General features: G+C 59.9%; 46 protein-coding genes and 18 pseudogenes (1 of these 64 only partly in view). 44 read left to right on the plus strand and 20 right to left on the minus strand.

The features are described 5' to 3' along the window. Positions 1–1001 (minus strand): annotated as a pseudogene (locus tag NGR_RS31805) (ISL3 family transposase); its annotated part reaches 281 nt to the left of the window's first position; the annotation flags it as partial. 1205 nt (positions 1002–2206) lie between these two features. Here NGR_RS31805 and NGR_RS33940 point away from each other — a divergent pair. Further along, positions 2207–2326: pseudogene (locus NGR_RS33940) on the plus strand (IS630 family transposase); the annotation flags it as partial. Positions 2327–2334: 8 nt separating this feature from the next. Here NGR_RS33940 and NGR_RS31810 read toward each other — a convergent pair. Continuing rightward, a pseudogene (locus NGR_RS31810) lies at positions 2335–2533 on the minus strand (IS110 family transposase); the annotation flags it as partial. Positions 2534–2673: 140 nt separating this feature from the next. Here NGR_RS31810 and NGR_RS33490 point away from each other — a divergent pair. From NGR_RS33490 to NGR_RS33500, 3 genes and pseudogenes are all read left to right on the plus strand, one after another. After that, a pseudogene (locus NGR_RS33490) lies at positions 2674–3826 on the plus strand (site-specific integrase). Then, on the plus strand, positions 3823–4242 hold the full coding sequence (locus tag NGR_RS33495) for a hypothetical protein (RefSeq protein WP_010875375.1): 420 nt from the start codon (positions 3823–3825) through the stop codon (positions 4240–4242). Before NGR_RS33490 ends, NGR_RS33495 begins: the two are co-directional and overlap by 4 nt. 310 nt (positions 4243–4552) lie before the next feature. After that, positions 4553–4921 carry a tyrosine-type recombinase/integrase gene (locus NGR_RS33500; protein ID WP_240545248.1) on the plus strand — a complete coding sequence of 123 codons (369 nt, stop codon included), beginning with the start codon at positions 4553–4555 and terminating at the stop codon, positions 4919–4921. Positions 4922–5273: 352 nt separating this feature from the next. Here the strand turns inward: NGR_RS33500 and NGR_RS31835 are convergent, their stop codons facing one another. After that, the gene (locus NGR_RS31835; RefSeq protein ID WP_010875377.1) at positions 5274–6914 is read right to left on the minus strand and encodes an E3 ubiquitin--protein ligase; all 1641 of its coding nucleotides are present in this window, start codon (positions 6912–6914) and stop codon (positions 5274–5276) included. A 618-nt stretch (positions 6915–7532) separates the two neighbouring features. Beyond that, a complete protein-coding gene (locus NGR_RS31840) occupies positions 7533–8711 on the minus strand; it encodes an ROK family transcriptional regulator (RefSeq protein WP_010875378.1) in 1179 nt (392 codons plus the stop codon). A gap of 128 nt (positions 8712–8839) precedes the next feature. On the opposite strand from NGR_RS31840, the gene NGR_RS31845 reads away from it, so the two are divergent. From NGR_RS31845 to NGR_RS31910, 14 genes are all read left to right on the plus strand, one after another. Next, positions 8840–9844: an extracellular solute-binding protein gene (locus NGR_RS31845; RefSeq protein ID WP_164924757.1), complete on the plus strand. Its 1005-nt coding sequence runs from the start codon at positions 8840–8842 to the stop codon at positions 9842–9844. Positions 9845–9877: 33 nt separating this feature from the next. Continuing rightward, a complete protein-coding gene (locus NGR_RS31850) occupies positions 9878–10876 on the plus strand; it encodes an ABC transporter ATP-binding protein (protein WP_240545249.1) in 999 nt (332 codons plus the stop codon). Beyond that, complete coding sequence (locus NGR_RS31855) at positions 10873–12582, plus strand: ABC transporter permease (protein ID WP_010875381.1); 1710 nt, start codon at positions 10873–10875, stop codon at positions 12580–12582. Before NGR_RS31850 ends, NGR_RS31855 begins: the two co-directional genes overlap by 4 nt. Positions 12583–12594: 12 nt before the next feature. Beyond that, complete coding sequence (locus NGR_RS31860) at positions 12595–13518, plus strand: sugar phosphate isomerase/epimerase family protein (protein WP_165447177.1); 924 nt, start codon at positions 12595–12597, stop codon at positions 13516–13518. Further along, on the plus strand, positions 13515–14342 hold the full coding sequence (locus NGR_RS31865) for an inositol monophosphatase family protein (protein WP_010875383.1): 828 nt from the start codon (positions 13515–13517) through the stop codon (positions 14340–14342). The genes NGR_RS31860 and NGR_RS31865 overlap by 4 nt, the downstream gene beginning before the upstream one ends. Then, a complete protein-coding gene (locus NGR_RS31870; protein ID WP_010875384.1) occupies positions 14332–15615 on the plus strand; it encodes a helix-turn-helix transcriptional regulator in 1284 nt (427 codons plus the stop codon). The genes NGR_RS31865 and NGR_RS31870 overlap by 11 nt, the downstream gene beginning before the upstream one ends. Positions 15616–16353: 738 nt before the next feature. Continuing rightward, the gene (locus NGR_RS31875) at positions 16354–17379 is read left to right on the plus strand and encodes a porin (protein ID WP_164924773.1); all 1026 of its coding nucleotides are present in this window, start codon (positions 16354–16356) and stop codon (positions 17377–17379) included. A 269-nt stretch (positions 17380–17648) separates the two neighbouring features. Next, on the plus strand, positions 17649–17948 hold the full coding sequence (locus NGR_RS33610; RefSeq protein ID WP_282096856.1) for a hypothetical protein: 300 nt from the start codon (positions 17649–17651) through the stop codon (positions 17946–17948). After that, positions 17945–18253, plus strand: coding sequence for a hypothetical protein (locus tag NGR_RS31885; RefSeq protein ID WP_010875386.1), 309 nt, complete (start codon positions 17945–17947; stop codon positions 18251–18253). Before NGR_RS33610 ends, NGR_RS31885 begins: the two co-directional genes overlap by 4 nt. Before the next feature lie 141 nt (positions 18254–18394). Continuing rightward, positions 18395–18553, plus strand: a complete 159-nt coding sequence (locus tag NGR_RS31890; RefSeq protein WP_240545250.1) for an HNH endonuclease — start codon at positions 18395–18397, stop codon at positions 18551–18553. A gap of 602 nt (positions 18554–19155) precedes the next feature. After that, positions 19156–19389, plus strand: coding sequence for a hypothetical protein (locus NGR_RS33505; RefSeq protein ID WP_240545251.1), 234 nt, complete (start codon positions 19156–19158; stop codon positions 19387–19389). Next, positions 19379–19924 carry a hypothetical protein gene (locus NGR_RS31900; RefSeq protein WP_010875388.1) on the plus strand — a complete coding sequence of 182 codons (546 nt, stop codon included), beginning with the start codon at positions 19379–19381 and terminating at the stop codon, positions 19922–19924. Before NGR_RS33505 ends, NGR_RS31900 begins: the two co-directional genes overlap by 11 nt. A 149-nt stretch (positions 19925–20073) precedes the next feature. Continuing rightward, positions 20074–20532, plus strand: coding sequence for a hypothetical protein (locus tag NGR_RS31905; protein ID WP_240545252.1), 459 nt, complete (start codon positions 20074–20076; stop codon positions 20530–20532). 16 nt (positions 20533–20548) lie between these two features. Beyond that, positions 20549–21211 carry a hypothetical protein gene (locus NGR_RS31910; RefSeq protein WP_010875390.1) on the plus strand — a complete coding sequence of 221 codons (663 nt, stop codon included), beginning with the start codon at positions 20549–20551 and terminating at the stop codon, positions 21209–21211. Positions 21212–21226: 15 nt separating this feature from the next. On the opposite strand, the pseudogene NGR_RS31915 reads toward NGR_RS31910, so the two are convergent. The 3 genes and pseudogenes from NGR_RS31915 to NGR_RS31925 form a co-directional block, all read right to left on the minus strand. Beyond that, positions 21227–21843: pseudogene (locus tag NGR_RS31915) on the minus strand (LLM class flavin-dependent oxidoreductase); the annotation flags it as partial. A 194-nt stretch (positions 21844–22037) separates the two neighbouring features. Next, the gene (locus tag NGR_RS31920; RefSeq protein ID WP_164924758.1) at positions 22038–22277 is read right to left on the minus strand and encodes a hypothetical protein; all 240 of its coding nucleotides are present in this window, start codon (positions 22275–22277) and stop codon (positions 22038–22040) included. Between the two features lie 835 nt (positions 22278–23112). Then, a complete protein-coding gene (locus tag NGR_RS31925; protein ID WP_010875391.1) occupies positions 23113–25107 on the minus strand; it encodes a DNA/RNA non-specific endonuclease in 1995 nt (664 codons plus the stop codon). Positions 25108–25384: 277 nt separating this feature from the next. Between NGR_RS31925 and NGR_RS31930 the strand changes: the two genes are divergently transcribed. The 5 genes and pseudogenes from NGR_RS31930 to NGR_RS31945 all read left to right on the plus strand — a co-directional run. Then, on the plus strand, positions 25385–27922 hold the full coding sequence (locus NGR_RS31930; protein WP_010875392.1) for a methyl-accepting chemotaxis protein: 2538 nt from the start codon (positions 25385–25387) through the stop codon (positions 27920–27922). 206 nt (positions 27923–28128) lie between these two features. Next, the gene (locus NGR_RS31935) at positions 28129–28794 is read left to right on the plus strand and encodes a DUF433 domain-containing protein (RefSeq protein ID WP_010875393.1); all 666 of its coding nucleotides are present in this window, start codon (positions 28129–28131) and stop codon (positions 28792–28794) included. Then, positions 28791–29102 carry a DUF5615 family PIN-like protein gene (locus NGR_RS31940; RefSeq protein ID WP_010875394.1) on the plus strand — a complete coding sequence of 104 codons (312 nt, stop codon included), beginning with the start codon at positions 28791–28793 and terminating at the stop codon, positions 29100–29102. The genes NGR_RS31935 and NGR_RS31940 overlap by 4 nt, the downstream gene beginning before the upstream one ends. Next, positions 29072–29203: a hypothetical protein gene (locus tag NGR_RS33615; RefSeq protein ID WP_282096857.1), complete on the plus strand. Its 132-nt coding sequence runs from the start codon at positions 29072–29074 to the stop codon at positions 29201–29203. Before NGR_RS31940 ends, NGR_RS33615 begins: the two co-directional genes overlap by 31 nt. A 225-nt stretch (positions 29204–29428) precedes the next feature. Further along, positions 29429–29737, plus strand: a pseudogene (locus NGR_RS31945) (transposase); the annotation flags it as partial. Between the two features lie 88 nt (positions 29738–29825). On the opposite strand, the pseudogene NGR_RS31950 reads toward NGR_RS31945, so the two are convergent. The 4 genes and pseudogenes from NGR_RS31950 to NGR_RS31965 all read right to left on the minus strand — a co-directional run bounded on the left by NGR_RS31950 (position 29826) and on the right by NGR_RS31965 (position 33363). Then, a pseudogene (locus tag NGR_RS31950) lies at positions 29826–31457 on the minus strand (thiamine pyrophosphate-binding protein). Positions 31458–31533: 76 nt separating this feature from the next. Beyond that, entirely contained in the window at positions 31534–32280 is a 747-nt protein-coding gene (locus tag NGR_RS31955; RefSeq protein WP_010875395.1) for an SDR family NAD(P)-dependent oxidoreductase, read from the minus strand. A 25-nt stretch (positions 32281–32305) separates the two neighbouring features. Next, complete coding sequence (locus tag NGR_RS31960; RefSeq protein WP_165447178.1) at positions 32306–33043, minus strand: SDR family oxidoreductase; 738 nt, start codon at positions 33041–33043, stop codon at positions 32306–32308. A gap of 26 nt (positions 33044–33069) precedes the next feature. After that, on the minus strand, positions 33070–33363 hold the full coding sequence (locus tag NGR_RS31965; RefSeq protein ID WP_240545253.1) for an aminotransferase class I/II-fold pyridoxal phosphate-dependent enzyme: 294 nt from the start codon (positions 33361–33363) through the stop codon (positions 33070–33072). 138 nt (positions 33364–33501) lie between these two features. Between NGR_RS31965 and NGR_RS33740 the strand changes: the two genes are divergently transcribed. The 9 genes and pseudogenes from NGR_RS33740 to NGR_RS33945 all read left to right on the plus strand — a co-directional run. After that, entirely contained in the window at positions 33502–33813 is a 312-nt protein-coding gene (locus NGR_RS33740; RefSeq protein WP_010875397.1) for a UPF0149 family protein, read from the plus strand. Then, positions 33740–34090 (plus strand): UPF0149 family protein, encoded by a 351-nt coding sequence (locus tag NGR_RS31975; RefSeq protein WP_348774949.1) that lies wholly within the window; start codon positions 33740–33742, stop codon positions 34088–34090. Before NGR_RS33740 ends, NGR_RS31975 begins: the two co-directional genes overlap by 74 nt. Before the next feature lie 443 nt (positions 34091–34533). Beyond that, positions 34534–35634: a nodulation factor fucose acetyltransferase NolL gene (nolL, locus tag NGR_RS31980; protein ID WP_010875398.1), complete on the plus strand. Its 1101-nt coding sequence runs from the start codon at positions 34534–34536 to the stop codon at positions 35632–35634. Between the two features lie 70 nt (positions 35635–35704). Then, positions 35705–35887, plus strand: a pseudogene (locus NGR_RS33620) (tyrosine-type recombinase/integrase); the annotation flags it as partial. Positions 35888–36066: 179 nt separating this feature from the next. Continuing rightward, a complete protein-coding gene (locus tag NGR_RS33625) occupies positions 36067–36384 on the plus strand; it encodes a tyrosine-type recombinase/integrase (protein ID WP_193377916.1) in 318 nt (105 codons plus the stop codon). Positions 36385–36538: 154 nt separating this feature from the next. Beyond that, the gene (locus NGR_RS31995; RefSeq protein WP_097588089.1) at positions 36539–36739 is read left to right on the plus strand and encodes a tyrosine-type recombinase/integrase; all 201 of its coding nucleotides are present in this window, start codon (positions 36539–36541) and stop codon (positions 36737–36739) included. A 228-nt stretch (positions 36740–36967) separates the two neighbouring features. After that, positions 36968–37747 (plus strand): annotated as a pseudogene (locus NGR_RS32000) (tyrosine-type recombinase/integrase); the annotation flags it as partial. Between the two features lie 10 nt (positions 37748–37757). Beyond that, positions 37758–38154 (plus strand): annotated as a pseudogene (locus tag NGR_RS32685) (IS91 family transposase); the annotation flags it as partial. Beyond that, positions 38149–38295: pseudogene (locus tag NGR_RS33945) on the plus strand (IS66 family transposase); the annotation flags it as partial. The pseudogenes NGR_RS32685 and NGR_RS33945, both read left to right, overlap by 6 nt. Before the next feature lie 143 nt (positions 38296–38438). Here NGR_RS33945 and NGR_RS32010 read toward each other — a convergent pair. Beyond that, positions 38439–39515 (minus strand): hypothetical protein, encoded by a 1077-nt coding sequence (locus NGR_RS32010; protein WP_010875400.1) that lies wholly within the window; start codon positions 39513–39515, stop codon positions 38439–38441. Between the two features lie 33 nt (positions 39516–39548). Further along, positions 39549–40676, minus strand: coding sequence for a glycerophosphodiester phosphodiesterase family protein (locus NGR_RS32015; protein WP_010875401.1), 1128 nt, complete (start codon positions 40674–40676; stop codon positions 39549–39551). 777 nt (positions 40677–41453) lie between these two features. Here NGR_RS32015 and NGR_RS32020 point away from each other — a divergent pair. From NGR_RS32020 to NGR_RS32025, 3 genes and pseudogenes are all read left to right on the plus strand, one after another. Beyond that, positions 41454–41642 carry a LuxR family transcriptional regulator gene (locus NGR_RS32020; RefSeq protein ID WP_240545255.1) on the plus strand — a complete coding sequence of 63 codons (189 nt, stop codon included), beginning with the start codon at positions 41454–41456 and terminating at the stop codon, positions 41640–41642. Between the two features lie 57 nt (positions 41643–41699). Continuing rightward, positions 41700–42142, plus strand: a pseudogene (locus NGR_RS33515) (integrase); the annotation flags it as partial. 356 nt (positions 42143–42498) lie between these two features. Then, the gene (locus tag NGR_RS32025) at positions 42499–43422 is read left to right on the plus strand and encodes an ArdC family protein (protein ID WP_010875402.1); all 924 of its coding nucleotides are present in this window, start codon (positions 42499–42501) and stop codon (positions 43420–43422) included. Between the two features lie 13 nt (positions 43423–43435). Here NGR_RS32025 and NGR_RS33520 read toward each other — a convergent pair. Together NGR_RS33520 and NGR_RS33525 are read right to left on the minus strand one after the other, a co-directional pair. Then, positions 43436–43564: pseudogene (locus NGR_RS33520) on the minus strand (MerR family transcriptional regulator); the annotation flags it as partial. Further along, a pseudogene (locus tag NGR_RS33525) lies at positions 43558–43665 on the minus strand (mercuric transporter MerT family protein); the annotation flags it as partial. The pseudogenes NGR_RS33525 and NGR_RS33520, both read right to left, overlap by 7 nt. 6 nt (positions 43666–43671) lie before the next feature. On the opposite strand from NGR_RS33525, the pseudogene merBA reads away from it, so the two are divergent. From merBA to NGR_RS32065, 5 genes and pseudogenes are all read left to right on the plus strand, one after another. Then, positions 43672–45898: pseudogene (merBA, locus tag NGR_RS32690) on the plus strand (bifunctional organomercurial lyase/mercury(II) reductase MerBA). A gap of 75 nt (positions 45899–45973) precedes the next feature. Next, positions 45974–46054, plus strand: a pseudogene (locus NGR_RS33950) (zincin-like metallopeptidase domain-containing protein); the annotation flags it as partial. A 388-nt stretch (positions 46055–46442) separates the two neighbouring features. Continuing rightward, positions 46443–46751: a DUF736 domain-containing protein gene (locus NGR_RS32055; protein WP_037426368.1), complete on the plus strand. Its 309-nt coding sequence runs from the start codon at positions 46443–46445 to the stop codon at positions 46749–46751. Between the two features lie 139 nt (positions 46752–46890). Next, entirely contained in the window at positions 46891–47157 is a 267-nt protein-coding gene (locus NGR_RS32060) for a type II toxin-antitoxin system prevent-host-death family antitoxin (RefSeq protein WP_010875404.1), read from the plus strand. Further along, positions 47154–47570 carry a hypothetical protein gene (locus tag NGR_RS32065; RefSeq protein ID WP_164924763.1) on the plus strand — a complete coding sequence of 139 codons (417 nt, stop codon included), beginning with the start codon at positions 47154–47156 and terminating at the stop codon, positions 47568–47570. Before NGR_RS32060 ends, NGR_RS32065 begins: the two co-directional genes overlap by 4 nt. A 351-nt stretch (positions 47571–47921) precedes the next feature. On the opposite strand, the pseudogene NGR_RS33530 reads toward NGR_RS32065, so the two are convergent. From NGR_RS33530 to traC, 5 genes and pseudogenes are all read right to left on the minus strand, one after another. Next, a pseudogene (locus NGR_RS33530) lies at positions 47922–48173 on the minus strand (WGR domain-containing protein); the annotation flags it as partial. Positions 48174–48369: 196 nt separating this feature from the next. Further along, positions 48370–48749, minus strand: a pseudogene (locus NGR_RS33535) (thermonuclease family protein). A gap of 221 nt (positions 48750–48970) precedes the next feature. Beyond that, on the minus strand, positions 48971–50893 hold the full coding sequence (gene traG, locus NGR_RS32075; protein ID WP_010875407.1) for a Ti-type conjugative transfer system protein TraG: 1923 nt from the start codon (positions 50891–50893) through the stop codon (positions 48971–48973). Next, a complete protein-coding gene (traD, locus tag NGR_RS32080; protein WP_010875408.1) occupies positions 50880–51095 on the minus strand; it encodes a type IV conjugative transfer system coupling protein TraD in 216 nt (71 codons plus the stop codon). Before traD ends, traG begins: the two co-directional genes overlap by 14 nt. 4 nt (positions 51096–51099) lie before the next feature. After that, a complete protein-coding gene (traC, locus tag NGR_RS32085; RefSeq protein ID WP_010875409.1) occupies positions 51100–51408 on the minus strand; it encodes a conjugal transfer protein TraC in 309 nt (102 codons plus the stop codon). 252 nt (positions 51409–51660) lie between these two features. On the opposite strand from traC, the gene traA reads away from it, so the two are divergent. The 4 genes from traA to NGR_RS32105 are packed head-to-tail and all read left to right on the plus strand — an operon-like array spanning position 51661 to position 57304. Then, positions 51661–54969 carry a Ti-type conjugative transfer relaxase TraA gene (gene traA, locus NGR_RS32090; RefSeq protein WP_010875410.1) on the plus strand — a complete coding sequence of 1103 codons (3309 nt, stop codon included), beginning with the start codon at positions 51661–51663 and terminating at the stop codon, positions 54967–54969. Beyond that, a complete protein-coding gene (gene traF / locus NGR_RS32095; protein WP_010875411.1) occupies positions 54966–55532 on the plus strand; it encodes a conjugative transfer signal peptidase TraF in 567 nt (188 codons plus the stop codon). The genes traA and traF overlap by 4 nt, the downstream gene beginning before the upstream one ends. Then, complete coding sequence (locus NGR_RS32100; protein ID WP_010875412.1) at positions 55522–56685, plus strand: conjugal transfer protein TraB; 1164 nt, start codon at positions 55522–55524, stop codon at positions 56683–56685. Before traF ends, NGR_RS32100 begins: the two co-directional genes overlap by 11 nt. Positions 56686–56701: 16 nt before the next feature. Beyond that, a complete protein-coding gene (locus tag NGR_RS32105; RefSeq protein ID WP_010875413.1) occupies positions 56702–57304 on the plus strand; it encodes a TraH family protein in 603 nt (200 codons plus the stop codon). Positions 57305–57549: the final 245 nt, after the last annotated feature.

The raw sequence follows: 57549 nt of genomic DNA on the forward strand, positions 1-57549 counted from the left end.
CGAGCCGGTTGATCGGGTATGATAGGAGCCGGCGACGCACTGTCCTTGCTCGACCTCTCGGCGCGGCGCCAGGCTGCGAGAAGTCGCTCGAGATTCGAGAAACTGCCGATGTAACCGCGCTGTTTGATATCGTGTACAGATGCCGTCCGCAGCGATTGCCATCTTTTATGGGTGATGTCGGCTTCAACACCGACTTCCGTCGGTCGGGTGGCGTCTCGAAAGTCAGCCATTTTGCGATGCTGCGCCGGCCGTAGCCGGTGCGACGTGCGATCGCCGAACAGGACAGACCTTTCTTGCGCAAGGCGTGCACAGTCTCGAACACCACCTGCCGTGATTGTCGATGACCGTGACGCACCCGGCGCCGATGCGTTGCGTCAACGTGAGGATCATCCTGAATCAGATCGACTTGCGCGTTCCCGATGATTTTGTCCGGCAGCAATGCTCGTCCCCTGGCACGGCCGGAAAGGCTCATCTGCTCCTCGATTGCAACCCGCAGATCTGCATAAAGATGGAATCGATCAGCCACCTGACGCGCTTGCGGCGTCGCAATGAGCGAGCGCGGCGCGGCATCCCGCTTCAGCTGCCGCAGGATCGTGTCGTCGCGGACGGCATGCCGAGCCTTCGCATCAAGCGCTCGCCGGGACGGCGCCTGCACTATGACCGAGCAGACCGACAATCTCAGAGACCCTCCTTGTCCGGCGCGCATAAGGGGAAGCAATCGTCGGCAGTCAGTCGGTGAACGTTTGTCGCTGACAGTTCTGATGTGCGCACCGCCAGCGGCTCAACCGAAGCTTCACCGTTACGGTCTTGCCCTGGACCGGCAGATCTTGCAGGCTTCTGGGGTCCAGCCGGCCGATTTCGGGTCCGCCGTCCGCAATCAGGGGGGGGCAAATGCCGAACGCTGGTCCGGCAGCGCAAACAACCCAACTGTCATCATCGGTGAGCGCGACACCCAAAACTTTTGCCCCTGGGCCGGGCGACCATTTCGATTTGGTTTGCATCCCATAGCGGCAGGATGTCTAACGGCGAGTGAACCACACAAAGTGAGGAAGACCCGCTTTAAATGCTAAGCCCAGCTGAAACAGCCGCATTCTCACATTTACGTGCCAAGCGACATTAGCAGCGCAGCCCAGGACCTCCTCCGCAGGCAGGCCTTGGCGCCCGGTTACCTTGACCGCTGTGCCGACACAGGTCTCGCGCCATTAAGCCAACCAGATCGCGATGCGCGTCGAGCCACATCGCTCGCCGAAACAATCGCTAACGTGTTACCGATCTTTGACAGCGGCTCTGCAACTGGAGAGCGTTTTTTCGAGACCCAGACGATCCGCCAAGGCCTGAATTGTACTACTCCTGTCACGGCTTCTCTGACGTTCGGCTCGCAGTGTCTGTGGTTCGAGTCGGATTTTGACTCTCTACCTGGCTTCCGCTCTGAGGGTCCGTTGGAAGCGGAAGGGACGAAGATGAGGAGCAAAAAGATGAACAAAACGCGCCGACGGTGTCATCCTGCTCCGCTGGGCAAAAAAGGTAACATATATCCGCAACGGGGTCCGCCCGCACGTCCGGCGAGGCTACGAGCCATGTGGCGACTGCTGCGGTGCATGCGAGCATCAGCACGGTCCTACGATTCATGAGATATACCTCCGAAAATTCGGGTTAAATTTGCAACATGGGCGGCAGTAAGAGGCGTGCAATAGCGGTGGACCGTGTTTTCGGTTCCGATTGTCTGGCAGGCGCGGCAGACAAGTGCCCTTACCTTCGTGTTCCACCGGCCTAGGCAAAAACCGTGAACGCTGTTCCCCATCGCGCGGTACTTCTTCATCTAAGAATAGCGCATGCGAATCGTCAAAGCGGATCATCTGCACTAGGCGGCAAAACCGAGCAAACCAAAGATCGGCGCGAGGCCGACACCGTCGGCAATCCCAATAGTGCGAAAGACTCCGGGTCCAAGAGGTATGTGACGTTCTTCATCTATCAGCCTTTCTCTATTGTCGTGGTGTCATGCCCCAACGAAAGGTGGCGTAGGCGAGGCACGCGTGGGGAGCTTCGCTATGCACCATGTGGCAAGACTGGGAAAATCCATTTTTTGTATGGGGCCTATTCAAACCATGGAATATGCGAACGAATGCATTCCAACAGATCGGCTTGAGGGCCCCGGTGGTTCCGTTGAGGGCCGGACTTGGAAAAACGAGAGCGGATCATTTCCTATCGGAATCGTTGCGGGATTGCACGGCGCAGAGCCCGCTGGAAGGCCTGGCAAGACCGCTTCGATCCGAAGCGGCTCGTCTTTATCGGCGAGATCAGGCTTGCAATTTTCACCGTGCCGATGCCGGCAATGATCCTCAGTTCGGACAGGTGAGCACGTAGCGCGTTGATTGTCTGAGTTTGCTGACGAACCAGAAGGGCACGTGTCTTCAATACCATCGCCGCCGCCTGCTGTTCGGGGGATTTTCACCGGAACGAAGCGCATCGTCTTGCGCGTCACTGCCTCACTAATCGCCTCAGCGTCGGCTGCATCCGTCTTCCCCCGTTTGACTAATCATCAGGTGACCATAATGCGAAGGAGCGCGGGACCGGCGCAGAAAATGAATACAATTCTGCTGTTTGTCGCCGTCTTTGCTCTGTATTATTTTCCAGCGAACCTCTGCGGTCATTCGACCAGCAGAGGAGCTATTGATGTCGAAATCTGAACGAGAACTAATCACTGAACTCAAAGCCATACTGAGCAGTCACCGATATAGTCCGGTGGTGATCGGAAATTACTGCGCCTATGCACAGGAGTTTCTCGATTATTTAATGCAGCGAGGAATTCTGGTCGCAGATGTGACCGAAGCCGAGGTAGCGCGATATCTGTGACGCACTGCTGCGACTTGTGCAGGATCGGTGGCCACCTGCTCCAAAAGTAACCTGCGCCGCCGACGCACTGCGGTTTGCGATCTGCAACGAATACGAAACCTGGCTTCGCGAGGAGCGTGGTCTTGCTCGGGCGAGCATCGACGCGTTCTTGTGGGAGGCCAGACACTTCCTGGGCTGGCAACTGGAACGATGCGGAGCCGAAGGCCTCATGGAAGTGAGCGTCGGCGACATCGACCGCTATGTGGACATGCTTGCCTCGAAACTGACGCGCAGTTCGCTGAAATGCGCAGCGTAGCGGCTTCACTCGCTGCTGCGTTATCTCCATCGGACAAGGCTCATTGGAACGGACCTGTCGCCGCATGTTCTGGCGCCGCGGCTTTACGCCTATGAAGGCGTGCCTTCCATTTTGGAGCGGGACCAAATCGCAGCGGTTCTGGTAAGTGCGAGCAGGGACAAAACGCCGGCCGGCTTGCGGGACCATGCGATATTACAACTGCTCGCCACCTACGGACTGCGATCAGGAGAAATCCGCAACATGCGGATTGAGGATATCGATTGGCGGACCGAAACCATTCGTGTCCGTCACAGCAAAACGCAAGCCTACACGCTCCTTCCCTTGACGGAGCCGGTTGGCGAAGCAATCCTTGTTTATCTGCGTTCCGGACGGCCCGCGACAGATGCGAGAGAACTCTTCGTTCGCACGCGTGCACCCTATCGCAAGCTCGACAAGCTATACAGCATGGTTCGACGGCGGCTACGTGACGCTGGCGTCAAACCCCGGGGCAAGCGTGGGCCTCATATCTTCCGCCACGCGCGCGCGACCGAACTGTTGCGCGCCGCGGTGCCACAAAAGATCATCGGTGAGTTGTTGGGGCATCGATCGATTGCGTCGACGGCGCCCTACCTCAAGCTTGCGACCGAGGATCTCAGGGCCATCGCTCTTGATTTGCCGGGAACGGAGGTGTCGGCATGACCGCCCGTTGGCCCGATCCCGATCGCGCGTACATTGGCCGCTATGTCGCGAGCCTTGATCTGCGCAGTATCAAAAGCCGGACTTGTTACCGTCAAGTCCTGCATGGCTTCCAGGACGTTGTCGAACGTCACGAGGCACTCGACCAACAGGTGCTACTGGCCTGGTTGCGGCAGTCGTCTGACCGTTGGGCTGCGACGACACTGCTACATCGGACCCGCATTATCGATCGGTTCCTCGACCACTTCTTGGAAGCGGCTGCGATTGATCACAATCCCGTCGAAGATTTGCGTGAGGCATGCCACATCAAACAGTGCATGCCAGTCTGGCGCGCATTGATATCATGTGATCCAGAACAGGCTCTTGCCCAACTGCGTCAGCCCGAACCGTTCGGCAGCGCTGGGCGGGATCATGGCTGAGCATGTCGCGATGATGCGTCGCAGGGGATACAAGTATACGTCGCAACCGGTGTTGTTCTTGCAGTTCGATCGGTTCCTGCAGCTGAACCCGTAACTGGAAACCGAGCCGCTGAGTGTGTGTCAGTGGGCGGCAACGAAGGGCACGCGCAACCATGCGTACGAGCGCGAAAAACTCGAGCGCGCCTTCGCGAAAATCCTACGGCATCGTGACCCGTCGGTCCCTCCGCGCCGGTCGGATCCGAGACCCCGGAAGGAGGTGGCCAGGCAATGGCGAAAGCCCCATATCTACTCACCTGCCGACTTGAGACGGATGCTCGACATTGCGCGATCCTATCCATCGCCGCGAGCTGCACTTCGCCAGGAGAACATGTATACCATGCTGTTGCTGGCTTATTGCGCGGGTCTGCGGCGAGGCGAATTGGCCAGACTTGATCTTGGTGACGTTAACCTCGGCGACGGCACCATCACGGTTCGGCAAACAAAGTTCTTCAAGACCCGGATCCTGCCGCTTCCCGACAGTGTAGTGGTTAGCTTCGGACCTATATCGTTGCACGGCGTCGGGTCGGCGCATAGCAGGCTCCTCACTCCGCCCTGTTCTGGCACGAACAAGGCAGTTCCCGCTCCACGCCAGGAAGGATCACCTGGTTGCTTACAGACGTCATACGTCGTGCCGGGTTGAAAGGCAAAGCCGGCCCACGCGTTCACGATCTGCGCCACTCGATGGTCGTAAACCGTATCCTTGAATGGTACCGACTGGGCAGGGACGGCCGGCGAGTGGGCGGGCGGTCTAATGGCGGGAGTTAGAAAACTACAATGACTCGAGCTTTTCATTTGAAAACGCATTCCGTGACGCCCGCAACACCTGCAATGTCCGTCCCGGCCAGAACGGCTTTGGTGGTTTCCCACGCGCACCAATTCACCGTCGCTGGCGCCGTTGCTACCGGCCTGGCATAACCTGATCTCGGTCGCGCAATAGACGCGGGCGACCGCCGCAGGAACAGCAATTGACAGCCACCGCATGGACGGCCGCTTCACAGCTCAAGACCGCGACCCCGAAGCACCTTCTCCATTGTCTCGCCTTTGATCCTGCGGGCGATGTCGTTGAGGATCTCGGCTCCGAATACCCGTTCGGCATCGGCATCACCCGTCAGGCCGTGCTCGGCGAGCTTTTCGTCCAAGCGGCTTCTGAACTCCTCTCCCATCGCTTCGATGAGCTGCTCCTGCATCGCTGCATGGCTTGCGGGGGCGATGCGCCTCATGACTCTTTCCCAAGGTTGCCAGCGCGTTGCCACATACTCGCCGAATCCCCTCGCCTCAAGTTCCCGCACGGAACTGGCAGCTCTGGCAACGTCCTCCTCGGTAACGTGAGAGACGTTCAAGAAGCGCATGTCTGGGGCGACGTGCCGCAGCTCCAGGGTGTCGCGCAGCTGTGTCTGGTAGGCAAGATAGACCTCGATCTCGTCGATGTCGGCGTCCGGATCGGTACGTCGAAGCGAGTTGACCGTCTCGCGCGCGATCCCGTCCAGTGCCTCCAAACGGAACATGACACGGCCGTGCTGGAGAAGCTGGTGGAGCGACCCGTCATAGACCCCGTCCTCTACATCAGCGATCAGAAGTGCGGTCTGCATTCCATTCCAGGTCAAAGTAATGCGATCCTCACAGCTATCGCTAGCTCCGGAAGCCTGCTCAAAATACTGTGCGCGCAATTGCGGCCTGGCCACTGCCTGCCGCAGACCTATGGCCACCGCCTGCCGGAACGCATCATTGCCATAGTTCACGGTGGTACGGAGCCGGTCGAGGAAATGTGCATAATCCCGGGCACCTTGTTCGTTGGCGAAGCCCCGCCAGGCGGCCACCGTTTCCAAATCCCCCTCGAGCCAATCCGCGACAACCTCGTGAAGGGGCCGTCGTGCAAGTTCCACCGGTCCCATAGGCAAAAAGATCTGCGGTCCTGCGTAACCCGCGGCATGCATGGCTGTCACCAAGTTTGTTTGTACCCCATGCGGCAGCGGATTATTTTCCAAATCAATGCTAGACCATTGGCCTAGCTGCGTCAGCAGGCTTTCGGGCACGCTGGTCAGCTGATTGTTTCTGGCGCCCAGCCATATAAGCTCGGGGGGAATCATCTCGGGCAGGCGGGTTAGCTGGTTGTAGCCAGCACCCAGCCACTCGAGCGCGGCCGGGAGGGGCTCGGGGAGATTGGTCAGCCGGTTGTTTTCGACGTTCAGCCTCTGGAGCCCGGCAGGAAGGTCGGGCAGGCGGGTCAGCCGGTTCTCGCTGGCCTCCAGCTCCAGAAGCGTTCCCGGGAGGGTGTCTGGCAGATCCCCTAGCTGATTGTTGTTGACGTTCAGGCGCCGGAGCCCGGATACGAGGGGGATGGACAAGGGGGTCAGGGATAGGAACGACAGATCCAGCGGCTCATCGACATCGCCCGCCTCCCGCCAGGCCCTCGTTCGACTTACCGCCTCTTGCGGACGACCCTCCCATGGCCGTTCTTCGGCGGTCGGGGCTGCCACGATCTGGCCTTGCGACGAGGAGGCGGCGGACGCCTCCGCCTCCGTAGAGGCTTCGACCCAACGTGCGGCGGCGGCCGGAGACCCTGGTTCTGAACTTTCTGATTCGGGATTCTCGAAAAGGGGGCCCACGGCAAGTCCGGGCCGTTGTACATTCATCGATATTGTCTCCTCGGTAACAATATGAAGGATTGCGCCGAGTGCTTTGAGAAGCAGGAGCTCTCAAAATCGACGGTGATCACCGACCACTGCCGAAGCAGGCAATCATGGAGGGCGGCTGCAAAATCCCGGAAGCGCCGAATCTTCTACAAGGCTTAGCTGTCAATAAACTGACGATTTTCGGAAGGGTCCTGATGCGCCGGTGGAACCCCGATCGAGGTCCCAATTTTTTGGAGTGAAGCATTTTAGAGATGCTACACACAGTTAGACATGCGACAGCCTTCGCCTGTTGGAATGCTGCTCAAAGGTCACTCTACTGCATGTCTCTTTGAATCAACCTCGGCTCAAGGAAAAACATGCAGCAATTCAAAGCGCTACAGCGACCTTTGCGCGTCCGATAAGACGCGCGGCGCTGTAAGGGAATAACCTGCCGGCGCCGATTGGTCTGACGATGAGAATATCCTCAGCTCGGACATGTGAAGCTCCCTGCTCAAGGGGCGGGTCTGCAGTGGTCTCGACATGTCTTGCGCGGGATTTCCTGACGAGTCGGCCTCATGTGCAACAGCTTCCGGCTGCACAGCTTGGGGCTGTGGTAGCGTTGCGTGTTCCGGCACGGAACTATTGGGCGGGAGTCCGAGGAAAAGGTCGTCTACCGTTCAGGTAGGCGCTTCCACCATTGGCGACGGCACCCGTAAAAAATGCTCTGAAGAACGGAACACAGCCGGCACCAACGGCGCCGGCGCGAATGCCAAGTCGAGATACGGAAACCGGAGCGGTCGGCAGACCTCGCGATGGTCCTTCTATCGGCTCAGACAGGATCGTTTCAACAAGCCTTTTATTCAGATCGCCGGGTAACCGCCCACCTACGACAATACGCGCGGGATCGAAAAATGCTGTTGCGACACGGACGGCTTGCCGGAGCTGCGCGCCAGCGCGCGTGATCCATTCGATAACGGTGGAGCGAGCGGCCTGAGGCATCGCGTCCATCTCCTCGAAATCTCGAAGATGGAAACCGGCCGCGTGCAACGTCGCGAGAAGGTCCTGCCCGGACGGCCGCGGCTGATCGTAGGGATAGAGGACACCCGGCAGGCAAGCATTGCCGTGCGCGCCGCCATAAGGTCTGCCGTCGATCACCGCGCCGCCGCCGACGCCATGGCCGATGTGGATGAAGAACAGCGGATCATCCAGCACGTTGTCACCCGCGAACACGTATTCGCCAAGTGCGGCAGCCGTGCCGTCGTTTTCGACATGGCATGGGACGTCGAACGCCTCACGGAACGCTTCGATCGCCTGGCCGTCTTCGAACGCAGGAAAGAAGGGATGGGCTTTCAACAGGTTCGAGGCGGTGCCAAAATTTCCCGGAACGGAAACGCCAATTCCGACAAGGTCGTTCTTCTGGATGGATAAGGCGGCGAGCATGTCATCGACGGCAGCCTGAGCCGCCTCCACCACTTCCATTGGACTTGCCGTATGAACCTCCACGCTTCTCGTTGCCACGATCGAGCCGCTGAGATCGATAATGACGACTTCCATGCGGGTCACCGAAAAGGTGACGCCGGCGGCAAAGAAACGGCGGGCCTGGAGCTGCAGCAACCGGCGTGGCTGGCCTTGCGCTCCGCTTCGATCCGCCTCCTCGGTGATCAGGCCGAGATCCAGCAAACTCGCAACCAGACGCGTCACGGTGGCGCCGGTCATCCCGGACATCTGCGCCAACTCGATGCGAGCCACGCCCCTGTTCTTGAAGATCAACTCGACGAGGCGTCGTTCATTGAGGGAGAGCTCGGGCAAAACAGGCATGGCAAAGTCCGCAAATCGGTCGAAGTTTCAGGAAAGCTATTGCAAGGAAAATTAAATTGCGCAATGTAATTAAACTGACATGGAGCCGGCGTAAGAGGAGCGCGTCGCTCGATAAGGGAGAGAACATCATGAAACTGGCATTTGCATTTGCGACCGCCGCCATCGTCGTGGCCGCGGCCTTTCCAGCGCTGGCCGACACACTGACCGTCTACAGCCCGCAAGGCGGTGAGCGCGGGGCATGGATCGCTGAACAGGCCAAGGCAGCGGGTCATGAGATTAAGCTACTGAACGCAGGGGGCGGCGAACTCTACGATCGCCTGATCGCCGAGGAGAACAACCCGCAAGCCGACGTCGTTCTCGGGATGGTAGACACCTCGATGGCCCTCTTAAAGAAGGAAGGCCTCTTCCAGCCCTATTCGCCGTCCTGGGCCAAGGACCTTCCGGCACAATATAAGGACGCGGAAGGCCTGGTCCACAAGTTCTGGCAGACGCCGATCGTGCTCGCGTACTACCCCGACCGACTGGCCGACCCAGACGCGCCGAAAAGCTGGCTGGATCTGACGAAGGACGATTATGAGGGCAAATATGTCATCGGCTCCACGGCGGCCCAGACGACCCGCATGTATCTTGCCGGCATCCTCGTCCGTTTCCTCGACGCCGATGGTGAGGTATCCGATGAGGGATGGGATTTCCTGGACAGGTTTTATGCTGAGGGCATTATCGCCAACGATGCGGATTCCCAGCTCGAGGCGTTCAAGTCCGGTCGCGCCTCCATCGATCTGAATTGGCTCGGCGGCGCTTTGAAGCGGGCCGATGACCTCGACGCGAAAGTCCAGGTGATCGACACCGACGGCGGCACTCCGGTGATTTCCGAAGGTGTGGCGATCATGGCCGGGACCGATCAACTCGATGAGGCCAAGGCCTTCGTCGACTGGTGGGGATCGGCCGATGTGATGGCCGCATACGCCGCCAAGTTCGGCCAGGTCCCTGTCCTGCCGGAAGCGCTCGCCAAGTCGCCGGCCACCGTTCAGGCGAATGCCAAGCTCGTCAACACCCAGCCGATCGATTGGGATGCAATCGCTCCAAAGCTCGACAGCTGGCTGCAGAAGATCGAGCTTGAAATCCGTCAATGAGCGCGGCTCTGCATGGATCGGAGGTCTAGAGCCATGGCTGACAGCGTTCTGTCCCTCAACAAACTCGACGTCGGCTTCCCTGGCATGACCGTTGTCCGTGACCTGAACCTCGACGTGGCCGACGGGGCGTTCGTGTCGCTCCTCGGCCCGTCGGGGAGCGGAAAATCCAGCGTGTTGCGCACCATTGCCGGGTTGCTCCCGGCTTTGGGCGGAAGGGTGCTCCTAGAGGGGCAAGACATTACCGCCCTTCCGCCCGAGCGCCGCAACGTCGGCATCGTCTTTCAGAACTACGCGCTGTTTCCGACGATGTCGGCGTTCGAGAACATCGCCTTTGCGCTGCGCGTGGCGAAGAAGTCCAAGGCGGAGGTGGAAAGGCGCGTCGGCGAGGTTGCCGAGATGGCCGGTATTTCCGATCAGCTCGACAAGAAGCCAGCGAACATGTCGGGCGGCCAGCAACAGCGCGTCGCCATTGCTCGCGCGCTCGTCACGGGATCACGCGTGCTGCTCTTCGACGAGCCGTTGTCAAATCTTGATGCGAAGGTGCGCGCCGCGATGCGCAAGGAAATCAAGCGCCTTCAGTCGGAGCTCGGCTTTACCGCCATCTTCGTCACGCACGACCAGGAGGACGCGCTGACCATGTCCGACCTCATCGTGGTGCTCAATCACGGCAAGATCGAGCAGATCGGCGATGGTCGTACCCTCTACCGCAAGCCGGCGACTCCGTTCATATGCGAGTTCATCGGCGTCTCCAACGAACTTGCTCCGCCACTCGCGGCGCGCCTGCTGGGATACGATGTCAAAGGCCGCAGCTTCCTGCGCCATGAAGACGTCCTGCTTGGGGCGGTCGCCGGCGTTCCGGCGCGAGTGAACCACGTCGAATTCCTCGGAGCCCATAGCCGCGTCGATCTCGAGGTCGAGGGTCATGCGCTTTCGGCAATGCTGATCGGCGACCAGCTTCCTGAACCCGGCAGTACCGTCTCGCTCGGAATTCGCCCCGGCGCCGCGCATGTGTTCCAGGAGGTGACCGGATGAGCCGATCCACCCGCCTGGACCGTGTTTTTTACTGGCTCGGCTTGATCGTGATTGCCTGGGCCGTGCTGACCTTCCTTCTCGTTCCGATGCTTGCTGCCTTGCAGGCCGCGTTGTTCAGGCTCGGCAGTTTGGCCATGTTTGATGCGGTATCGGAACTCGCACGCTCTCGCCGCGTCCGCGCAGCGCTTTGGAACACGGTTTGGATGACGGCGGCGACCACCCTCACCGTCACGATCGTCGGTATGTTCCAGGTGGCGGTGCTCGAGTATTTTCGCGTGCCGGGGCGTGGCTTTCTGAAAATCGCCTTCTCCACGCCGCTCGTCTTCGGCGGCGTCGTTGCGGCTGCCGGCTACAACTTCACCTATGGTCCGAGCGGTGCCATCACTGCTGCTTTGGCCGCGCTCTTCCCGTCGCTGCCGCGCGATTGGTTCATCGGCTGGTTTGGGGTTCTCTTCGCCCACACTTTTCTGATGACCAGCTTTCACTTCCTGTTTCTGCGCGCCGCCATGCGCCGCGTCGACTATTCGACGATCGAGGCGGCCCGTAGCATGGGAGCCTCGGAAATGACGATTCTGCGGTGCGTCGTCCTGCCGGTCATCCTGCCAACCGTGCTCGCGGTTACGCTGCTCACGCTGATTACGGCGATGGGTTCCTTTGCCGCGCCCCAGGTGCTCGGCGGCCGGGACTTCCACATGCTGAGCCAGATGGTCCTGACGCTGAACAGCTTGCGCCGGCCAGACATGGCGGCGCTGCTGGCGCTGTTGATGGGGCTTGTGCTCATGGGGCTGATCCTGCTGTCGCAGTATTTCGAGGCCAAGGGCGCCTATACGGCCGGCGCTAAGGCGACAACACGCATCCAGTTGCGGGCGATACGCAATCCGCTTGCCCGTATCGTGGTGACCGCGCTGGCCTATTTGCTGGCAGCGATCTACCTGATGCCGGTCGCGCTCATTGTGCTGTTCTCCTTCGCCCCGGCTTCGAGCATCGGCATCGACGTCCTGCCTTCCAGCTTCACGCTGGCAAACTACGCTCGGGTGCTGGGCGGCGGCGCGGCCTTTGTCCCCTTCTTCAATTCGATGTTGATGAGCTCGATCGCGGTTGCCGTCGGCCTCGCCATCACTTTGTTTGCCGTGCCGATCATGGTGCGCAAGCGCAACTGGCTGACGCGAGGCCTGGATATCTGCTTTGTCCTGCCTTGGATCATCCCCACCATGCTGCTTGCCGTAGGGCTGATCGTTGCTTTCGATGCGCCCAATCCGCTCGTCGGCAATCTCGTTCTGCTCGGCAGCTATTGGCTTTTGCCGATCGGCTACGTCATCTTCAGCCTGCCGCTCATGGTCCGCTTCATGCGCTCGGCCTTCATCGGGATCGATCCGGCCTTCGACGAAGCGGCCCGGGCAATGGGCGCCTCGGGGCCGTATCGGCTCCGCCGTGTTGTCCTGCCGCTCGTGGCGCCGACCGCAATCCTGGTCGCCGGCATGAAGTTCAACAATCTGCTGGCGGAATACCCGCTCTCGGCCTTCCTTTACAACGTCAACAACAAGCCTCTGCCGATCGCCATCGTCGATGGCGCAGTTTCGGCCGATCCCGACCAGGCCGCCGTCAGTCTCGTCTACGTGACCCTGATCATGGCCTTCTCGCTGGCCGTCATCCTCATCGCCGAGCGCCTGAGCCTCGGCCGCACCCCGGAATCGAGCAACCTCTGAATGGACACTGAAATGGATACTTGCATCACCGTCTGGCATTGGCCCACCCATGAACGCTGGTACGACGAGGGCATCCGCCACTCCCTCGACCTGATCCGTGAAGCCGGATTTACGCATATCAACTGGAACCCCGATTCCGGCAGCTCCTATATGCTTGCCGACGCCGAAATCGAGTTCACCCGCCGCATCGTTGCGGAGGCGGGCCTGCAAACACACTCCGTTCATGCCAGCAACGGCGTCAACCCGGTGAGCGAGCTCGCCCATGCCGGACCTGTCCCATTCGCGCAGGAGACACGCAAGAACTTCCTCTCTCACCACGATTGGCAGCGTCAAAGCGGGGTGGAGCTTCTAAAAAACCGTATCGATCTCGCTGCGGCCCTCGGCGCTCCGAATGTCGTGCTCCACGTCGACATCACCGACGACACGTTCCGCAGCGTTGAAAACGAGAACCTGTTGTTCGAGCCCCTGTTCCGATCCTTCGACGACGTCGAGGCCCATTGCATCGAACGCAACGTGCAGATCGCGGTCGAAACCCTGGTCAAGGCAAATGCGGAAAATTACCTCAAGCTCTATGCCCGCCTCTTTAGCCGCTACAGTTCCGACTTCGTTGGCGTCTGCTACGACAGCGGCCATTGGGAACTGATCGAGCCCGGCAAGCTGTCGGTGCTGGAGCGCCATGGCGATCGGCTGATCGCCACGCATATTCATGACAACTTCGGCGCAAAGGACGACCATCTGCTGCCATTCGACGGCAGGCTTGACTGGGATGCGATCACAAAAGCCATTGCGGCAACAAATTACAGGACGCCCTTGAACTTCGAGACGCCGATGGACCGCTACGTGCTGTCGGAGTCGTCCTACTATCAGCGGGCACACGCTATCGCTCTGCGGCTTGAAGAGATGGTTGCGTCGGCGCGGGATCGGGCGGCAAATTGACAAGCGACCTCGACACTCGGCTCGATTTGCTTCGGAACATCACCAGCAAGGTTGGAGCCTTCGCGCTGGCCCGGTTTGGCAATCTTTCCCACATCGTCATCGAGACCAAGGGTGAGGCCGACTACGTCAGCGCAGCCGATCGTGACGCCGAAAGTCTTGCCCGCAGGCTGATCCACGCCCAGTTCCCCGCCGACGCGATCGTCGGCGAGGAACAGCTTGGCGATGCCGAAGTTGACCATTGGTTGATCGATCCGATCGATGGGACCGCGAATTTCCTGTCGGGCATACCGCTCTGGGCGGTCTCTATCGCTTTTGTCCGCAACAAGGAGCCGGTCCTCGGCGCTGTTGCGCTACCGGCACTCGATACTCTGTTGTGGGCTTCTGTGGATGGCCCATTGCATGGGACAGGCTCGGTTTCGCCGCTTGTCGGGGCGCAGCCGATCGCCTTTGGCATAGGCCGCAACCGAACATGGCCCCTCGCCCATCGCCTCGAAGTCGAGGCCGCGTTTGAGGCGCGCGGTTATCATATCGTCTGCCTTGGAAGCTGTGCCGCAGCACTTGCGATGGTCGCGGCGGGTCGGCTTGCCGGCTATGTCGAGCACGGCACCCATCTTTGGGATTGTGCGGCCGGACATGTCTTGTGTCGCGCAGCCGGTGCGCCTTCGTCCATTCTCTTCGAGGCAGATGGGAAAGTCGCCATCATTGCCGCTCCGCAGCATCTCAGAGTAACGGCCAAAGCCGACGCGCGATCCCTATCCGAAAAACACATCTTCGATCCGGGTTCAGATCGAATATCGCACAGGATGGAGAGCAGTGCAGATTGACGCGCGTCATGGCTCTGCTGATAAAACGAGCCACCAAGTGATGCCCTTGCCGTTCGGCAAGCTGGTCCTGTGCCTGCTCGTCGCTGGGACGATTGCTGCTTTGATAGCCGTTCTGCTCTACCCGCCTCTCAACCCATTGGCGCTGTTTTCGATGCTCGACTGGAACCTGATCGCGGCGGCGGAACCATTGGTTCGTCAATGCGGTTCGCTGCCTCTCCTAGACAAGTTTCCGAGCCTCGGCTGGAACACCGTGCTTTTTTGCGCAACCCTTCCCAGCACAGACGAGCCACTGCGGACAGACAGTTTCGTCGCCCATACGCGCGACACGATCCTCGCCAATCTTGGATCTGTCGAGCCGAACTGGAGGTGGAAGGTCTCCTCAGAGACCCCGGAGGCTTGCTCGCTCGCCTACCACCGGCAACGAGTTCTGTCAGCCTGGCTGGCAAGCGCGGAGCATTCGGTCTGTCTGCAAGCGCTTGCCAGGCGCGATACGCGGCTCATCAGCTTCTATTTCGTGCTGTCCGGACATATCGAAATCACCGACCGGCGGACACGCAAAACACTAAGCATCTCGCCTAATCATGTCGCGAGCGCCCGCGAACGTGCCGGCAACCGAATGACGATCCAATCTGAAAGTTCGTGGTTGGCCTTCCATATTCCCGAGTCGGCTCTCAGGCGAAGCTTCGAGGACCTGACCGGTAGACCCTATGTGCACGAGTTCGTATTGCCGGCTACCTGCTTTTCTCAAGATGACGTTCAAGGTCTGTATCAGACGCTCCGGCAGGCGGAAAGGGATCTCAACTCGGCAGCATCGAAAGCCATGCCTTTGTTGGCAAAGGCGTACAAGCAGCTGGCCCTCGTAAAGTTGTTCTCGACGATGCCGCACAATCTCGCTGAGGCATTCTGTCAGGGAACCAGCGGTGCGGCACCAAGACAGCTCCTTAAAGCTGAGGCGTTCATGCGCGAGAACCTGACCAACCCTGTTACGATCGAGGACCTCGCCGCCGCTGCCCGGTGCACGCCGCGGGCGCTCCAGAGGATGTTCCGCACCTATCGAGGAGGCTCGCCCATGAGCGTCCTCTGCAACTATAGGCTCGCCGCCGCCCATGGCGCCATCAAGGCCGGCCGGGCGGGCAGCATTACCGAGCTGGCCTTGAATCTTCAGTTTTCCAATCCGGGCCGGTTCTCGGTTCTCTATAAGAGCGCCTACGGTCTCAGCCCCTCGTCCGCCCTTCGTTTCACCCGTAACGAGGGCTCCGTCGAGCAGGCCTAGTCCAAGGGCGACAGACCCAAGCAGCGCTTGGCCCCGGGGAGCGCTCTGCCACTAAAAACGGACAGCGTCCCGACATTCCTGGACCGCACTCGACGGTTTGCCCTAGCGCATCGGCCCGAAAATCGGAACCGATTTTCGGAAAGCACAATGGGTAGATTCGAAGACTTACAGCGCCTTTGTGCGTCCTGAAGGACGCACGGCGCTGTAGGCGGGCGATCCTTCCCCATTATCCTGCGAGGCAAAGTCCGACGGCCATGAAAGCCGTGTCGCCACCGGTATAGAGCGCCTGGGAAAACGCCCATAGCGTCGAGATGAAATGCGCCGCCAGGCTGGAGGCTCTGGCGGCGCTAGTCGGGAAGAGCCCTCTTCTCATCGGGCGATATATATCTATCATCAGTTTCTTATATGTCAAGTTGTTTCAAGTTTTATTACGCGCCAATTCGGCGCCATCATACAAACTATTTGTATGATTAGTAACATTGCCCAGTCTTTTGCGCTGTACAAAATGCGACAATATTTACGTGTTGCGTTAACAACGAATGTCTACCACTTTCATTTCGTCGCCTTACGGAATTCATATACCTTTAGAATATGAATATATTCGTTGGTAAAGGTAGCGCGCTGCCCGTCAATATTGACGGCCCGTTTCGCCGCAGCGCGAGCGAGGGTGCCGTTGAAGTTCAGGACCGACCTGCCCCGGCCCTTGCCCAACCCAAAAGAGAGATCGACCGCATGAGAATGAATTTTAGCACTGTGCTTCTCGGCTCCAGCGTTGCCCTTGCAGCAGTCTCTGGTGCACAAGCGGCTGACGCGATCGTCGCTGCGGAGCCGGAACCGATGGACTACGTTCGCGTCTGCGACGCTTTCGGCATCGGCTATTTCTATATCCCCGGCACAGAAACGTGCCTGAAGATCAATGGTTACGCTCGTTTCCAGGTCTCGTTTGGCCCGGATGAGGTCAACAAACGCCAAGGCTGGGGGGCCCAGGGCACGTCCGACTGGGACGCCTTCTCGCGCGCATACATCGCCTTCAGCGCAAAGAGCGACACCGAACTTGGAACGCTCACTGGCTTCTTCGCCAGCGAGTTCAACGCTGACAACGACAGCGACGTCGGTGACAGCCTGATCAACCTCGACGAGGCCTATATCCAGCTCGGCGGTTTCAAGGCGGGTTTCTTCTACAGCTGGTGGGATAAAGGCCTGAACGGCGAAACTGACTCGCTGGCGAACATCACCGAGTTCAACTCGATTGCCTACCTCTATGAGGGCGGCGCGTTCCAGGCAGGCGTTGCCATCAATGAGCTCGAAGGGGCGACCACGAAGGCAAACGGCATCGGCGTGCAGGGCATCGTTTCGGCCACGGTCGGCGGCGTCTCGATCGACCTTCTCGGCGGTTACGATACCGAGGTCGAGGAAGGAGCCATCCGCGCGCTGGTTTCGGCCGAACTCGGCCCGGGCGTCTTCCAGATTGCCGGCGTCTGGGCATCCGACCCGAACGTCTATTTCGCCGCTTCCGAGTGGACCGTCGCCACCTCGTATCGCTACAACGCCACCGAAAAGCTCGCGATCACCCCGGGGCTTCATTATTGGGGTGATTACGGCTTCGTCAGCGATGCGGATCAATGGCGCGGTGGTCTGGCGGTTGACTACAAGATCACCTCTGGGTTGGCGTCACGTGTTTCCGTGCAGTACACAAGTCGCGACATCGGCGCAGACACGGAGGATTTCGTCAGCGGCTTCGTCCGCCTGCAGCGCGACTTCTAATCTGAGCTGAATCGCCACCTGTGGGCGGTTCGGGCACATCGCACTGAAGCGATGTTGCCGTGGTCCGGAACTGTGGCGGCAGTTCCGGACCCATTCAACAAACGGTTTTCTCAGCCATGTTGGTTGCGGGGTAAGCTTTTGCGATTTGAACCTGCGCATTTAAGTCTTTGATTTTGCTGGGGTGCGGTTCTTGAACCGGATTGACATACCCATAACCGAAGCACGCGGTTCCGGTGCAGGTTGGTTGTCGCAACCAACGATTCCTGCGATTGGAGGAGACGCCTCTGCCGAAGCTGGCCAGTTGTACCCCCGAATACGCCGCGAAGATGCAGCACTTCCGCGTGCTGAAACAGGCGCCGTTTCTGGCGGACACTTCGCGTCGCGGTCGATCGACTGGTCACAGATCGCCGCCGATCCAGGCACAGATTTTGGATCTTCTGTGGGAATTGCAGGCGCGGATGGGCATCTCTTATCTGTTCATTTCCCATGACCTTGGCGTGGTCGACCACATCAGCGATCATGTGGGCAGCAAACAAGCCATAGTGATCTGGAAATCAGCCGCAGAATGATGCTGTATTCTGCTCAAATATCAACATATTACGACTTCAAGAAGCGTGTATTTCAGCTGTACTACTACACCGGCGATACCGCGATGACGTCGGAAAGTGCAGCTGTTGAAAGCGCTGTTGTAATCATTTCAAAGGCGTCAATCATTAATAAGTTTCTGGCAATCGATGCCGGGGATCACGATGCCGAAAGTATGCTGGCCTCCGGGGATTTTAATTTCGCTGTCTCGCGGTCAGTTCGAATGAGCTGTGACTGGTGCTATTGGTTACGCTTTCTCAGCGACTTTCCCCCATTCTTCGCCCAATGAAGAAAGCCGCCAAACAGCCCCCGGCAGATAACTGGAAGCAAACGCGCCGCGTTGTCCTGCGTGATGACTTTAGATGCGTGTCGTGCTCGACTAAGGTGACGTCCGCCGAAGGCCGATGTGCATCATCTATTGCCTCGGTCTATGGGCGGGACCGATGAACCCTCAAATCTTGTCACTCTTTGCGACGGCTGCCACGCAGCCCATCATCCGAACCTGGCAGGAGGCCTTGCGCGGCGGGTAATCGAACGCTGGGCAATGCGCCTTGCTCGGTGGCTGGACAAAGGGGCGCGGAGACCTTGAGCCAACAATGAACTTTGGTCCCCATTCTCCGGCTCTTCGGTGCATCCCACTTTCGTGACGGTCAGCTTCATTGAGAAGGAGTTCTAAGGTTTGTGCCATTCCGTGCACATCACCTACCGCGATCAAATTCTTCGGGTTCATCATCGCCGTTCGTAGGAGACAGGCTTCAGCCTAGCGGTAGGGCTGAGGTTTTTGGGGCTATGTAGGTGATTTCCCCCGAACTTTCAAAACGAAACTCTGTCCCCGATTTCGAGGTTGCAAAAACGCCATCGTCGAATGGGCCGAGGATACTGGCTTCACAGTGACAGGTCTCGATCTGCAAATTGACGAAGGTGGCAAGATTGCTGGGGACATCATTTCAAATGCCTGGGCTTCATTCCTGTTATAAACTGCCCACACCGAACCGAGCTTCTTGCTTGCAGAGATTTTGATCAGGCTGGGTGTGAATGCATCCGGGATCAAAAACAATGCGATATCCTCATCCGTGCCGCGCGACCATGTTCGAGGCGGTCTTCCGCCGCAGGCTCGATGCATTGGGCATGACGATATCGGGCTCTCTGGCAACATCGGAGCTTCGGAACACATTCCGCCAGGAAACGATCATGCGCCACTGGGCCGTTTCGAAAGAGTTCAGCGGTATGTCGCCGGAAGAGCGCGACGAACGCCTGCTGACCATTGCACACCTAGAGCCTATTGCAGCTCATGTCCTAGCGTCAGATGATTGCATTTTCGACGTTTCAAGGATTGGTGCCGATCTGATGGAACTGGACTTGCGGGAAAACGGAGGCTCAGGACATCAAGCTTCCAGCGAAACAGGCTTTCATCATGTTCGGTGAACAGCCAGGCCTGCAGGTCGATAACCAATCGGGCTTGTTCATCGAAGGCGCATATGTTTCCAGGTCCGATGAGGGCGACGGCGGCATCGATATCATACTGGTCGGCAGCGATCCCACGTTCGCCGGAAACGACGACCAGACGACGGGCGAATTTCTCCGTGGCGTTTCTCGCTATGCATATTTCACCGTTCCAGGGCACACGCCGATAAAGAATGGTCCGTTCCGTTTGGCAAACGATCGCGACGGAAGCTTGTTTGCGGACCGTACTGTTATTGTTGCGGCAATGACGCTCGCGTTGCAAAGCGTTCAATATCTACGCCATCCGCTCGCTGACGTGACCATGGGATACGACCCAAGCGCCCCTAAGAATCTGGTCGCGAAGGCCCAGAAGAGGGGTTTTGACGCCCAACTCGAACTGGATTGGAAGGGTTACCCGTCACTGACGATCTTAGGAGCTGATCCAGCGGCTCGTAAGTCTTCTCCTGTGGCAGCGCGTGAAAACGACGAGGAAATCGTCTTTGGCTTCGGACGTTAGTATCCAAGCATCGGACCCACATAAGGCCGGGTTCGAAACCTCAAACAAAGTGCACCCGCTATGAGATAATCTTTCAACAGCTAGTTGAAAATTATCCGACGTCATGTTGTGTTAACGCAGCTTCTATGTGCGGCTTGGGGATCGTGCCAATGGTGAAGCCCGCCTTATTCGGAATGCTCATCCTGGTGATAGGAACCTCAACGGTTCAAGCGGAAGAATGTTGGTCACTTCTCAACACACCTGACTGGTCAAAAATCAAGGCGGCTATCGAGCAGATCAAGGTTTGCGAGGCTCTGCCTGAGGGTCCAAACCGTACACGGCGATTTGAGGCAACTCAGATCGATATTTGCTCAGCACCTGAAGGGTTTCGAGTTAGATCAAAGGTGGAGGTCACCTGCGCGACAAGCGACGCAGCATTTATTCGGTTTTCAGTGAAGGGTGCTGTCACACCAGACGTCACTGTCGATGTTGGAGCGTGTCGCATTACCTCTTTGGACCTCGACGTTTCAGGTGACGTAGGCGAATACCTGTCAGGGCTTGGGCTCCTGCAACCGGTGCTGCGCGGTTGGGCCCAGGAACAACTGAACCGCATCTGCGGCAAGGCTTAACGTGTCAGGGGCCGGAATGACGCAGGAAACGCTCAGAAAGCTATGGATAACGCTGGCGATCCTCACGCTAGTCGTGATGATCAACATCCATGGATCGACGCAAAAATCTGATTTCGCGTTGATTATCAAACTGCCGATTGAGCTTAAGTTTGACGGCGAATTGACACGCGAAGCCTATGCTGTTCATGGAATGCGCTTCTTCGCGCTCTTCTTCTGGCTGGTTCCTTTTCTCGCGGTATATCACGCCAAGAGGTCATCCGGTTCTGCATCGGAGGCCTTTCCGTTTAGGCTCCTTGATATCGAGCCCAGAAGCCGTCCGGGAAAATGGGTCCAAGGCATCGCGTTCGTTGTCTTAATCTGCTTGCCCCTTCTCACTGCAATCCACTTGTGGCGCATCGTTGTCGGAATGCAGGTCTGCCAACACGTATCCAACGCGCTCGTGAACTGCGCAGATATCTGGTCAAGACCGGTCAATGCCGGTCCCTGGGACGACACATATCGGCTTGCAAATTGGGGCCCTACCTATGATCCCCTGGTTGAGCCGGTTCTCGCTGTCATCCTTACCGCAGTGTCCGTCTATTTGACCCTCAGACTTGTCATCGAGATGCGCCGTGCCGGATCACGCCCAGTCGCGACAGGGAATACCCCGGCGGAACCAATTACCACATCAGTGACCTGACACCCTTTCCTACACGAAATATTTTCCCTTGTGACCGACCTCGTGAATCTTGGTCGGGTCGGCGAAGATCCCGCGCTCCTTGTCGCGAACGACCGCCCCCTCTTCCCAACTTCCTTCGAAGAGCTTGTAGAGCACTTCGAGATATCCGATGCCACATCGTAGCGGTTGTCATGGGAACGCAATCCGCCCTGCCCGACGTTCTTCGCACCGCTTTCAAGATAGGACGTGACGATATTCCAGCCGATACGCCCCTTGGTGTGGTGATCGGCCGTCGAAAGCCGGCGCGCGAAGGTGTAGGGATGCTCGAAGCTGGTCGACGCCGTGACGCCGATGCCGAGATGGTTCGTCGCAAGCGCAATCGGGTTGACGAGCTGAAGCGGATCGTTGACCGGTATCTGCACGCCCTGCAGCAGGGCATTGTCGAGATTGCCCTTGTAGACGTCGTAATAGCCGATCACGTCCGCGATAAAGATGGAATCGAAGAAGCCCGTCTCGAGCACCTTTGCCAGATCCGTCCGATACTCCAGGTCCTTGTACTGCCACGACCTGTCGCGCGGATGGCGCCAGAGCCCCGGCGACTGATGGCCGACGCAGTTCATTTCAAAAGCGTTGAAGCGTATCGTTTTGGTCATCGGATGGTCTCGCTTGCATTCACGGGATAGACATTAGGAAGCCACAGGAGTATAATACAGAAAATATAGTTTTTATGGATTATTTGGGGGAATATATTTATGCGATTGACTCCATGCGGCGAGCCGACAGACCCCCTTGCCGGTCTGTCCCGCCGCCTTGAGTACCGGACTTGTCAGCGGAAAATGCGTTGAGTTCAACGGGCCTGACTGACCACGAAATCCCAGTCGGCCGCATCGATGAGAGCGTCGCGGATATCTTCCAAAGACAGGCCGCTCTTGGGAAAACACCGTGCCGGCATCCCTGTGCCCCTCGAGGAAATTGTCCTCGAAATGCCCTCATCAACGTAGCGAAAGACGACGACATAGCCCTGGAAGGCGGCGCTGCGGATGTGCGTGCGCAGTTCGATCCGTGCCCGACCGAGCGTTTGCGACAAGCGTCCGGTGCTTCTTGCCGAGCTCCTTAATGAGACGGCAGCCGATGATCAGGCTGCCGCTTTCGCGGGTGATGTATCCGCCTCAAGAGCGGCAAACCCGTCAAGAATGGATCGTTGACCGTATTGGATTGCGGATTTTGATCTTTGCGCGAGTCCTCCGCTGCAAACCTCGGCCGCTCCGCGGGCCTTAAGGTTCAAAAAACTCGGCTTCCGAATAAGCGGCGCTCGAAGAGTCAACGAACAAATAGTTTAAGGGTCTAAGGGGATCCGCTGGCTCGACGATTATTCGTTCAAATGACGGTTCGCCCGTTCGCAACGCCACCGTTCAGTGCACACCCAGTTGCCGTGAGCAGGTTTGTATAGATCTTTCCAGCAGAGCGTCATGCCGGATACCTGTGCGTCTCATCCAGAATATTGAATGTGTACCGCCCGTCCGGATCGACGTCGACGTCGACGTCGACGTCGACGGAATAGCTCATAGCTTGCTCGATGGTGCGCGGCAAGACGGCGACGGCCTCCGGTCGGGCAAGCGGCTTGATGGCAAGCGATCGTCCCCCTTCACCTCATAGCCCCGCGGCAAGGCTGGCAATCGCAGCATGCTTGCTTCCGTTTATGACTGTTCTATGACACGCAACCGTAGACGTGAACGGGGGCAATCAGACGAGAAACCGAATGTCCCTCCCGAACGTGCCAGATTTGCAAAGGCCGCGTGATGTCCAGGGCGACAGATCCTCAACGGCGATCAACGGGCCGGCGGTGCAACTGGCGACGTTTGGCTTCACGATGCGCCCGCAAACCTTGGATGCAGCCCGCGGCAAAGAGCCGCTTTGCATGATCAGCGCCGGGGATGCTGTATGTCCGCCACGGTGCGCAATGCTCGCCCGGTTGACGGTCCGGAATAGGCGTCGGCGCTCAAGATCTCGTCTGCAAAGACAATACCGGTGTCTTCGATAATCTTTGCCACCGGGACCTGGAAATTTTGACCAGGTTTTGTGCTGTTCGGCCCGACCGGGAGTCGTTCGAACGGAATGTCGAGGGCATAGTCCTGCTGACTGACCATGTAGCCGCTGGTATAGAGCCTGTCGTTCTTGTCGGTTACCGCAATGACCTTCCAGAAAAACTGCGGGATCAGAATTCCCCTGTGCTCTTCATCGTCCGCGCGAAACAGCGGCCCGGAGAAGACCGAAGCCTGAACATTCTCGTCGTCGGTGTTGTAGAGCAGGAAATTTTCCAGACCCTGCCAGAGATCGGCGCCCTGATTGAAGCCCCAATATTGCGGCGAGCAATTGGTCCACTGGAACGTGTCGTCATTGGCCTGCTTGGCAACGCGGATCTCGCCCCAAACCGGATCGAGGCGGCGCACGAGGTGACCGCGATCGAAATAGTTCTTCGATGGCACAGGCTCGTCGCCATAGAGTTCGTCGCCGTTTTGCAGTTCCTCGGGGATGCGCGGGTCGTAAAACCACACGTCATTTCCCCGTTCCAGGTTCGTCCAGCGGGCACCGTCGATGTTCACGGCGGTGTAGAAGGCCATCTTGCGCTTGGGATTGGCATTCAGGACCACGGAGAAATGCTGGTAGCGCAGGACGTCGTCGGCTGCACCGGTGACCTTGGCCGGCGAACCATGCCGCAATGCATTGACCCCGAGTGTGGGCAGCGGGATTTCGACGGGCAGGAAATCCGATCGATATCCTTCGCGTCCGTCGAAATAATTGGCCGGGTGCGTATGCCGCGTCGGCCGGCGTCGTGCCTCGGCGGCAACAAGCCTGAGGGCCGGTGCGGCGACGAGCGGCGGGCCGACGATGCTCTCGCCTGGCGTCGTGCCGGCAAAGGCTTTCACCCCGGTCGCATCGGCAACAAGGTCATCGACCAGGGTGGAACGGGCAAAGCCTGGCGCCGCAATTCTCTCTTGAACGTCGGCGATGAGCTTGGAAATGCGAACGCCTTCATTCGCGAGCCAGTGAACTTTGTCGACGGGCAGATTGATGGCGATGCGAGCGGGCGCCGTTGTCTTGTCGGTCAGCACCCAGTGTTCCTTGCCATCGATCATCCTTCGGTCTGGAACGCCTGCGTGATGCAGGCAAACGACCTGCCAGGCATCCGTGAAGACGGCTGCGCCAGACGAACCATTTGCCGTATCGGAAGAGTACCAGAGGAAATTGTCGCGCTCCGGGTCCGCCTCGTCCCCATATTTGACGAACTTGTTTTCTCTGAGCGAGATGCGCTTCGTCTTGGCATCGGGATGTTGAATGATGGTCGCATACTGGCCGACCTCCGTCTTTCCGGTGCGCGCGTCGAGACGCAAGAAACCGAAGTCGGAGATTGGCGTCGCGCCATCCTCGCTGTTTTCCTCGATCGCAACGACCGTGTAATCGAGCGCATCCCTCGGGCTCGTTACAAAACCATCTTGCGGGGAAAGCCGAAAGCGTGTCGTGCGTTTCAGCCGCCCTTCGGCGTCGAGTTCGTAGCCGAATTCGACCGTAGCCTTGAGAGCGTCTTCAGCGGAGTCGATGACGTGATTGTTGGTCAACAAGAGCCGCGGCCCGATCAAGAACCCTGTCCCCCAGTCGCTACTGTCGCCAACGGGTGCCGGAACATTGATCCTGCACACCGCCCTTGATGCCATCAAACCACGCTCGAGATAGTTGATTTCGACGAGATCGATTTCGCCGATCAGGGACTCAAAGACGTCGAAATCCACCCCGGCCCCAGCGCGCGCCCGATGGACGACCTGCTCAATCAACCGTATGGGATCAACTTCGGGCACAGCCTCGCGGCCTGCGGCGATCTGATCGGCCAGTTGTTCGTCCGCAAATTTGGAGATTTCCATTGGTAGCCCCTCTTCAACTGTGGCGAAAAACTACAGCACGGAAACAACAGCGACGTGACGAACCGACTGGTGTTCCAACAATAGCGGAAAGGATTGCTCGCGGTTTGCAGTATCCCCCAGTCGATTGAAAAGTAATACAAATTAGCTTGTGTGAATGTTTTGTGACATTTGCATGTGATCGCCGCTTCATTATCGATTTGTTATCCCTCGCCGCCTATCGATGCCGTGATGCTGCGCTGCACGCGGCTGCCACCTCAACAAAATTTCGGGACATCTCATGGGCTGGGTCGATCGCCTCCTCTCGCGTTTCAAAATCCGAACGAAGGTGATGCTGCTGGTGTTGCCCTTCATCCTGAGCATCAGCGCGGTCGGGGTGACTGGCATGCTCGCATCCGGGCTTCTGCAAAGCCGCATGGCGATATCCAACGACGTCGCGGCATCGCTGCGCGGCTTCAAGGATGTCTATGCGGCAATGATCGGCTTTCTCGACCAGACGACCGAAGAAAACCGGGCGCTCGTCTTCAGCAAGCTCGACGAGCAGCGCGCCGCGCTCGACGCTGCCGGCGCACGCCTGACGCCGAAGGCCGAAGGCTGGGCGGAGCTCGAAAGCGCATCCGCGGCGCTTTCTGCGATCAACGGCCGAATGGACGACCTTTGGGCTCTGCATGCCGATGAAGCCCGCCTCGAAGCCGGCATCAAGGAGGCCTTGGGGGTCATCTCGACATCGCAGGCGGATCTCTTGACCGCCGCCACCGCGTTCGACAAGTCGATCTCCACGCAGGAAGACGACGCCAAGGAGAAACTGCGTGACGCGCAAAGGATCCTCTCTGCGACAAGCTTTGTCGTTGCGCTCAGAGATGCATTTGCCGCGCGCAAGGACGATGGCGAGGGCTATCGGGCGATCGCCGCAGCCATGGGCGACCTGAAGATTCACCAGAAGCTGCTACCGATCGCGTTGCCGAAGAAATCCAAGCCGCTGGGCAAGGCCTTTTCGGCCAACGTCAGGGCCTTGAGTGCGCTGGTGGATGACAAGGCGCGCCCGCCGGAAAACATAGAGAAAATCCTGGATGTCTTCGCTGAGCTCAAAGCGCTTAAGGAGCCGTTGGAGGCGGCGGCGACCGCGAAGATGCAGCATGTGTCGACGACTTTCGAGGAGCTCGATGCCTCGGTTGCCAAGGCCGGGCTCGTAATGCAGGACACGCGGCATCTCACCGATGCCATCTACCTGACGCGCATCGCACTTGCCGAATTCATGCTCGACCGTTCCGCAGAAAAGCAGTCGACATTGGCAATGCACCTCGCGCAATGCCGCAACGCGCTCTTTGCGCTGAGCTCCACGGCGGGCGATCTCGGCTTCGCCGGGGAGCAGTCGACCAAGCTCGCAACCTCCTTCGACCGGATTGAACAGTCCGCCGTCGAACTTGTCGGCGCCACCGGCAAGCGCACACAGCAATTCCAGGCCGCTGCCGACGAGATCGACCATATCGGCGAGCAGATATCGCTGTTCGCCGACCTGCAACGGAGCGCCGCCGGGCGCCAGAGCCAGGATGCCAATAGGCTGTCCATCGGCGCCATGGTTCTGGGCGTGATCATCGCTCTCGTTTCCGGCGCGGCGCTGGTGCTCACGCTGAAGGGGCCGATCGGGGAGATCACCCAGACGATGCGCAATCTGGCCGGTGGCCTGCTCGACACGGCTGTCGCTAACCGGAACCGCGCCGACGAGATCGGCGAGATGGCGCGTGCCCTCGACGTCTTCAAGACCAATGCGAAGGCGAGGATCGCGCTCGAACAGCGGTCCGAGCAGGAGCGCGTCGCCGCCCATGCCGAGCGTGAGCGAAACGAGGCGGAAAAGTTGCGCCGCGACCAGGAAATCGCCTTCGCAGTCGACGCACTGGCAGATGGGCTCGACGCCATGGCAAAGGGCCGGCTGACCTCAACGATCGAGACACCCTTCGCCCCGGCGCTTGACAAACTGCGCACCGATTTCAACGCCGCCGTCGCGGGCCTCAGGCAAACCCTCCTCGACATCCGCACGACGTCGTCCGTCATCCAGGGAAGCGGCCGTCAGATGGCCGAGGGCGCCAAGGCGCTCTCCGGTCGCACCGAGCAGCAGGCCGCGTCGCTCGAAGAAACAGCCGCAAGCGTTGATGAGATCGTCGCCACCATCCGCAGGGCAGGCGACCAGGCGGCCAATGCCGACAATACGGTCTCCAAGGCCAAGCAAGACGCCGATCGCTCCACCGTGGTCGTGGGCAATGCGACTGCGGCCATGGGGCGGATTGAGGCCGCCTCCAGCCATATCGGCCACATCATCGAGGTCATCGACGACATCGCATTCCAGATCAATCTGCTGGCGCTCAACGCGGGCATCGAGGCGGCGCGCGCCGGCGAGGCCGGCAAAGGTTTTGCCGTGGTCGCGCAGGAGGTGCGGGAACTCGCGCAGCGGTCCGCCGGGGCTGCTCGGGAGATTGCCGCGTTAATCGGAAACTCCACGGCCGAAGTCGCCAAGGGCGCCGGCCTCGTCTCCGAAACCGGTGCTGCGTTGCTGGATATCTCCAAGCACATCCTCGAGATCTCGACCCAGATCGAAGCAATCGCGCTGTCGAGCCGGGAGCAGGCTTCGTCGATCGCCGAGGTGAACGTTGCAATCACGCGGCTTGATCAGCTGACGCAAAGCAACGCGGCCATGGCCGAGGAGACGCAAGCCGCGAGCTGGACGCTGTCGGGCGAGGCGGACTACCTGATGCAACTCGTCGACCGGTTCGATCTTGGTGAGAACAGCGGCAGCGCATCGGAAACAATGAAGGCTGCCTGAAGAAACCCCGTCAAAATATTTAACAGCAAGCACCATTGCCATTTGGATTGCGGCGCGGGGATCAGGGGCGGTGAAAACGACCCCTCTTCCCGCCGGTCGATCGAGTGTCGCACGCGCCCCACCATCAGGCGATGCCTACCCATTCGTCTTCAAGACCTTGATATGACCACCTGCACATTATATATTCCGACGGATCGGAGCATTATATGGAGGCCCACATGCCCGCAGTTGCGGAAATGCTGAAGGCGAGCGAGGCTGCCGTCGTCTCGCGCGTGAGCCTACGCGACGTCAATCGCGTCATCGATGAGCATATTCTGCCAGAAGCCTTCGTGTCGCTTGACAACGGTCGCCATGTCCTGGCCGGGGCCTGCTCCCTCATCGCCTTCTATTTCGAGAGCGCCCGCCGTCTCACCTCGGAAGAGCGGCTGTTTGCCATCCGGATAGCAGAGGGTCGACTGGCAAGAGCGCGTACGCTCCCTTGGTCCGCCCTGTTGCGCGAGGACTGGACCGTGCACCACGAGTTTCTGACGATCGATCTTATGCCCTTTATGAGAGGTGCGAGCGAACGACTGGACGACCTTGCCGCAGCACGAGAGATCGTCACATCCTCGCCCGACATCCTTGGCGGTACGCCTGTCGTCCGGGGCACCCGCGTTCCGGTCTATGATGTTGCCGCATCCGTAGCTGCCGGTCATTCGGTGGAGCGCATGCTGGAGGCCTGGCCTAGCCTGGACGCGGAAAAGATAAGGCTTGCCTCAATCTACGCGGAAGCGAACCCCTTGCGCGGCCGGCGCCGCGTCTTCGGCGACCTTCCCGAAGGCTCGGTCATCGTCTCAGATCGTCGCGTCGCCCGTCGCAGGAAGACGGGATGAAGTTTCTCATCGATGAGTGTCTCAGTCCTGAACTGGCAAAAATGGCTATCGAAAAAGGCCACGGCGAAACAAGCCATGTCGTCTGGATGAAACTGGGCGGCCTGAAGGACTGGGAGCTTAAACCAATCATCCTTGAGGGCGACTGGACGTTTGTCACGAAGAATTCGGTCGATTTCCGGGGACCAAAAGACAAGCCGGGCACCAAGGGGCAATATGCCGACGTCGCCATCCATGCCGGGCTGATCTGCCTTAACGGCCACCCGGCATGGACCTCGACATGCAGATCGAGCTGTTTGAGCAGGCGTTGATCGAACTCGACAATGACGACAATCTCGTCAATCGGGTCCTGGAGATCTCACTCGAAGACGAAGACCTTCGCGTGCTTCGGTACGCTCTCCTGAAAGAATAATCAAAAAGGCTCGGGGGGAAATGAAGGGTCAGCTAACCGATCCTTCAGCACGGCGATTCGCACTGTTTCGTTCGGAGCAACGATAGGTTCATTGCGCGGAACACTGTAGTCACGGGTACGAACACCGCGGTAGTGTGCCGAAGGTTCTGCAAATTCTCTGCGAGGGGCGGTCATGGCAGGCTGGTGATGTCGAAGTCACCTGATTCACTCACGAGGAACGCTACCATGACCAAGATTGAAGGTAAGACCGCCAGCACTCCGGTCAAAGACATTCTGCTTTCGAACCCGGATGGGCTGCGCGAGGTAGTCCGCGCGGTCATGCAGGAGGTGCTCGAAGCGGAGATGGACGAGGCCCTGGGGGCGGGGAAAGGCGAGCGCACGCCAGAGCGGCTCGGCTACCGCTCCGGCTACTACGGTCGGACGCTGATGACGCGGGTCGGCAAACTGGAACTGCGGTTGCCGCAGGATCGCTCCGGGCATTTCTCCACTGAGCTGTTCGAACGCTACCAGCGTTCGGAGCGGGCGCTGGTAGCGCATCCTGGATCGCTTTCGCGCAATGCTAGACGAAGTGGAGGAGTAACGCCGCCGCCCTTGCTGATATCTCCCCGACGCGATTGCCTATTCACGGATCTGCGTCAGGGTTGGGCGTCAGCGCTTCCGGATCGATGCGGATCTCGATTAGCGCCGGCTTGCCCGAGGCTTCCGAGCGGCGAAAGGCGTCGACGAAATCTTCGGTCGCCTTCACAGTCTCGCTGTGCAACCCGTAGGAGCGGGCAAGATCGGCGAAGTCGGGATTGCGGGCCGCGTTCCGCAAACGCGGCCCCGATAGCTCCGCTCCTGGTGCATGCGGATTGTGCCGTACATGCCATTATTGATGACGAGGAAGATGACGCGAACGTCGTATTGCATGGCCGTCGCCAGCTCCTGTCCGTTCATTAGGAAGCAGCCGTCGCCGGCAAAGGCCACGACCGTCCTCGCCGGCGCGGTAATTTTGGCCGCAATCGCGGCCGGCACGCCGTAGCCCATGGAGCCGTTGGTAGGGCCGAGCTGGGTGCGGAACGTGCGGTACTGGTAGAAGCGATGCGCCCAGGCAGTGTAATTCCCGGCTCCCATGGTCAGAATGGCATCGTCAGGCAGATGAGCACGCAGCCATGCCATCACCTCGCCCATTTGGACGGGGCCGGGCACCTGCGGTTTCTTCAGATAGTCGGCATCGGCAGCCTTCGTCCAATCACCCCAGACTGGCGCAACAGCCGGTTCGAGCCCGGTCGCCTGCGACAGGAAGCCCACGGCGCTGGCATTGATCGGCAGGGTCGCGTGATAAACGCGGCCCAACTCTTCTGCGCCCGGGTGAATATGGACCAGGGTCTGCTTCCGCACCGGGATATCAATGAGCGAATAGGCGCCGGTCGTCATTTCGCCGAGACGGGCGCCAATTGCGATCAGCAGGTCGCAGTCCTTCATGTGTCGAATCAGTTTCGGCCCGGCCGCAATGCCGAGGTCACCGGCATAATTAGCATGTATATTGTTGAAATAGTCCTGACAGCGGAACGAGGCAGCAACCGGCAGTGAGAAACCTTCCGAGAAGGAACGCAGGTCGGCGACAGCCTGCTGCGTCCAGCCGCCACCACCGGCGACGACCAACGGATGCTTGGCTTTCGCTAGCAGTTCGGTCAGCTCATCGAGTTGCGGCTGACCGGCATAGGTCTCGACGCGCTTGTAAGCGGGTGTATCGGCGACCGTCACGCGATTCGTCAACATGTCCTCCGGCAGCGCGATGACGACGGGTCCCGGCCGGCCATTGGCGGGCGCGATGGAACGCCTGGCTGACGAGTTCCGGGGTGCGAGCAGCATCCTCGATCTCCACTACCCATTTTGCCATCTGGCCGAACATCCGGCGATAGTCGATCTCCTGAAAGGCCTCGCGCTCCGTCTGTTCACGCGCCACCTGGCTGATGAAGAGGAGCATCGGCGTTGAATCCTGGAAGGCGGTATGCACACCAACGGAAGCATTGGTGGCGCCGGGCCCACGGGTGACGAAGCAGATGCCTGGCTTGCCGGTGAGTTTGCCATAGGCCGCCCCGCCCTCCTGCCGGCAAATGACGAACTCGATCGCACGCTCGGCATCGTGGAAGGCGTCAAGCGCCGCCAGGTAGCCCTCGCCGGGCACGCCGAAGACGCGTTCCACACCGTGGATCCTGAGGGCGTGGACAAGGATCAGGCCCCCGCTTCGCTCCTGTAAGCCGTTTCCCATCGTCTCCGCCTTCACTTTCTTGCTATCTAGATTCCTATGGGGTCGCGCCAGAAGGCCAGGCGCGACCCGAACGCCATCAGGCGTAGATGTAACCACCCAAGACGATCACTTGTTCACCGGTCATGTATGTATTCTTCGGGCCCGCGACCATCACTACGAATTCTGCAATTTCTGCTGGTTCGGCAGCCCGGCCCAACGGATTGGCCGCGGCAAGCTCGCCGAGGAAGCCAAGAGATTTGGCTTTTTCGGTCGCCATGCCCGCCGGCGCGACGGAGTTGATCAGAACCTGATCCTTGGCGAACGCATGCGCAAAGGACCGGGTCAAGCTGACGACCGCGGCCTTGGTCGCGGCGTAGTGTGCGTTCTGCGGGTGCGCCTTGAAAGCGTCGACAGAGGTAATGTTGACGATGCGTCCGGAAACTTCGCCCTCGGCCTTGTGGCCCTGCATGTGCTTCACCGCCGCCACCATCATGTGATAGGTGCCCTTGATGTTGATAGCATTTTCAGCGTCCCACATATCGTCGGTGATTTCGAGCAGCGGTGCGCGCGGATAGATCGCTGCGCAAATTGACGAGCGGATGCGCCCTGCGGTCTTGACCGCAGCGTCGAAGGAAGCGTGCGCGCCTTCTGCCCGTGCGATGTCGCGGACGACCGTGAAAATCTCGGTGCCTTTTCCGGCCAGCTCTCCCTTCGCTGCATCAAGACGCTCCTGATTGATGTCGATGACGACGATCTTCGACACGCCGTCACGGACCATGAGCTTTGCCGTTTCGAGGCCGAAGCCGCTCGCACCACCGACGACGGCGATGTTCATACCCTGCATGATCTTTTCCTTCCAAGGTTCGCAGTTAACGAGAAAGTTTGGACATCTGGGCGCCGCCGACTACTTGGCCCGTCGGCATCACTTCCAGGCGGGTTACGTCGACGAAGTCCGGCAACTCCAGCGCCGTACGCAGCAGTCGCGCCATGTGTTCGGGCTGGATCGCCTCATTGTCGTCGTAGAGCTTCTTCTTTGCGCCCTCTTTGCCGAGCGCTGTCCGATAGAGGTTCGTCTCAACGCGGCCGGGAAAAAGCTCCGTCACCCTGATCGGTAGACCGATCAGATCGCAGCGCAGTGCAGATGAAAACAGGCTGACGGCCGCCTTCGTCGCGCCGTAAACGGAAGAGTTGGGATGAGGGGCAAGGCCGCCGCTTGAACCGGTGAAAAAGATATGGCCGCGGCGACGTTCGATCATCTGCTTCAGGACATGCCGCGTCAGCTTGAAGACCGACCGAATGTTGATGTCGATCATTGCGTCAATATCGTCTTCAGACAGGTCGACGAGGCTTGCCGAGGCGGTGAGTAATCCGGCGTTGTTCACCAGCACGTCGATCTTTTCCCCCGCGATTTTCCCATAGACTTCGGAAACGTCAGAGAGATCGAACACGACGGGCACGATGCCCGCGGTCGAGTGAAGCTCGTCAAGCGCAGCACGGTCCCTGCCAAGAGCAAGGACCCTGAGCCCGGCCGAGGCAAGCTCAAGCGCGATTGCCTTCCCAATACCGCTCGAGGCCCCTGTGACAAGGGCAACTTCGTATCTGTTCATCGGATGCAATCCTTAGTCCTCGAGTGCTATTTGCTAAGCGACGCAACCAGCTTGGCGAGACGTTCACACGCGCTTTCGAGTTCCGCGTCCGAAGCGGCAATCGACAGGCGGATGAACGAAGGCGAGCCGAAGGCAGCACCCGGAACGCTGGACAGACCGAATTCGTTGAGGAGATAGGCTGCGATAGCTGTATCATCAGCGAGAACGGTTCCGTCCGGGGTCTTGCGACCAATGAGATTGCCAACGCCGATGAAGGCGTAGAAGGCACCGTCCGGAGGGGTGAATTGGAGTTCGGGGATCTTCGCCAATCCTCTCGCCATGTTCATAGATTTCGTCGGAGATGACCAGGACGACCATCAGCTGCACGAGCTGCTCGCCTGGAACTGGAAGGCGGCCCGCGAGCGCATCGCACAGACCGCCGCATAAGCCGACATCGCCATTCATCAGCATCGTCGTCGATGGCGGCCGCCGCGATGCCGCTTGAGGAACTCGAGCGATGGCTGCAGGCTCGCGTTGATCGGCAGCCTATCGCCACCAGTCTCGCCATGCTCGACGGCTACGTTGCCGCGATCGTGGCCGGACCGGTGTCGATGAGTCCGCTCGACTGGATCTGCCCGCTGCTCGCCATCGATGCCGATGCTTTCAACCACGGCGATACCCCGGAGTTCGCAGCGATCTTCGCCGTCGCGCTGCGCCATAACGACATCAGCAACGTCTTACGACCGCGCCCGACCAGTTCGAGCCGATGCACCGGCGCAAACCCATGGTGATGTTGATCCGTGCCCCTGGTGTCAGGGATTCTACGCCGCGACGCGGCTCAGGTTGCCGGCGTGGGCGCCGTTGCTGGACGCTGGTAACGTCAATCACAGCCTGCTTCTGCCCATCCTGCTGCACTGTCGCGACGATCGGGGCCGTCCGCTGCCCGAACCGCCACGAAGGGGCTCCGAGACCGGGGACTTTCTCCGTAACGCCTACGCCTTTATTCCAGCGGCCGTCGACGCCATGCGCCAATACTGGATGCCGATCCGCTACGCACGCGCCCGCTGATCACCGGAGACGTGGGAGCTCATACCGGGTTACATTTTGAACGATCTTTTGTGCCGGAACAGTTGCGGCCAAGCGCGTCTTCACGGCGGACTCGTTGGCGGTTAGAAAGTCCGATATCAATCCATCATGTAAATGCGGTTCATCCAAACAATTGATTGCACCAATTTTGAAAGAGCGGATAAGAAAGCGGATTGGAAGAGCCGGCCTGTAAGGTCACTTCATTGAGGGCAGTTAGTAGACCATCCAAGAAGCAATCTAAGTTGAGCCGAAGGCCTAATCTAAACAAGATTGATTATCTGGTGGATCTGCAGGGAGCCAAGTCAGATGTCATCGCCGGTGGCAGACGGACGTTGAGCAGCAACTGATTTTCTCCTGTCCCAAGTCTCCCGATCGTCTATTCGAGAATGCATAACCGTCGCTGGATGAAAATTTAGGAGCTGGTCATGGGGTACGCCGCAGTCCCCCCTGTGGAGCGCGGTTCGTGCTCCGCAGGGGCGAACAATCGCGATATAACCTTTGATTTTGTCAAAGGCATTCTCATAATTTTGGTAGTATTGGGTCATCTATTACAATTGGTGATCTATCGAAACACAGATAACTTTTGGTTGTCGCCGTATTTTAAGGCGATCTATATGTTTCACATGCCCCTCTTTATGGCCATAAGTGGATATCTTGCTTCTGGAACAATTCTGCGAACATCGTTTTGTCGCGCCGTCGGTGATCGTGCGGTTCAATTACTGATTCCAATGCTGTTTTGGTGCGCACTTATTGAAACAGCCAAGCTAGCCGCGTTTTTTCACTTCAGCGGCGTGACTGCCGGACTTCTGGACTTTTCACGTGAATTGGTTGGCACATATTGGTTCTTGTGGGCAGTACTTGCTTCTTTCCTTCTCACAAAGCTCTTTGCGGCTTTCAACCTTTTATCGAAATGGATCCTGTGCGCGTCTGCAATTGTGATCGCACTTATGCCTATCACATTATCGATAGTACCATTGCTGAGATATACCTATCCGTTCTTCTGTTTGGGGTTCTTGTTTGCCCAGACGATCGAGGAGCAGGCGAACACCATGCTACGTCACAAATCTCTTTTGATGTTCTCATGCTGGGCAGTGGCTTGCCTGTGCTTTCTTGATTGGGGGAGGGACACTTACGCTTACAACAATCTTGTTTTAGTTCATGATGCACAATCGGCTAAACAGGTCTTGCTGATGTTCACCGGGTCTGCAGCCGCTGCAGCAGTGGCGGCGCAATCTTTGTTTCACTGTTGGAGGGTTCTATGCTCGACTCGATTAGCTCGCCTTGTTGCGGTGGAGCTTGGTCAAAGTACTTTGCTGCTTTACTTAGTTCAGGGCGCCGTCTTTCGCTTAACGGACTTGATACAATTCGGAGAACTTTGGGACGGCAAGACCAGAATTGTCGTTGCAAGTGCGATTGGAGCGGCGATTTTTGGCGCCGCGACGGCAGTTCTCTGGATTGTGAACGACCTTGGATACGTGTCACGGATAATCGTCGGAGCGCCGCGACGTCTCAAGAGATCATCATGATGCAGGCGATCTTTGACGCGCCGTATGCGCGGACCTGGGCGGGTGAGCGGGACGCGCGCTGTTCAGCATGATGTATAACACCGGCGCCCGCGTGTCTGAAGCCATCGGTCTGCGCGTCGGCGAGGTCGTCGTCGATGGCTCGGCGGTCGCGCACCTGCATGGCAAGGGGCGCAAAGACCGCAGCGTGCCGCTCTGGCGTACGACCGCCAACCTGATCCGGAACTGGAAACGCCGGTTGGACTGCGCGGGCGAGGAGAACTTCCTGTTTCCGAACCGGGGCGGAGGGCGCATGGCACGTTCGGACGTCACCCAGCGCCTTGAACTTGCGGTCTCGGCCGCTGCGGAACGTTACCCGCAACTCGCGCGTCGCTCGATTTCGCCTCACACCAACCGCCTGTTCTTCGGCACGGGGGCCCACCTGCGCGGGGAACGCTGCACTCCGTTCGCCAAGTCTACAATCGCAGTGTTGAGAAACTCGCTGAACGAGCCGCAGCGCGGAGACCAGAGTATCCTGTTTCCCAGTGCCAGAGGCCGAGGCACACAATGGCCATGGACCTCCTGCAGGCGGGCGTAGACCGGGCCGTAATCGCCTTGTGCCTCGGCCATGAATCCGTCGAGACCACACAGATTTATCTCGAGGCGACATTGGCGATGAAGGAGGCAGCCTTGGCAAAGACCTCCCCATATTCCGGCAAGTCATCCCGCTTTCGACCCGATGACAATTTGTTGGGGTTCTTGAACAGCCTGTGAACCGGGTTGACTATGTCGGGTGCCCTGAGCGGCTCTGTAGGAAATATCCTTATCCCTCAGAGATTTACCGTTGCGAACAAAGCTACCCGACATAGTCCGGCAGGGTAGATAGTGGCGCCTATGTCGACAGAAACATAGGCGTCACACGCTGGCCATGACGCTTCTGCAATCCGGTGTGGACCTGCTGACCATCCAGGCCTGGCTAGGCCACGCGCAGGTGGCCACGACGCATCGCTACGCGGCAGCCGACGTCGAGATGATGCGGCGCGGCTTGGACAAGGCGGGCGTTGCCGGCAGCCAGCCGGCTCGGTTCCAGCCGAAGGATGCCTTGCTGCGATTGCTGGAGGCCATCTGAGACGGAACTATTATGTGGCGGCCGAGCGGGCACCCGGCCGGGAAACGCAGCAACTGCGAGCGACGCCGCCACATAATCTCATCCGACACATATATAGGGTTGGACTAACCCGCTCCGCTACCGCGGAGCGGCAAGGAGGTCATGTATTCAGTAGGAGCCCCAACTGCGAGAGGATGAGACGGCTGTTTGGCAGCCTATCCCATCAGACAGAGGAGCTCATCATGACCCCGACACTTCGGCAAGGCGCCGGACTTGCTCGGCCGCGAGGATATTCGGACCTATCAGGTCTATCTGGCCAACGAGAAGAAGTTGGCGCCCGGCTCGATCCACATCGCCCTTTCGGCGTTGCGCTTTTTCTTCAACGTCACGCTCGAGAGGGACTGGGCGCCTGAAGAGGTATTGCCGCTTCCGAAGAAACCGCAAAAGCTGCCGATCATCCTCAGTCCCGATGAAGTACAGCACTTTCTTGGCTGCGTGGCCGATGTCAAACACCACGCCATCCTGACGACGTGCTATGCCGCCGGCCTGCGCATTTCGGAAGCGGTGCAGCTGAAGCCTACGGATATCGACAGCCAGAGAATGGTTGTGCGTGTCGAGCATGGTAAAGGCCAAAAGGACCGCTATGTGATGCTGTCGCCCAAGCTCCTCGAGATCCTTCGCGACTATTGGAGGATGTGGCGGCCAGAGGCGTGGCTCTTCCCTGGAGATCGCGCCGGTCACCCAATTACTCGGTATGCAGTTGGGCAAGCCTGCGTGAAGCCACACGATCTCTCCCGCTTGTCGAAACCGGTGACACCGCACAGCTTGCGGCATGCCTTCGTCGTCCATCTCCTGGAGGCCGGCGCCGACGTGCGCACCATTCAGCCGCTGCTCGGTCACCGCAGCCTCGCAACCACCGCCCACTACCTGCGCATCGCCACCAACAAGGTCTGCGCTACGGAAAGCCCCTTCGAGCTTTTGCCACGTCCAGCGCCCACCCCGCCGCCCTCCAAGCCTCAGTACTTCTGAACTCGCGCCCATGCCCCGTTCGAGGCCGGAAGTGGCGGATATATTCCGTCGCTATGGCGAGTCCTATCGTGCCCAGCACACGTCGCTGTCGACCGCTCAGCGTCGCGTCATGACGGCGATCGAGTTGTGCCCCACCGCCGCGCTCGGCGGGCACGTCGAAGCGTGCGATCAATGCGGGCTACCGGCGCATCGCCTTCAACCGCTGCCGTGACAGGCATTGTCCCCGCTGCCAATCGCTCGCCCGTGCGCAATGGCTGGAGGATCGCCGCGCCGAGTTGCTCGACACACAGTACTTTCATGTCGTCTTCACACTGCCGGAGGCCATCGCCGCGATCGCCTACCAGAACAAGGCGCTCGTCTACGGCCTGCTCTTTCGCGCCACCGCCGAAACGCTGCGCACTGTCGCGGAAGGCTCGAAGGTCGCAACAGCGACGGTCGAGCGGATGGCGAAGCTCTGGCAGGTTGAGGAGACCATCCGCAGCCAATGCCCTGAGGCCCGTGTCGCGGTGCGTCAGCAAACCTCCGCGGCGCTCGTCAGCGAGCTCTTCTGATTAGCATTGGTCGAAGCATCCGGCGGGCAAAGCCGGAGTCGCGGCCTGGCCCGAGTTTGCTGGTCATCGGATCGACCTCCTTGCCTTGAAAATCTTTTCAATCGTCGTTGAGGCAAGGCCAAAGTTTTGCTTGCCACGACCTAACGATTGGTATTGGTGCTGATCCTATGCTGAGCGACAGAGTTAATGTTCGGTGGCGGATTGCCGGGACTACCTGTACCGCAGGGAGTACTAATTCGACCGGAAAGGTACTGGCCGCTGTTGCAGGGAAGCATGTCCACGTCGAGAAAATAACTTCCCCTCAGCGAATTCTGGTAAGCTATAACTTCCTTCATCGACAAGGGCGCTGAGAATATTGTCGCTCCCTCAAAGCCGGGCAATGCCTCTATTGGCTCGCTCGTCGGCGGGGTTTGTCCGGGCGCACCAGCAGCGCCAATAAGCCATGGCCCGACGGATCCGAAAGTGACGGACTGCGGCCGGTTGGTCGGCGTACCGGTGTCGAAGGGAAAATGCGGGAAGCCACCGTCAAGCACGGCCTCATCCCACTGGTAAGCGGTAAACGCCAGAAAATAGGTGTACGGCGCGAAACGGTCGATGCGAACCTTGCCGTCTGGAGTGAAGGTGTAATAGATCCACTCGGTTCCGGAGAAGTCGCCTGTTGGTCCCAGAAGATTCATATCCCACGGCTTCTGCCAATATGCGGTTTGCGCCTTGTTGCCTTGAAGCAAGCTTTTGGCAAAAGACCACTTTTGCCCACTTGAGCTGGGCTTGGCGCCTAAAGCGAATGACAAGTAAGCGTCGTTGGAATTGGAACTTAATAGCGAGAGTGTGCTACCGCCATTGGAAACCGTATTATCGCGGGTCTTTTCGACCAAAAGGACAGTGAACCCCATGGCCGGGCTGATCGAGGCGATCTCTCTTGTCTCGATTGAAGAGCGACGCGGGAGGTTAAATGAAGTCTTATTCGTATAAAAGTCAAATTCCTGCTTTGTAGTATCAGGCACCGTATAATCCTCATTCGCAGCAGAGTCGTGTATATACAGCTTCGGATAATCGCCAAAAACAGGCACTACCTTGGGGGTGAGTGTCTGAGACACTTTTGCCGAGGCGCTTTTAAGGCAGTCAGTCTGATTGGCGCATGCGGCAGCTTGGCTTGCGCCAGCACCAAGACACGCTATTACAGAGAGTGGTAGAGAGATTGTCTTTCCAGTTATCATTGGAAGATTCCACTCTAAGCGGTAGGTCTTACCTTAGCGGCTCAGTTTGCTGGTGTTGCGGCGCCCCAACTGGCGCAGCATGTCGGCAACCACGTCGGGCCAGTCAGTGGTGATCAGATTCGTACGATTGACGATCGCCATTTCCGGTTCGCCGCGATAGTCCGGCACTATACCTCCGTGAGCGACGGATCTGGGATCGGTGTTATGCTCAAAACAACATTTTCCCGCGCTGTTGGCGACGCCCTCCGGATAATAATTACTTTCATGATAGGTGGCGAAGCCCTGCTTTTGATCGACATAGTCGAGATACGCCTGAAGACCGTCACCCTTGTAGAATTGGTTCATTTCAAACTGGACGGGGAACGGCGCCACATTCCACTGATCGTAAATTGTATCTTCGTGAGGATCATAGTTGGAATCCTTAACGTTCTGATCGTCCGGATTTTCAACTACGATCAACCCGCCCATGACGTTGGGATCGTAGGTGGTCCGATTCAGAAACGTACCAATATCCACCGCATCCTTAGCCTTCAGCTTAAACACCACAGCCTTGCTGAGCTTTGGGTTCTTTTTGGCCGCGAGAATATCAAGGCAACGCTGCGTGAGCTCGATGGGATCAGTGGGATCCTGATCGTCAACCGCCCCTTTCACATCGATGATCATCACATAACCATGCCCATCATCTGTGACGTACTGCGCGAGCAGATCAAGCGCCGCGGAAAACGTCATGAACTTGGCGTTGCGTCCTCGCGAGTCCTTGAACACGCGCCCATGACGGTCGCGTAGATCGGCTTGCTGTACTTGCGAGTAGTTCTGATCGTACAAGAAGCCGGTTCCAGTGGACTCGCGCTCCATCCTGTAATCGTGAGATAGAATGACTTCCTTATCGGCGGTAAAGCGGGCATCGACCTCCACGGCCTCAATCTGTGAATTCCAGGCGTCCTGCAAGGCGTAGGCTGAGTTCTCGGGATATACCTCCCAAGATCCGCGGTGCGCAGATAGTAGAACCAAGTCCTGGTCAGGTTTTGGCACTCTAAACATGTTTCTCGTGATGGCGCCGACCAGATATGGTGACGGGTTCACTGGAAGCACCGCCTCTGCCCTGACATTTGACGAACAACATAAGGCAAATATTGACGTAGAAATCAGCGCTACTCGCATGATCAATCCCCGATGAAAACAACGTGACACGCCTGTTCATGACGCCATACTAAGCGCTAATCACCCACGGCCGGCTAATCCACCGAAGATCTGCCGCTGCCGTCTGCTTTAAACGAAATCCTCGCAGCAAGTTCCGTGCCGAATTGGCGCGCCCCTTACGCCGCACCATTTGTCGGCGCCGCGGTCCGGAACTAACGAAATCCTGGCCGGCCACCAACATTCTTGTCCGGCTTAGGACAAACGGTTCGAACAATCTGTTGCAACGAAGATTAATTTGCGCAATGTAATTAAGTGGCAAAGGGGCCCACGCAAGAGGTGTGCATCTTCAAACTTGGGAGAAGCTCATGAAACTGTCACTCGTCCTTGCATTCCGCAGCCATCGCGATTGCTGCGACATTTTCGGCGAGAGCCGGCGCGCTGACCATCAACAGTGCTCAAGGCGGCGGACGCGCGCGCTGTGGCAGCCGGCGCTGCGTATGGCTTTAAACTACCCTGCGCAGGCAGAGGGGATCCTCTCATGGAAAGGTCGGCTTCCTCCCGGAAGCCGCTTTCCTGCTGCTGAGGTCCGAACTCGAACTGAACTCCACGTGGACTAAGTGGCGGAGGGTGGTCTCGCCGGATAGGGGAGGCATTGGGCTTCACTGCGCTCGCCATCCCTCATCAAGAAGTCGGTAGGAGTATATGGCCGCCTGTAAGCCATCCTTTCGCCGGCGATGCTCTTGGTTTCCGAGACCGATGGTCCGTAGTGCATAATCTGGCGGTTGGATTTGGGAAACCATGCTCTCACCCATCGAAAAATCTTGCCTTCGATGGGTGTCCGAAGGTAGATCTGTCGCCGAGATCGCGCTGATTCAGGGAAAACGTATCCCTGAAGTCGAACAAAGCCTTGCTCGTGCGCTTGAGGCGCTTGGAGCAAAATCGATAGAGGAAGCGCTCAGAAAGGCCAATATCTCTATATCCAAATAAGATCTCACCTCGAGTGGAGGTGATTGTCTTTCCATCACGGAGGATGGCATGATCCTGCGCCAGGTCGGCGCGACGCAGCCCGTACCCGCGGCAACGCGCATAAGCGAAGACGCTTGACGGCATATCGGCAGAACTCGGCCCGCTTCCGGCGATGATTGCGGACCGTGCCCGGCTCCGCACAATGCTCGCGAGCCTCGAGCGAACATTGCATGTCGGGTGCTGGCCGGCTGCTTCTTCGATCCCGGCACTGCCGCCTGCCTGAAGCAGGCAACTGATGCCAAAGGCCCGCTGACAGTGTTTTGCCAGCCGACCCTGGTCCTGATGCCTGCATCACCGCAAGACATCGGCCCGCCTGGGCCCGTTCAGCGCAAGAAGCCAGGAGCCTGTTGAACGAGAATCGACTCGTCCATCTTCAGCGCAGTATCCTCCAGCAGGACCTCGAGCGAATGATGGTGGTCCTGATCAACATAGACGAGGTTCGGACTGAGTCTGGCTCCTGATGCTGAGCGGGCCGTGGCAGGCTTCGATCGCCGAGCGGGATGCCGTCATCGAAGGGGCTGCGGAAGGAGCTGGCCCGATCTGTTGACGCCAGGGTTGTCGCCTTGAAGTGCTCGCGGCGAGACGACGCCGGCTGAGAGAGCCGCGCATCATCTAACCGCTCTGTTCCGCGCGCGCCGATCATGATCTGCGCCTCCTTTAGCTCGCCCGTCGAGGCAGGGCTCGGGTGTGGCAGACGCTGCCAGCCCATCAACCCTGTTCCGCACCAGCACCGAGAACAGGGTGTGACGGGCCGGCCTCCCGCGTCTGCCCCTGGCGCCTCGCCCTCGACGGAGAGGGCGAGCTTAAGGAGGCAGCAATGACCACAGATCGCACCCCCCAGACCCCGACCGATATCTACGAGCGGGTCACCAGCCAGATCATCGCCGCCATCGAGGCGGGCGCCAGCGACTACCGGATGCCCTGGCATCACGACGGATCGGCCATCACCACGCCCGTCAACGTCGCCTCAAGCAAGGCTTATCGCGGCGTCAACATCCTCTCGCTCTGGGCTGCGGCGCACGCTGAAGGCTATGCCGCCGGCATCTGGGGCACCTACCGCCAATGGCAGGCGCTCGACGCTCAGGTTCGCAAGGGCGAGCGCGGTCACTTGGTCGTGTTCTGGAAGACGACCGATCGTGACGCGGCGGACGCCCAACACGGCGACGAGGATCGTCACGAGCCCGCCCGGCGTCTGTTCGCCCGCGGCTACACCGTATTCAACTGCGCCCAGGTCGACGGCTACACGCCGCCCGAGATGCCGGTGCTGCCCGAGGCCGAGCGGATCGAGCGGGCCGAACGGTTCTGCGCTTCCCTCGGCATCGACATCCGCCACGGCGGTTCGCAGGCCTATTACCGTCCGTCTACCGATCATGTGCAGATGCCGGAGTTCGCCTGCTTCCGCGACGCGGTCGCCTACTACGCCGTATTGCTCCATGAATGTGGCCACGCTTCCGGCGCCAAGCATCGCCTCGACCGCGATCTTTCCGGACGCTTCGGCTCGGCCGCATACGCTATGGAGGAATGCACGGTCGAGTTGTTGAGCGCGATGATCTGCGCCGATCTCAACCTCAGCGTCGAGGCGAGACCCGACCACGCCCGGTACATCGCCTCCTGGCTCGAGGCGCTGCGCTCCGACCAGCGCGCCATCTTCACTGCGGCGAGCAAGGCGCAGCAGATCGCCGACTGGATGCACGCGCAACAGAGCGACGCTCAGAGGAACGAGGTCCGGGGCGCTGCATAGGCGCCCCCAGCGATCAGTTGACAGTTCGCTCCTGGAGCAACGTTTCGATCAACGGACACTCCGGGAGCGTGCCGTCGCCGCATTGGGCAACGACGGATTTGAGAACGCGCTCCATGCGCCTCAGGTCGGCGATTCGCCGCCGATGCCAAGGCTGAACAGGACAAGGGGAATGATGCAACAGGACGAGGCGGCGAGCGCGCCGAGAATGCCACCGGCTGCGACCAGGCGCTGTCGTCCGAGCATGAAGCCATAAACAATTGCTGCGCATCCTCCCCCCAGGACAAGGCTGTCATTTCTGTGCCCGCGACACCGCCGAGCTTTGCCGTGCGGCCGGGCGTGACGTTTCCCAACTGGTCGGTCGTCACGTCGCCGGTAGTCCGGAACGCGCTGCCGGCCATGGTCGGCTCCGACCATGTGCTCAAGCGCTGGAGCGGCTATGATACAGCGGCGGACCGCGTGCGCATCGCGCTGGTTAAGTATGCCGAGGACGGACGAGCCCCAAGCCGGAGCGCGCTTGCGGAGCGCGCCGAACTCAGCGGGGCGGCCATCCGGCCTCTGCTCGCAGAACTTCGCCGGCGCGCTCTGGTCGTTCTCGACGGCGAGCAGATCGTCGGCGCTTATCCCTTCACCGACCGGGAGACGGGCCATCGGGTGACGCTGTACGGACACGTAGTCAACGCCATGTGCACCGTCGACGCGCTCGGCATCGGCGCCATGACCAATCGTGACATCGCTATTGCCTCGCAATGCCGCCATTGCGGCGCGCCGATCCGGATCACCACGCGGCAGCGAGGACGGGCGCTGGCCGAGGTCGCGCCGTCGACGGTCGTCATGTGGCAGACTGTCCGCTATGAACGCGGCTGCGCAGCGCTCTGCGCGACGACGGCGTTTTTCTGCTCTGACGAGCATCTATCCGCCTGGCGCGACAGACGTTCCGCCGACGAGCCGGGCTTCCGGCTGTCGATCGAGGAAGGGCTCGAGGCCGGCCGCGCGCTTTTCGGGCCGAGCCTTGCCGGTCCGATGCGGCATCGAAGAGCGCGACGGTCGCAAGCCGGCCCTTCCCGGCCAACGGCCGCAATGGAGGTGCCTATGACCTCGTCGTGGTTGGCGCCGGCTCGGCCGGCTTCTCGGCCGCGATCACGGCCGCCGATCAGGGCGCGCAAGTCGCGCTCATCGGCAGCGGCACCATCGGCGGCACTTGCGTCAATGTCGGCCGCGTGCCGTCGAAGACCCTGATCCGCGCCGCCGAGACGCTGCACAATGCACGCGCCGCCGCCCGCTTTGCCGGCATCACCGCCGAGGCCGAACTGACCGACTGGTGTGGAACCGTCCATCAGAAGGAGATGCTGGTTTCCGATCTGCGCCGGGCCAAGTATGTCGACCTGCTCCCCGTCTATAACGGCATCGCCTATCGCGTCGGTCCAGCGCGCCTCATCGACGGCGGTGTCGAGGTGAATGGCACGCGCATTCCGGCCGGCAGGATCATCGTCGCCACCGGCGCACGTCCGGCGGCCCCCGCCATTCCCGGCATCGAGACCGTGCCGTATCTGACCAGCACGACCACGCTCGACCTCGAGGAACTGCCGCGTTCGCTGCTCGTCATGGGCGCTGGCTATATCGGCGCAGAGCTCGCCCAGATGTTCGCCCGCGCCGGCGTCAAGGTGACGCTCGTCTGCCGGTCGCGCCTGCTCCCCGAGGCTGAGCCCGAGATCGGCGCGGCGCTGACGGGGGTTTCGAGGACGAGTGTATCACCGTCGTCTCCGGCATCGCCTACCGCGCCATCCGCAGGATCGAGGGCGGCGTTCTACTGACCGTCACGCGCGACGGCCAAGACGTTGCGATCGACGCCGATCAGGTGCTGATCGCGACCGGCCGCACCCCCAACATCGACGGCCTTGGCCTCGCCGACCATGGGATCGCCGTCTCGCTGAACGGCGGCATCGTCGTCGACGACCGAATGCGCACCACCCGGGTCGGCATCTATGCCGCCGGCGACGTCACCGGCCGCGACCAGTTCGTCTACATGGCCGCCTACGGCGCCAGGCTCGCGGCGAGGAACGCCCTCAACGGCGACGGCCTGTGCTACGACAACAGCGCCATGCCGGCGATCGTGTTCACCGATCCGCAGATGGCGAGCGTCGGGCTGACCGAGGCCGCGGCGCGCGCCGAGCGAAATGCGGTCCCTGTCTTGACGATCGGTCTCGACCAGGTGCCCCCCGCGCTCGCCGCTCGCGATACCTGAGGGCTCATCAAGCTCGTCGCCGACGCTGGAACCCGTTGCCTACTCGGCGCGCACATCCTCGCGCCGGAGGGTGCCGACAGCATCCAGACCGCGACGCTGGCGGTCCGGCAGGGCCTCACCGTCGACGAACTGGCGGACACGATTTTTCCGTACCTCACCACCGTCGAAGGGCTGAAACTCGTGGCGCTGGCTTTCGACAAGGACGTCGCCAGGCTGTCGGGCTGTGCCGGCTGATCAACGCTGTTGACAGGGGTTTACTGGGAGAAATCCGTCGCCCCGTCGCTGCTGACGGCTTGACTGTCAGGATATGTCGCGGAGCTTGGTAGTTGCTTCCTACGCGCCGATCTCGGTATCGCGCCCGAACTGGAGCCGCGGCCGGATCACGCGTCTGCGAAGCTCCATACGGAGGTGCTCGCGGCAAACGACCAGGCATCCGGAGCGGTTTCACCTATGAGCCGTTTGGACACATTCGATCGAAAGGCGCGAGCGTAGCCAGTCCCATGTTCCTTCTCTTCATTGTTGCGGCGCTCACTTCTGGCGCTCGATGAGGCATGCCTGACCGGAGAACGGCTTCGCCTCGATTGGCTTCCCGCAACGGCCCTTCAGAACTTTCTTCCCCTGCCGGCTCCGCCGTCATTCCTCACGGAACAACAAAGTTCTTCCTGCCCGCCCTCCACAATGTTTCGGCCTTTCAGGTGCGGACCGATCGCCCCCGGTCTTTCCGACAGCCATCGAGGCCGCGAAGGGCGCGGCCCGAAACAACGAAAGGAACATGACAATGGCTACCATTGGCACCTTCACCTCTACCGAAAACGGCTTCACCGGCTCAATCCGCACCCTCGCCCTTAACGTCAAAGCTCGCATCGGCCGCATCGAAAATCCCTCGGACAAGGGCCCGCACTTCCGCATTTACGCAGGTGCCGTCGAACTAGGCGCCGCCTGGCAGAAGCGCTCCGAGCAGGACCGTGACTACCTCTCGGTCAAGCTCGACGACCCGAGCTTCCCGGCCCCGATCTACGCGACGCTGACGGAAGTCGAAGGCGAAGATGGCTACCAGCTCATCTGGTCCCGCCCCAACCGGGACTGATACTCTCGATTAAGGCCTCGCCGCCAGGCGGGGCCTTTCACCGCGGAAATACACAGCATTTACAACAATACTGTAAATGCCGGATTTGCGTCGGTTCTGATGCTATGGTGCCCGCCGGCAAAGACATCTGGAGATCAACATGCCTCGCCCCGGTGGTTCCTACTCAACAAGCGATCTATCCCGGAAGTCCGGCGATATCATCGCCGAGGCGTTGCGCCATCCGGTCACGATCACCCAACGCAACAAGCCGCGCCTCGTCCTCCTTAACATCGACGACTACGAACGGCTGATGCGGCAATACGATGCCCGTTCAGTCGGCACACTCGAAACCCTGCCGGGCGAGCTGCTCAACGAATTCGAGGCGGCGGTGGACGCCTATGGGGAAACCGACGAGACCAATCGATGAGCAGCTATAATGGCATCCAGACCGCGACGGTCATCCGTTATCCCTATTTATGCGCGCGGCAAGCCCGAAAAGGAGAGATAGAGCGGCGGAAGTATCGGCCAGTCGCCGTCGGCGTGAGGCTTGCCCGACCTGATGACGACCTGGTTCTGTTTTTCCCGATCACCACCAAGCAGCCCGAGCAGGCTCGCTGCGCGGCTGAAATTCCGGCCATCGAGAAGCGGCGGGCCGGCCTCGATGCAGACCTGCGCCTCTGGATCATCTTCGATGAATTCAACACCTATATCGTTGGCCGCTCCTTTTACATCGAGCCCGAGCCGCCGATCGGGCGGTTCAGCAAAGCGTTCTTCCTTCCCCTCCTCCGCGAGTTCATCGCGCGCCGCAAATCGCTCACCGAGATCAGCCGGGTCAGATAGCACACCCTGAGATTCGTACCGGGGCGAGTGAGGCCGGACGTCCCCTCCGGCCGGGAGGAACCCATAAGCGGTGGTGGCGCGCCATTCCGATGTCTTCGATGAGGCTGTCGCGGCTGGCGCCTTCGCCAGGCGTTGGATCGGCTTCTTGCCGGAACCCCGCAACATTTCGCGCCGGCCGACGGCTCCGCGTCCTCGGCAAAGGTGAGCAGCCATTCCTTCCGGAAGGGAAAGCTCGGTCTAAAGCTCGCCATCAAGATTCCGTTCTTCATCTAAATCCAAGTGTCCTTCCGGATCTGGAACCGGCGCGGATGTAGCGCTTTCGTGCTCCGCTTCGGCGGGCCATTTTTCCTTCGGCAAGGAAGGTCGCGGACGATAACCGCGTTTTCGTTTCTGTCGGAGCAGATCGAGAAACAATCGGACCGCATCCTCTTCCTGGCCGAAATGATGGACCATCATCTGTCCCTTGGTTCCAATGCGACCCCACTTGCGAAGCAGGCAGATGTCGCCGAAGAGGTTCGGTTCGATCGACATGGCATAGTAGCGGGCCATATTCCTCGAGGGATCCAGGCGCTCGACATAGAGCCGGTAGGGTTGCGAGATCATGAGATCAGAATCGCTGATCCCGACTATCGCGTCCAACGACACTTGTGAATCGGTGGGCACGGATCGATTCATATCGCTGATGTTATGAGAAAGAGCATGTTGGGCGAGACGCCTATGGCGCACGGCTCTACTCGCTGCGCTCACGGAGCCCGCCCGCGGTCCCCGCCCCGTCGGGTGACGATTCTCTCGCGACCTCTCAGTCACACCAGCCGTGTCGCACACCGTCCCAGCGCCTGGCAAGGCCCTCATGAACGAGCGTGCTGCCCCAGCGAGCGCCCCGCTCGTGTCACCGTGCGGAGCTTGCGCCCATACTTGTCCTCATCTCGTAACCCGGTTGAAAGCGAGAATGTCCCCGCGTTGAGCAGGGTGAGAAGGCGTGCGTTCGCCTCCTCCCCCTTATCCGTTCGGCCTCGCATCGCGGAGGGCGCGACTCAGGTGTGTCGAAATCGGCAATGCGGATTTTTTCGCCCTCGAACCAGAACCGCCATCGACGACGCAGTTGATGTGGCGGCCATCACCGCAGATCGAAAGCGAAGCCGACAGCAAGTCCGCTTTTGACGTGTTGGCTAAAGTCAGGAGACAAAACTGTGTGCAGAAGCGGGGAGCAGTCGTTCCCGCCTCCCCTTCGGGCCACTATGTTGAGGCTCCTGCGGCTGCCCTGTTTCCCGCTCCTCGCACGACGAGAATGCCCGAAATCCCGCCTGTTGGGCGGCGCTCACGCTGATTTCTCCGATACTCTTCATGCTCCTGGATCCGCCTTGCTCGTTGCACTGCGCGCCGGCTGGATCAGGCGGGCTTCAGACATCTTTCCGACCTTGTGAAACCGGTTCGCCGCCGCAAGCCTTCATGTCTTCGCGCCGGAACCAGATCGCTCGGCCGCATCGGAGCGGCGCATTGCCGGCCGTAAACACGATCTGTTCATCGGCGCGCATGCGCAGAACTTCGTGTGGCTGGATCAGCGGTCGAGCGGCCAGTTGCTTCGAGCGCGTCCTTGAGGATCCCTTCGTTTGAAAACTGCGGCTGACCTGGTCGATCTCGACCGTGGTCATGCCGCAACGCCTCGAGATATAGTCCGCCGTCTCCGGATCGTTGATCGCGGCAAACGAAATCCAGCTCGCGCTCTCGAACCATTTGCTCGCCGCGTCTCGTCCGCCATAGGTCTCGCGCATCTGGCCGATTGACTGGTAGATCATGGTGAGCATGATGCCATACTTGCGACCGGCATCACGCGCGGTTTCCAGAATCCGCATGTAGCCGAGCCGCGCGACCTCATCGAGAAAGAAGAGCGCCCTCCCCTTTACCTCGCCGTCGCGATTGTAAATGGCGTTAAGGAACGAACCGATGATCACACGCGCAAGACCGGCATGGGTCTCCAATGTCTTCAGGTCGATGTTGATGAACACATCGGTTTCACCGGCCGCAAGCGCGTCGGTCGAGAAGGTCGAACCGGATACGAGTGCGGCGTAGTTCGGATAGGACAGCCAGTGGGTTTCCTTGACCGCATTGGCGTAGACGCCGGAGAAGGTTTCCGGCGTCATATTGACGTACGCGGCCACATTTTCTTTCACGAAATCCGAATTTGAATTGTCGTAGATCGACTGCAGCCGCTCGCGCAGTTTCGGCTCCGGTTCCGCCAGATTGGCCCGAACCTGCCGCAAGGTCTGGTTCTCTTTGTCCGTGTGGCCGGACAGGCAGACGTCGGCAATCAGCGCGGTCAGCAGCTGCAGCGCCGATGCCCGGAAGAAGTCGTCGCGCACGCCGCGCATGCCGCCGCTGTCGCTCATGATCCATGACGCGACCGAGGCGATGTCTTCCTCCTTTGTTCCGCCGAACCGGCCAATCCAGTCGAGCGCGTTGAATCCTGTTTCCGGTTCCTTCGGATCGAGAATGCGGATGAAGCGCGCGGCTGCTTTGCGATGCTCATAGACCATCGGGGCCACTTCGTTGGAAGGATCGAGAACGACAAGCGCTCCGCCCCATTTGAGTGCCGTCGGGATTGTCACCGACGTCGTCTTGAAACCGCCCGAACCCGCGAAGACGATGCCGTGCGAGGATCCGAACGAACCGTCGAAGCAAAGCAGCGGCGACTTGCCGCCGGCGCCCCAGGTTTCGGGATCATCGGCCCGAAAAGACCGCGCCGCCGTGCTGTCCTTGTCAACACGATAACGCTCGCCGATGACGACGCCGCCGGCATCGGAGAAGAGCCTTGCCGCGTCCTGCATGTTCATCCAGTCGGCTTCGCCGTGCAGCGCCCTTTTTCCCCGGATGCGTCTCGGCTCGGCGCGTGCGAAGGCGGCGTTGCCGATCAGCGCGACGCGCAGCGAGAAACATCCCGACATCAACGCCGCCGTCGCGCCGATTAGCGTTGCATGATCAAGATACGAGGCAATGGACTTGCCCGCCGGCACCTGCGCTGCGAATGCGGCAAGGCGTGACGCCTCGCGCATCGTCGCGATCAACATCGTTGCCGCGCTTCCCGCCAACGCGCCCCAGCCGGCCAACTTGATGATCGCCGACCCCGCGCTCGCGAACAGGAAGATCACCGCGATCGCTGCGGCGGTGACATAGGGGAAGGCGATGCCGATCCGGCCGAGAGCCAGCCTTGCAGCGTCAGTCTTGCCGAAGGTCGACAGGCATTGCTCGATCCCGCTCATGCCGATGACGGTCAAAACCATCAGCACGACAGGGGCGACGACGAGTGCGATCCTATTCACCGTCATCGCCGAATGCCTCCGCACCGATCGCGATCAACCGGGCGCGCTCGCTTTCGTCGGAATTGAGACGGCGGCTGAGGTCGACCAGCGCCCCGAGCAGGAGCACTCGCTTCTCGTATCGCAAGCCCGCCTTCACGATCAGGCCGCCGAGTTCGATCTTCTCCCGCGTGTCCTTTTTGCGGGCGTCGGATGTCGCTGACCTCGCCATCCGCTCAAGCCTCGCCATTGCCGCCCTGAGCCGCGCCAGACCCGACCGCCGCGGCCGATGCGCCGGCCGTGGCATTCCCATCTGGCTTTTTCCCTCCGCTCGAAGCCCCGTTCGCTCCCCCTTGGCCTCCGCGAAAGCGTTTTGCCAGGCTTTCGAAGGCTGCCTGAAGCTCGGCTTCCTCCACCTCGATTCCGCCAAGTCCTGCCTTCAGCGCAATCCGGCCAATTCGCTCGGCTTCGCGGGTTTCCGCTTGTCTGAGCTGTTCCTGAAGCTTGGCGATTTCGTCGCGAATTTTCGAGGCAGGTTTCTTCATTCCGTCCGTCTCCGTGGCTGAGAAAGCTTGTCTTTCGAAGCCAGTTTTTCGGAGCGGAGTGCGGAACGCACTACTGTGAATCCTACAATCGCCAAGGGCGATGCTTTGGTGAATGATCCCGGCCGTTCCGAAGGAGCGGCTTCCAAGGGCGCAATTATACGTCGCTGTCGCGACATCCTGTTTTGCGGCCCTGGCGGGGCCACCGCTCCCGACGAACCCATTGATTTCGTGTGCAATCGGGAAGACTCTGCCGTGGCCGTTCCTCATTTCTCCGTCAGCGTCGTCGCCCGCGGCTCCGGCCGCAGCGCCGTGCTGTCGGCGGCCTATCGGCACTGCGCCAGGATGGACTATGAGCGGGAAGCCCGGACGATCGACTATCGCGCCAAGCAGGGTCTTCTTCACGAAGAGTTCGTCATTCCAGCCGAATCACCCGAGTGGTTGCGGTCGATGATCGCCGATCGCTCGGTCGCCAGCGCCTCGGAAGCCTTCTGGAACAAGGTCGAGGATTTCGAAAAGCGCTCCGACGCGCAACTCGCCAAGGATGTCACGATCGCGTTGCCGATCGAGTTGACAACCGAGCAGAACATCGTGCTGGTGCGTGACTTCGTCGAGCGGCATGTCACCGCCAAGGGGATGGTGGCGGACTGGGTCTATCACGATGCACCGGGCAACCCGCATGTCCATCTGATGACGACGTTGAGGCCGCTGACTGCTGATGGGTTCGGGGCCAAGAAACTTGCGGTTGTTGGGCCGGACGGCAATTCGCTCCGCAACGATGCCGGCAAGATCGTCTATGAACTGTGGGCCGGAAGCCTGGACGACTTCAATGCGTTTCGCGACGGCTGGTTTGCCTGCCAGAACCGGCATCTCGCACTTGCCGGTCTCGACATTCGCATCGATGGCCGTTCGTTCGAGAAGCAGGGCATCGAGCTTACCCCGACCATTCATCTCGGGGTAGGCACCAAGGCGATCGAGCGGAAAGCGACGACCGATGACCAGGCCGTTTCGCTTGAGCGGCTGGAGCTGCAGGAGGAGAAACGCGCCGAGAATGCTCGACGCATCCAGCGCCGCCCGGAAATCGTCCTCGACCTGATCACCCGGGAGAAGAGCGTCTTCGACGAGCGTGATGTGGCGAAGATCCTGCATCGCTATATCGACGACCCCGGGGTCTTCCATAGCCTGATGGCCCGCATTCTCCAGAGCCCCAAAACGCTCCGTCTCGAACGCGAGCGGATTGCGTTTGCGACCGGCATCCGGGCGCCAGCAAAATACACGACGCGCGAGCTGATCCGGCTCGAAGCGGAGATGGGATCCCGAGCGATCTGGCTCTCGAGGCGATCCTCGCATGGCGTTCGGAAGGAAGTGCTAGAGGCGGCGTTCAGTCGCCATTCCCGTCTGTCGGACGAACAGAAGACGGCGATCGAGCACGTGGCCGGAGCCGAGCGGATCGCCGCCGTCATTGGCCGCGCCGGCGCCGGCAAGACGACGATGATGAAGGCTGCGCGCGAAGCATGGGAGGCGGCCGGCTATCGTGTCGTCGGTGGTGCGCTTGCGGGCAAGGCCGCCGAAGGTTTGGAAAAGGAAGCGGGAATCGCGTCTCGCACGTTGTCGTCCTGGGAGCTGCGCTGGAACGAAGGCCGAAAGCAGCTCGACGACAAGACGATCTTCGTGCTGGACGAAGCCGGCATGGTGTCATCGCGGCAGATGGCGCTGTTCGTCGAAACGGCGACGAAGGCCGGCGCCAAGCTCGTCCTGGTCGGCGATCCGGAACAGCTGCAGCCGATCGAAGCGGGTGCAGCTTTCCGCGCCATTGCCGATCGGATCGGTTATGCCGAACTGGAGACCATCTATCGCCAGCGCGAACAGTGGATGTGCGATGCGTCGCTCGACCTCGCACGTGGCAATGTCGGCAAGGTAGTCGATACCTATCGTGCAAATGGCAGGATGATGCGCTCCGAGCTCAAGGCTGAAGCTGTTCAGAATCTGATCGCGGACTGGGACCGGGATTACGATCCGACGAAGACGACATTGATCCTCGCGCACCTTCGGCGCGATGTGCGCATGCTCAACCAGATGGCGCGCGCCAAGCTCGTCGAGCGTGGCATTGTCGATGCTGGTTTCTCATTCAAGGCGGAGGATGGAAATCGCCGCTTCGCACCTGGCGACCAGATCGTCTTCCTGAAAAACGAGGGCGCGCTCGGCGTCAAGAACGGCATGCGCGGCAAGGTCGTCGAGGCCGCTCAGAACCGCATCGTCGCGGAGATCGGCGAAGTCGAGCATCGGCGTCAGGTCATGGTCGAGAGCCGCTTCTACAACAATCTTGATCACGGTTATGCCACGACCATCCATAAGAGCCAGGGGGCCACCGTCGACCGGGTGAAGGTGCTGGCTTCGCTCTCCCTCGATCGGCATCTGACCTATGTCGCGATGACCCGCCATCGCGAGGATCTCGGGGTCTATTACGGCGCCCGATCCTTTGCGAAGTCCGGTGGCCTCATCCAGATCCTGTCGCAGAAGAATTCGAAGGAAACCACGCTCGATTACGAGAAGGCAACCTTCTACCGGCAGGCGCTGCGCTTCGCCGAAGCCCGCGGCATGCACCTCGTCAATGTCGCCCGCACGATTGCCCGCGACCGGCTCGAGTGGACCGTCCGGCAGAAACAGAAACTGGCCGATCTGACTCAGCGGCTCGTCGCCATCGGCGCGAGGTTCGGTCTCGCCGTGGGCGCCAAAACAACCAACTCGCAAAACCTCAAGGAGACCAGGCCCATGGTTGCCGGTATCGCGACTTTCCCGAAATCGATGGAGCAGGCAGTCGCTGACAGACTCGAAGTCGATCCCGGTTTGAAGAAGCAATGGGAGGATGTCTCGACCCGCTTCCATCTCGTCTATACCCAGCCGGAAGTCGCCTTCAAGGCGGTCAATGTCGACGCGATGCTGAAGGACGAGACCGTCGCGAAGTCCGCGCTATCGAACATGGCCAATCAGCCGGAATCCTACGGTTCGCTGAAAGGAAAAACCGGCTTGCTCGCAAGCCGTGCCGACAAGCAGGACCGCGAGCGGGCCGAACGAAATGTACCGGCTCTGGCCCAGAGCCTCAGCGATTACATGCGCCAGCGCAGCCGGGCCGAACAGTGCTATCAGGCCGATGAACTGGCAGTCCGCCGCAAGGTGGCGATCGAGATTCCGGCGCTGTCTCCGGGCGCCAGGCAGACGCTGGAGCGCGTGCGTGATGCTATCGACCGCAATGACCTACCCGCGGCGTTGGAGTTTGCTCTCGCCGACAGACAAGTCAAGGCCGAATTGGAAGGCTTTGCCAGGGCGGTCACCGAGCGCTTCGGGGAGCGCGCCTTCCTGCCACTGGCCGCCAAGGACACGAACGGAGAAACGTTCAAGACGATCACAGCTGGAATGAACCCAGGCCCGAAGGCGGAGGTCCAATCGGCCTGGAACACGATGCGTACGGTGCAGCAACTCAATGCCCATGAGCGAACGATCGAAGCCCTAAAGCAGGCCGAGACGCTGCGGCAGACGAAGAGCCAGGGGCTGTCGCTGAAATGAACATTCCTCTCGTTGAATTGACCTCGAGGAGGCGACGCGGTAAGCCGCTCCTCCTCGGGTTAGCCACGATGACAATGGCGGCGGTCGGCACGATCTCGGCCGCCTGGTTCGGCGGCTACCGGATCAATCTCACGCCGAGTGAACCTCTCGGTCTCTGGCGTATCGTCAAGATCGATCGCCCATCCGCCGTCGGCGATCTCGTCTTCATTTGTCCGCCTCGAACCTCGGCCATGCGGGAGGCGCGAATGCGTGGTTATCTGCGCGCCGGCCTATGCCCGGGCGGCATCGCGCCGCTCATCAAGTCGGTCATCGCAGTTGCAGGGCAACGGGTCGAGGTGGGGGTCAGCGTCAACGTCGACGGGCATCCTGTCCCCTCGTCCGCTCTTGCTCTGCGCGACGGACAGGGACGGCCGATGAAGCCGTTCTCGGGCGGAATCGTGCCGACCGATTACGTGTTCCTGCACTCGCCGTTCTCGGGCTCCTATGACTCCCGTTATTTCGGTCCGATCCCGGCCGCCGGCATTCTCGGCCTGGCGCAAGAAGTCCTGACCTATGCGCCGTGATCACCTCCAGCCGAGACTGCTGACCATCGCTTCAATTGTAGTCGGAACGGTCGGGTGGAGCGGTTATGCCCTCCTTCTTCCGGTCGCACTGGCATTCCCAATTCTTTGGTCGCGCGCGCGCACGCGGAGGGTAGCGGCACTCGTTTCCGCTGGATACTTCCTGGCGGCGTCACGCGGGCTGCCGCAAGGCGTCGCGGCGTTCTATACCTCCGATCTGTGGCCGGGCTTGCTGCTGTGGCTGTGCGCCTCGGGGAGCTTTGTTGTCGTGCATACGGTGCTCTGGACGAAGCGTTCGGATTGTCGACCGTTTCGCTATCTCCTGGCGGCTGTCCTTATGGCTGTGCCGCCAATGGGCATCACCGGCTGGGCGCATCCTGTCACGGCCGCGGGAATTCTCTTTCCGGGATGGGGATGGTGGGGACTGGTCGCGACGACAGCCGGCCTCATGGGCCTCGTAACCCGCATGTGGCCGGCTGTCGCAATCGCCTTCACAGGCTTTTGGCTTTGGTCCGCCGCAAACTGGACCGAGTCGAAATTACCTGCGAGCTGGCAGGGCGTCGATCTCAAACTGGGGTCAACGCTCGGCCGGAACACCAGCATTCAGCGTCACCGTGATCTGATTGCCACGGTGAAGGACCGCGCATCTGGTGGCGTCCGGAATGTAGTTCTGCCCGAAAGCGCCTTGGGCTTCTGGACACCGACCTTCGAACGGCTCTGGGTCAAGGCTCTGCAGGGCACGGAGATCTCCGTCATCTCCGGCGCGGCGGCGATCGACGCGACCGGATACGACAATGTGTTGGTCACCCTCTCGGCCGATGGCGGCAGGGTCCTCTATCGCGAGCGAATGCCGGTCCCGGGCTCCATGTGGCAGCCATGGGGATCGTGGCTCGGTGAGAGCGACGGCGCCCGGGCGCACTTCTTTGCCAACCCTGTCGTGACCGTAGGCAATAGCCGGGTCGCTCCCCTGATTTGTTACGAGCAGCTCGTCGTCTGGCCCACTTTGCAATCGATGCTCTACGAGCCGGACCTGATCGTCGCAGTCGGAAACGGATGGTGGACCAAAGGGACATCCATCGTCGCGATTCAGCGAGTCAACGCGATCGCTTGGGCAAAGCTGTTCGCGAAACCGCTTGTTCTTTCCTTCAACACCTGAAGCCCGAGGAGACGTCATGCTCGACGCTGCCCTAATCAAAGAATGCGCCGATCCTTCTCTCAAGCCCGCGATCGTCGAGCAGTTCGTCGCAGCCGCCGGCTCGACGGACCCGCTCGCCGTTTCAGTTGAATCGGGTGGACGATTGATCCTCGTGCCGAAAGCGACTTCCGCCGGCGAGGCGATGGCAATCGTGAGGCAATATGTGGGTCAGGCGGTGGTTCGCGTCGGCCTGACACAGTTTCCAGTGGGCGTCGGCGTGAAGAACGCAGCAGACCTTCAGCCGGACCTCGTCGACGCCTGCGAAAACCTTCGCAAGGGAACCTCGATGTTTGCCAAGGTTCTTAGGATCGTTGCCAAGTCGTATGGCAATCCCGAGAGCGACGACGTCATCCCTCAAATATTCGAGGATGCTGTCTACGCATGGAAGACGGGTGAGTTCGAAGGCGTGAGCGTGTTTCAGGCTCCTGATCCGGGTGGCAGCGTTGCGACGGAAGAAGTGTTGCGGTCGGATGACCGCGATAGTCATACTCAAGACTCGGCCTCTGAATGGCCTGAGGGAAACGACAGCGTTGGATCGGCAGCAATGCGGATCGATCTTTCCCGCATCGGGGGAACGTGAGGCCTAACCCGAATCTCTCAGTGCGCCCCGATGGCGCGTATCACCAGTGGAGGAAGGTTCCACCCAGATAGTTGTCGATAGGGGTAGCTAGCGACCGGTTCGGTTGGGTAACTAGCCGGGTCGAAGCCTCGTGACAAAGGCCACCTTGGGCGGTTGAGCGATCCGATGGGCCGTAATGCGAGTAAAGCCTGAGCAGGCCTCGAAAGTGATGATGTGGATGCCGACGTGCCTGAGATTCGGGGAAG

Origin of the sequence: Sinorhizobium fredii NGR234 (genome assembly GCF_000018545.1) — a bacterium.
GTDB classification, from domain to species: Bacteria; Pseudomonadota; Alphaproteobacteria; order Rhizobiales; family Rhizobiaceae; genus Sinorhizobium; species Sinorhizobium fredii_A.

Bases quoted from the DNA above. Each gene is read 5' to 3' on its own strand.
- NGR_RS33740 (WP_010875397.1), top strand. From the start codon at position 33,502: ATGGCGGCCGCCGCGATGCCGCTTGAGGAACTCGAGCGATGGCTGCAG.
- traC (WP_010875409.1), bottom strand. From the start codon at position 51,408: ATGAAGAAACCTGCCTCGAAAATTCGCGACGAAATCGCCAAGCTTCAG.
- NGR_RS32020 (WP_240545255.1), top strand. From the start codon at position 41,454: ATGCTCTCACCCATCGAAAAATCTTGCCTTCGATGGGTGTCCGAAGGT.
- NGR_RS33495 (WP_010875375.1), top strand. From the start codon at position 3,823: ATGACCGCCCGTTGGCCCGATCCCGATCGCGCGTACATTGGCCGCTAT.
- NGR_RS32105 (WP_010875413.1), top strand. From the start codon at position 56,702: ATGCTCGACGCTGCCCTAATCAAAGAATGCGCCGATCCTTCTCTCAAG.
- NGR_RS31855 (WP_010875381.1), top strand. From the start codon at position 10,873: ATGAGCCGATCCACCCGCCTGGACCGTGTTTTTTACTGGCTCGGCTTG.
- NGR_RS31910 (WP_010875390.1), top strand. From the start codon at position 20,549: ATGACGCAGGAAACGCTCAGAAAGCTATGGATAACGCTGGCGATCCTC.
- NGR_RS31930 (WP_010875392.1), top strand. From the start codon at position 25,385: ATGGGCTGGGTCGATCGCCTCCTCTCGCGTTTCAAAATCCGAACGAAG.
- NGR_RS31925 (WP_010875391.1), bottom strand. From the start codon at position 25,107: ATGGAAATCTCCAAATTTGCGGACGAACAACTGGCCGATCAGATCGCC.
- NGR_RS31965 (WP_240545253.1), bottom strand. From the start codon at position 33,363: ATGGCGAGAGGATTGGCGAAGATCCCCGAACTCCAATTCACCCCTCCG.
- NGR_RS32055 (WP_037426368.1), top strand. From the start codon at position 46,443: ATGGCTACCATTGGCACCTTCACCTCTACCGAAAACGGCTTCACCGGC.
- nolL (WP_010875398.1), top strand. From the start codon at position 34,534: ATGGGGTACGCCGCAGTCCCCCCTGTGGAGCGCGGTTCGTGCTCCGCA.
- NGR_RS31890 (WP_240545250.1), top strand. From the start codon at position 18,395: ATGGGCGGGACCGATGAACCCTCAAATCTTGTCACTCTTTGCGACGGC.
- NGR_RS31960 (WP_165447178.1), bottom strand. From the start codon at position 33,043: ATGAACAGATACGAAGTTGCCCTTGTCACAGGGGCCTCGAGCGGTATT.
- NGR_RS31905 (WP_240545252.1), top strand. From the start codon at position 20,074: ATGGTGAAGCCCGCCTTATTCGGAATGCTCATCCTGGTGATAGGAACC.
- NGR_RS32100 (WP_010875412.1), top strand. From the start codon at position 55,522: ATGCGCCGTGATCACCTCCAGCCGAGACTGCTGACCATCGCTTCAATT.
- NGR_RS31845 (WP_164924757.1), top strand. From the start codon at position 8,840: ATGAAACTGGCATTTGCATTTGCGACCGCCGCCATCGTCGTGGCCGCG.
- NGR_RS31840 (WP_010875378.1), bottom strand. From the start codon at position 8,711: ATGCCTGTTTTGCCCGAGCTCTCCCTCAATGAACGACGCCTCGTCGAG.
- traD (WP_010875408.1), bottom strand. From the start codon at position 51,095: ATGGCGAGGTCAGCGACATCCGACGCCCGCAAAAAGGACACGCGGGAG.
- NGR_RS31850 (WP_240545249.1), top strand. From the start codon at position 9,878: ATGGCTGACAGCGTTCTGTCCCTCAACAAACTCGACGTCGGCTTCCCT.
- NGR_RS33505 (WP_240545251.1), top strand. From the start codon at position 19,156: ATGCGCCACTGGGCCGTTTCGAAAGAGTTCAGCGGTATGTCGCCGGAA.
- NGR_RS31995 (WP_097588089.1), top strand. From the start codon at position 36,539: ATGACGCTTCTGCAATCCGGTGTGGACCTGCTGACCATCCAGGCCTGG.
- NGR_RS31940 (WP_010875394.1), top strand. From the start codon at position 28,791: ATGAAGTTTCTCATCGATGAGTGTCTCAGTCCTGAACTGGCAAAAATG.
- NGR_RS31935 (WP_010875393.1), top strand. From the start codon at position 28,129: ATGGAGGCCCACATGCCCGCAGTTGCGGAAATGCTGAAGGCGAGCGAG.
- NGR_RS31885 (WP_010875386.1), top strand. From the start codon at position 17,945: ATGATGCTGTATTCTGCTCAAATATCAACATATTACGACTTCAAGAAG.
- NGR_RS33615 (WP_282096857.1), top strand. From the start codon at position 29,072: ATGCAGATCGAGCTGTTTGAGCAGGCGTTGATCGAACTCGACAATGAC.
- NGR_RS33500 (WP_240545248.1), top strand. From the start codon at position 4,553: ATGCTCGACATTGCGCGATCCTATCCATCGCCGCGAGCTGCACTTCGC.
- traF (WP_010875411.1), top strand. From the start codon at position 54,966: ATGAACATTCCTCTCGTTGAATTGACCTCGAGGAGGCGACGCGGTAAG.
- NGR_RS32015 (WP_010875401.1), bottom strand. From the start codon at position 40,676: ATGCGAGTAGCGCTGATTTCTACGTCAATATTTGCCTTATGTTGTTCG.
- NGR_RS31900 (WP_010875388.1), top strand. From the start codon at position 19,379: ATGTTCGGTGAACAGCCAGGCCTGCAGGTCGATAACCAATCGGGCTTG.
- NGR_RS32060 (WP_010875404.1), top strand. From the start codon at position 46,891: ATGCCTCGCCCCGGTGGTTCCTACTCAACAAGCGATCTATCCCGGAAG.
- NGR_RS32065 (WP_164924763.1), top strand. From the start codon at position 47,154: ATGAGCAGCTATAATGGCATCCAGACCGCGACGGTCATCCGTTATCCC.
- NGR_RS32025 (WP_010875402.1), top strand. From the start codon at position 42,499: ATGACCACAGATCGCACCCCCCAGACCCCGACCGATATCTACGAGCGG.
- traG (WP_010875407.1), bottom strand. From the start codon at position 50,893: ATGACGGTGAATAGGATCGCACTCGTCGTCGCCCCTGTCGTGCTGATG.
- NGR_RS31955 (WP_010875395.1), bottom strand. From the start codon at position 32,280: ATGCAGGGTATGAACATCGCCGTCGTCGGTGGTGCGAGCGGCTTCGGC.
- NGR_RS31875 (WP_164924773.1), top strand. From the start codon at position 16,354: ATGAATTTTAGCACTGTGCTTCTCGGCTCCAGCGTTGCCCTTGCAGCA.
- NGR_RS31860 (WP_165447177.1), top strand. From the start codon at position 12,595: ATGGATACTTGCATCACCGTCTGGCATTGGCCCACCCATGAACGCTGG.
- NGR_RS32010 (WP_010875400.1), bottom strand. From the start codon at position 39,515: ATGATAACTGGAAAGACAATCTCTCTACCACTCTCTGTAATAGCGTGT.
- NGR_RS31835 (WP_010875377.1), bottom strand. From the start codon at position 6,914: ATGAATGTACAACGGCCCGGACTTGCCGTGGGCCCCCTTTTCGAGAAT.